Source organism: Brenneria tiliae (assembly GCF_023347575.1).
GTDB lineage: Bacteria > Pseudomonadota > Gammaproteobacteria > Enterobacterales > Enterobacteriaceae > Brenneria > Brenneria corticis.
Map to the genome: position 1 here is coordinate 1 of NZ_JAKPCB010000103.1, position 56144 is coordinate 56144.

Annotated in this window: 61 protein-coding genes and 3 pseudogenes (1 of these 64 running past the window's edge); 53 read left to right on the forward strand and 11 right to left on the reverse strand. The window is 51.9% G+C overall.

The genetic code is table 11. The annotated features are described in order from the left end of the window. From MFP24_RS20780 to MFP24_RS20790, 4 genes and pseudogenes are all read right to left on the reverse strand, one after another. A pseudogene (locus tag MFP24_RS20780) lies at positions 1-510 on the reverse strand (DUF4573 domain-containing protein); the annotation flags it as partial. A 79-nt stretch (positions 511-589) separates the two neighbouring features. After that, positions 590-790, reverse strand: a pseudogene (locus MFP24_RS24470) (hypothetical protein); the annotation flags it as partial. Positions 791-808: 18 nt separating this feature from the next. Beyond that, positions 809-1132, reverse strand: a complete 324-nt coding sequence (locus MFP24_RS20785; RefSeq protein ID WP_249232725.1) for a hypothetical protein — start codon at positions 1130-1132, stop codon at positions 809-811. A gap of 945 nt (positions 1133-2077) precedes the next feature. Then, entirely contained in the window at positions 2078-2464 is a 387-nt protein-coding gene (locus MFP24_RS20790; protein WP_249232724.1) for a helix-turn-helix domain-containing protein, read from the reverse strand. Between the two features lie 83 nt (positions 2465-2547). Between MFP24_RS20790 and MFP24_RS20795 the strand changes: the two genes are divergently transcribed. From MFP24_RS20795 to MFP24_RS20960, 35 genes are all read left to right on the forward strand, one after another. Then, the gene (locus MFP24_RS20795; RefSeq protein ID WP_249232723.1) at positions 2548-2754 is read left to right on the forward strand and encodes a Cro/CI family transcriptional regulator; all 207 of its coding nucleotides are present in this window, start codon (positions 2548-2550) and stop codon (positions 2752-2754) included. A gap of 57 nt (positions 2755-2811) precedes the next feature. Next, complete coding sequence (locus MFP24_RS20800; RefSeq protein WP_249232722.1) at positions 2812-3294, forward strand: toxin YdaT family protein; 483 nt, start codon at positions 2812-2814, stop codon at positions 3292-3294. Then, entirely contained in the window at positions 3288-3512 is a 225-nt protein-coding gene (locus MFP24_RS20805) for a hypothetical protein (protein ID WP_249232721.1), read from the forward strand. Before MFP24_RS20800 ends, MFP24_RS20805 begins: the two co-directional genes overlap by 7 nt. A 2-nt stretch (positions 3513-3514) precedes the next feature. After that, on the forward strand, positions 3515-4255 hold the full coding sequence (locus MFP24_RS20810; RefSeq protein ID WP_249232720.1) for a helix-turn-helix domain-containing protein: 741 nt from the start codon (positions 3515-3517) through the stop codon (positions 4253-4255). Beyond that, positions 4245-5654: a replicative DNA helicase gene (locus MFP24_RS20815; protein ID WP_249232719.1), complete on the forward strand. Its 1410-nt coding sequence runs from the start codon at positions 4245-4247 to the stop codon at positions 5652-5654. Before MFP24_RS20810 ends, MFP24_RS20815 begins: the two co-directional genes overlap by 11 nt. A 38-nt stretch (positions 5655-5692) precedes the next feature. After that, positions 5693-6076, forward strand: coding sequence for a hypothetical protein (locus MFP24_RS20820; protein WP_249232718.1), 384 nt, complete (start codon positions 5693-5695; stop codon positions 6074-6076). Positions 6077-6147: 71 nt separating this feature from the next. Next, the gene (locus MFP24_RS20825; protein ID WP_318011352.1) at positions 6148-6327 is read left to right on the forward strand and encodes a hypothetical protein; all 180 of its coding nucleotides are present in this window, start codon (positions 6148-6150) and stop codon (positions 6325-6327) included. Beyond that, positions 6324-6740, forward strand: coding sequence for a hypothetical protein (locus MFP24_RS20830; protein ID WP_249232716.1), 417 nt, complete (start codon positions 6324-6326; stop codon positions 6738-6740). The genes MFP24_RS20825 and MFP24_RS20830 overlap by 4 nt, the downstream gene beginning before the upstream one ends. Beyond that, on the forward strand, positions 6737-7753 hold the full coding sequence (locus tag MFP24_RS20835; RefSeq protein WP_249232715.1) for a phosphoadenosine phosphosulfate reductase domain-containing protein: 1017 nt from the start codon (positions 6737-6739) through the stop codon (positions 7751-7753). Before MFP24_RS20830 ends, MFP24_RS20835 begins: the two co-directional genes overlap by 4 nt. A gap of 1 nt (position 7754) precedes the next feature. Beyond that, entirely contained in the window at positions 7755-8099 is a 345-nt protein-coding gene (locus MFP24_RS20840; RefSeq protein WP_249232714.1) for a hypothetical protein, read from the forward strand. Between the two features lie 336 nt (positions 8100-8435). After that, positions 8436-9029 carry a DUF1367 family protein gene (locus tag MFP24_RS20845; protein ID WP_249232712.1) on the forward strand — a complete coding sequence of 198 codons (594 nt, stop codon included), beginning with the start codon at positions 8436-8438 and terminating at the stop codon, positions 9027-9029. Beyond that, positions 9026-9313, forward strand: a complete 288-nt coding sequence (locus MFP24_RS20850; protein ID WP_249232711.1) for a DUF1364 domain-containing protein — start codon at positions 9026-9028, stop codon at positions 9311-9313. Before MFP24_RS20845 ends, MFP24_RS20850 begins: the two co-directional genes overlap by 4 nt. A gap of 489 nt (positions 9314-9802) precedes the next feature. Continuing rightward, a complete protein-coding gene (locus MFP24_RS20855) occupies positions 9803-10234 on the forward strand; it encodes a hypothetical protein (protein WP_249232710.1) in 432 nt (143 codons plus the stop codon). Positions 10235-10246: 12 nt separating this feature from the next. After that, positions 10247-10468: a hypothetical protein gene (locus tag MFP24_RS20860; protein ID WP_249232709.1), complete on the forward strand. Its 222-nt coding sequence runs from the start codon at positions 10247-10249 to the stop codon at positions 10466-10468. Between the two features lie 2 nt (positions 10469-10470). Then, positions 10471-12099, forward strand: coding sequence for a portal protein (locus tag MFP24_RS20865; RefSeq protein WP_249232708.1), 1629 nt, complete (start codon positions 10471-10473; stop codon positions 12097-12099). Continuing rightward, positions 12096-12326, forward strand: coding sequence for a Bbp19 family protein (locus MFP24_RS20870; RefSeq protein WP_249232707.1), 231 nt, complete (start codon positions 12096-12098; stop codon positions 12324-12326). The genes MFP24_RS20865 and MFP24_RS20870 overlap by 4 nt, the downstream gene beginning before the upstream one ends. Further along, entirely contained in the window at positions 12313-13125 is an 813-nt protein-coding gene (locus MFP24_RS20875) for a hypothetical protein (protein WP_249232706.1), read from the forward strand. Before MFP24_RS20870 ends, MFP24_RS20875 begins: the two co-directional genes overlap by 14 nt. Positions 13126-13338: 213 nt before the next feature. Beyond that, positions 13339-14244 carry a phage capsid protein gene (locus MFP24_RS20880; RefSeq protein ID WP_249232705.1) on the forward strand — a complete coding sequence of 302 codons (906 nt, stop codon included), beginning with the start codon at positions 13339-13341 and terminating at the stop codon, positions 14242-14244. A gap of 53 nt (positions 14245-14297) precedes the next feature. Then, entirely contained in the window at positions 14298-14861 is a 564-nt protein-coding gene (locus MFP24_RS20885) for a phage connector family protein (protein ID WP_249232704.1), read from the forward strand. After that, the gene (locus MFP24_RS20890) at positions 14861-16837 is read left to right on the forward strand and encodes a phage nozzle protein (protein WP_249232703.1); all 1977 of its coding nucleotides are present in this window, start codon (positions 14861-14863) and stop codon (positions 16835-16837) included. Before MFP24_RS20885 ends, MFP24_RS20890 begins: the two co-directional genes overlap by 1 nt. 2 nt (positions 16838-16839) lie before the next feature. Next, positions 16840-17286 carry a GNAT family N-acetyltransferase gene (locus MFP24_RS20895; protein ID WP_249232702.1) on the forward strand — a complete coding sequence of 149 codons (447 nt, stop codon included), beginning with the start codon at positions 16840-16842 and terminating at the stop codon, positions 17284-17286. 2 nt (positions 17287-17288) lie between these two features. Next, positions 17289-17819 (forward strand): hypothetical protein, encoded by a 531-nt coding sequence (locus MFP24_RS20900; protein WP_249232701.1) that lies wholly within the window; start codon positions 17289-17291, stop codon positions 17817-17819. Continuing rightward, complete coding sequence (locus MFP24_RS20905) at positions 17819-19960, forward strand: hypothetical protein (RefSeq protein WP_249232700.1); 2142 nt, start codon at positions 17819-17821, stop codon at positions 19958-19960. Before MFP24_RS20900 ends, MFP24_RS20905 begins: the two co-directional genes overlap by 1 nt. A gap of 2 nt (positions 19961-19962) precedes the next feature. Beyond that, entirely contained in the window at positions 19963-23316 is a 3354-nt protein-coding gene (locus MFP24_RS20910) for a hypothetical protein (RefSeq protein WP_009113373.1), read from the forward strand. Between the two features lie 371 nt (positions 23317-23687). Next, a complete protein-coding gene (locus MFP24_RS20915) occupies positions 23688-24200 on the forward strand; it encodes a Rap1a/Tai family immunity protein (RefSeq protein WP_009113371.1) in 513 nt (170 codons plus the stop codon). 124 nt (positions 24201-24324) lie between these two features. Then, positions 24325-25083 (forward strand): tetratricopeptide repeat protein, encoded by a 759-nt coding sequence (locus MFP24_RS20920; protein WP_009113370.1) that lies wholly within the window; start codon positions 24325-24327, stop codon positions 25081-25083. Between the two features lie 2 nt (positions 25084-25085). Further along, positions 25086-25493, forward strand: a complete 408-nt coding sequence (locus MFP24_RS20925) for a bacteriophage protein (protein ID WP_009113369.1) — start codon at positions 25086-25088, stop codon at positions 25491-25493. Between the two features lie 63 nt (positions 25494-25556). Continuing rightward, the gene (locus MFP24_RS20930; protein ID WP_009113368.1) at positions 25557-25904 is read left to right on the forward strand and encodes a hypothetical protein; all 348 of its coding nucleotides are present in this window, start codon (positions 25557-25559) and stop codon (positions 25902-25904) included. Then, on the forward strand, positions 25901-27511 hold the full coding sequence (gene terL / locus MFP24_RS20935) for a phage terminase large subunit (protein WP_249232699.1): 1611 nt from the start codon (positions 25901-25903) through the stop codon (positions 27509-27511). The genes MFP24_RS20930 and terL overlap by 4 nt, the downstream gene beginning before the upstream one ends. A 15-nt stretch (positions 27512-27526) precedes the next feature. Beyond that, positions 27527-29731 (forward strand): right-handed parallel beta-helix repeat-containing protein, encoded by a 2205-nt coding sequence (locus tag MFP24_RS20940; RefSeq protein ID WP_249232698.1) that lies wholly within the window; start codon positions 27527-27529, stop codon positions 29729-29731. Then, on the forward strand, positions 29731-29862 hold the full coding sequence (locus tag MFP24_RS24030; RefSeq protein ID WP_263458563.1) for a hypothetical protein: 132 nt from the start codon (positions 29731-29733) through the stop codon (positions 29860-29862). Before MFP24_RS20940 ends, MFP24_RS24030 begins: the two co-directional genes overlap by 1 nt. A gap of 72 nt (positions 29863-29934) precedes the next feature. After that, positions 29935-30222, forward strand: a complete 288-nt coding sequence (locus tag MFP24_RS20945) for a hypothetical protein (protein WP_249232697.1) — start codon at positions 29935-29937, stop codon at positions 30220-30222. Continuing rightward, positions 30209-30754 (forward strand): lysozyme, encoded by a 546-nt coding sequence (locus MFP24_RS20950; RefSeq protein WP_249232696.1) that lies wholly within the window; start codon positions 30209-30211, stop codon positions 30752-30754. The genes MFP24_RS20945 and MFP24_RS20950 overlap by 14 nt, the downstream gene beginning before the upstream one ends. Beyond that, positions 30739-31116 carry a hypothetical protein gene (locus tag MFP24_RS20955; protein WP_249232695.1) on the forward strand — a complete coding sequence of 126 codons (378 nt, stop codon included), beginning with the start codon at positions 30739-30741 and terminating at the stop codon, positions 31114-31116. Before MFP24_RS20950 ends, MFP24_RS20955 begins: the two co-directional genes overlap by 16 nt. Then, on the forward strand, positions 31113-31376 hold the full coding sequence (locus tag MFP24_RS20960; protein WP_249232694.1) for a hypothetical protein: 264 nt from the start codon (positions 31113-31115) through the stop codon (positions 31374-31376). Before MFP24_RS20955 ends, MFP24_RS20960 begins: the two co-directional genes overlap by 4 nt. 411 nt (positions 31377-31787) lie before the next feature. Here the strand turns inward: MFP24_RS20960 and MFP24_RS20965 are convergent. The 3 genes and pseudogenes from MFP24_RS20965 to MFP24_RS20975 all read right to left on the reverse strand — a co-directional run. After that, positions 31788-31937: pseudogene (locus MFP24_RS20965) on the reverse strand (type II toxin-antitoxin system HicB family antitoxin); the annotation flags it as partial. A gap of 151 nt (positions 31938-32088) precedes the next feature. Further along, positions 32089-32307 (reverse strand): KTSC domain-containing protein, encoded by a 219-nt coding sequence (locus MFP24_RS20970; protein ID WP_249232693.1) that lies wholly within the window; start codon positions 32305-32307, stop codon positions 32089-32091. Positions 32308-32483: 176 nt separating this feature from the next. Then, a complete protein-coding gene (locus MFP24_RS20975) occupies positions 32484-34148 on the reverse strand; it encodes a methyl-accepting chemotaxis protein (RefSeq protein ID WP_249232692.1) in 1665 nt (554 codons plus the stop codon). A 395-nt stretch (positions 34149-34543) separates the two neighbouring features. Here MFP24_RS20975 and dsrB point away from each other — a divergent pair, with 395 nt between their 5' ends. Then, a complete protein-coding gene (gene dsrB, locus MFP24_RS20980; protein WP_249232691.1) occupies positions 34544-34744 on the forward strand; it encodes a protein DsrB in 201 nt (66 codons plus the stop codon). Positions 34745-34795: 51 nt separating this feature from the next. Here the strand turns inward: dsrB and MFP24_RS20985 are convergent, their stop codons facing one another. Next, entirely contained in the window at positions 34796-36523 is a 1728-nt protein-coding gene (locus tag MFP24_RS20985; RefSeq protein ID WP_249232908.1) for a methyl-accepting chemotaxis protein, read from the reverse strand. Positions 36524-37849: 1326 nt separating this feature from the next. Between MFP24_RS20985 and flhD the strand changes: the two genes are divergently transcribed. The 15 genes from flhD to MFP24_RS24290 all read left to right on the forward strand — a co-directional run bounded on the left by flhD (position 37850) and on the right by MFP24_RS24290 (position 53922). Further along, positions 37850-38200: a flagellar transcriptional regulator FlhD gene (flhD, locus tag MFP24_RS20990; protein WP_136165923.1), complete on the forward strand. Its 351-nt coding sequence runs from the start codon at positions 37850-37852 to the stop codon at positions 38198-38200. 2 nt (positions 38201-38202) lie between these two features. Further along, complete coding sequence (flhC, locus tag MFP24_RS20995; protein ID WP_249232690.1) at positions 38203-38781, forward strand: flagellar transcriptional regulator FlhC; 579 nt, start codon at positions 38203-38205, stop codon at positions 38779-38781. 132 nt (positions 38782-38913) lie between these two features. Continuing rightward, positions 38914-39801, forward strand: a complete 888-nt coding sequence (gene motA, locus MFP24_RS21000) for a flagellar motor stator protein MotA (protein ID WP_009113355.1) — start codon at positions 38914-38916, stop codon at positions 39799-39801. Beyond that, entirely contained in the window at positions 39798-40850 is a 1053-nt protein-coding gene (motB, locus tag MFP24_RS21005; protein ID WP_249232689.1) for a flagellar motor protein MotB, read from the forward strand. The genes motA and motB overlap by 4 nt, the downstream gene beginning before the upstream one ends. Before the next feature lie 39 nt (positions 40851-40889). Beyond that, positions 40890-42899, forward strand: a complete 2010-nt coding sequence (cheA, locus tag MFP24_RS21010; RefSeq protein WP_249232688.1) for a chemotaxis protein CheA — start codon at positions 40890-40892, stop codon at positions 42897-42899. A gap of 35 nt (positions 42900-42934) precedes the next feature. Further along, entirely contained in the window at positions 42935-43432 is a 498-nt protein-coding gene (gene cheW / locus MFP24_RS21015; RefSeq protein ID WP_136165920.1) for a chemotaxis protein CheW, read from the forward strand. Positions 43433-43574: 142 nt separating this feature from the next. Next, positions 43575-45260, forward strand: coding sequence for a methyl-accepting chemotaxis protein (locus MFP24_RS21020; RefSeq protein ID WP_249232687.1), 1686 nt, complete (start codon positions 43575-43577; stop codon positions 45258-45260). Positions 45261-45323: 63 nt separating this feature from the next. After that, positions 45324-46952: a methyl-accepting chemotaxis protein gene (locus MFP24_RS21025; protein WP_249232686.1), complete on the forward strand. Its 1629-nt coding sequence runs from the start codon at positions 45324-45326 to the stop codon at positions 46950-46952. Between the two features lie 27 nt (positions 46953-46979). Then, the gene (gene cheR / locus MFP24_RS21030; protein WP_249232685.1) at positions 46980-47852 is read left to right on the forward strand and encodes a protein-glutamate O-methyltransferase CheR; all 873 of its coding nucleotides are present in this window, start codon (positions 46980-46982) and stop codon (positions 47850-47852) included. Continuing rightward, complete coding sequence (locus tag MFP24_RS21035) at positions 47852-48904, forward strand: protein-glutamate methylesterase/protein-glutamine glutaminase (protein WP_136165916.1); 1053 nt, start codon at positions 47852-47854, stop codon at positions 48902-48904. Before cheR ends, MFP24_RS21035 begins: the two co-directional genes overlap by 1 nt. Positions 48905-48942: 38 nt before the next feature. Continuing rightward, positions 48943-49332, forward strand: a complete 390-nt coding sequence (gene cheY, locus MFP24_RS21040; RefSeq protein ID WP_249232684.1) for a chemotaxis response regulator CheY — start codon at positions 48943-48945, stop codon at positions 49330-49332. 9 nt (positions 49333-49341) lie between these two features. Then, a complete protein-coding gene (cheZ, locus tag MFP24_RS21045) occupies positions 49342-49989 on the forward strand; it encodes a protein phosphatase CheZ (protein WP_249232683.1) in 648 nt (215 codons plus the stop codon). 198 nt (positions 49990-50187) lie between these two features. After that, positions 50188-51339, forward strand: a complete 1152-nt coding sequence (flhB, locus tag MFP24_RS21050) for a flagellar biosynthesis protein FlhB (protein WP_249232682.1) — start codon at positions 50188-50190, stop codon at positions 51337-51339. After that, positions 51332-53419, forward strand: a complete 2088-nt coding sequence (gene flhA / locus MFP24_RS21055; protein ID WP_249232681.1) for a flagellar biosynthesis protein FlhA — start codon at positions 51332-51334, stop codon at positions 53417-53419. The genes flhB and flhA overlap by 8 nt, the downstream gene beginning before the upstream one ends. A gap of 47 nt (positions 53420-53466) precedes the next feature. After that, entirely contained in the window at positions 53467-53922 is a 456-nt protein-coding gene (locus MFP24_RS24290; RefSeq protein ID WP_369075417.1) for a flagellar protein FlhE, read from the forward strand. Here MFP24_RS24290 and MFP24_RS21060 read toward each other — a convergent pair. The 3 genes from MFP24_RS21060 to flgA all read right to left on the reverse strand — a co-directional run bounded on the left by MFP24_RS21060 (position 53919) and on the right by flgA (position 55423). After that, positions 53919-54359: a flagella synthesis protein FlgN gene (locus tag MFP24_RS21060; protein ID WP_263458564.1), complete on the reverse strand. Its 441-nt coding sequence runs from the start codon at positions 54357-54359 to the stop codon at positions 53919-53921. The two genes, MFP24_RS24290 and MFP24_RS21060, sit on opposite strands and share 4 nt — an antisense overlap. Positions 54360-54367: 8 nt before the next feature. Continuing rightward, a complete protein-coding gene (flgM, locus tag MFP24_RS21065; RefSeq protein WP_249232679.1) occupies positions 54368-54664 on the reverse strand; it encodes a flagellar biosynthesis anti-sigma factor FlgM in 297 nt (98 codons plus the stop codon). A gap of 93 nt (positions 54665-54757) precedes the next feature. After that, positions 54758-55423: a flagellar basal body P-ring formation chaperone FlgA gene (gene flgA / locus MFP24_RS21070; RefSeq protein WP_249232678.1), complete on the reverse strand. Its 666-nt coding sequence runs from the start codon at positions 55421-55423 to the stop codon at positions 54758-54760. Between the two features lie 180 nt (positions 55424-55603). Between flgA and flgB the strand changes: the two genes are divergently transcribed. Both flgB and flgC read left to right on the forward strand, forming a co-directional pair. After that, positions 55604-56017 (forward strand): flagellar basal body rod protein FlgB, encoded by a 414-nt coding sequence (gene flgB, locus MFP24_RS21075; protein WP_249232677.1) that lies wholly within the window; start codon positions 55604-55606, stop codon positions 56015-56017. Positions 56018-56019: 2 nt separating this feature from the next. Then, positions 56020-56144, forward strand: the 5' portion of a protein-coding gene (gene flgC, locus MFP24_RS21080; RefSeq protein WP_208230588.1) for a flagellar basal body rod protein FlgC. Its footprint extends 280 nt past the window's final position; 125 of the gene's 405 nt are visible here — the first part of the coding sequence; the start codon lies at positions 56020-56022; the stop codon falls past the right edge of the window.

A 56144-nucleotide genomic window follows, 5' to 3' on the forward strand; every position in this document is an offset into this window, starting at 1 on the left:
GGGTCCCGTCGCCGCTGCTGGCCTGCTTGGTCCCGTCGCCGCTGCTGGCCTGCTTGGTCCCGTCGCCGCTGCTGGCCTGCTTGGTCCCGTCGCCGCTGCTGGCCTGCTGGGTCCCGTCGCCGCTGCTGGCCTGCTTGGTCCAGTCGCCGCTGCTGGCCTGCTGGGTCCCGTCGCCGCTGCTGGCCTGCTGGGTCCCGTCGCCGCTGCTGGCCTGCTTGGTCCCGTCGCCGCTGCTGGCCTGCTTGGTCCCGTCGCCGCTGCTGGCCTGCTGGGTCCAGTCGCCGCTGCTGGCCTGCTTGGTCCAGTCGCCGCTGCTGGCCTGCTGGGTCCCGTCGCCGCTGCTGGCCTGCTGGGTCCCGTCGCCGCTGCTGGCCTGCTTGGTCCCGTCGCCGCTGCTGGCCTGCTTGGTCCCGTCGCCGCTGCTGGCCTGCTGGGTCCAGTCGCCGCTGCTTTCTGAGTCGCTATCGGTTTCTGATATAATCGATTCGGCCGTTGGCATTTCCATACTATTAAGTGATTGAATCATACGGTCGCCGGCGGCAGCTTCGGCACGAGGAAGTTCTGGTGTTCCCCAAAACGTTTCATATACCTTTCCGACCAGCCATGAGGCATCATCGATTCGGTTATCATCAAGTAACGCCTGATGCACGTCAGCGTATTCGCCACCCTGTGGGAATTTTTCGACGAACCAGGCGTAACCACCCCTGCATGCCTCCCAGGACTTCACCTGGCCTTTTGTGATCTTCAAAATACTATCGCTATCGATAGCTTCATTTTTTTCGGTTTTCATTGGTCTTGCCTCTGTTGGTTATTGCGGGATTTCGTCAGCGTCAGCGCTGACATGCGGATGATGCTCAATGCAAAGCAGGCGCTGGATTTTGTCTTCCAGTTCACCGGCTTTAACTTGCGCGTCAGCCAGAATTTTTTGCTGCTGGTTTTTGAGATTTTCGACCTGGAGGTTAACCAGATCGGCGGGGGAAACTTGGGGAACCGGGGCGGTAACCGCGCAGGTGCCAAACAATGTGTAACCTTGCTGTGACATGTCACACGTAGTTACTACGATATTTTTTGAATGCGGGCATTGGTGGAAATAGAGAGTAACTTCGATTTCGGTGATATCTGGCGCTTTCATAGCGATCCTCGTATACTGATGCCGATCGGTATCGGCCGTTGGTTGGTATTGGTCTTGCCTCGCGGCGACTTTGGTCGGTTGCCGCAGCTTCCCGGTAAACTTTGGTCGGTGAACCGGGGTAAAGGAGCCTGCCTAACGGCAGGCTTTTTTACGTCCGTATGCTGGTGAAAAAAAATGGCGCATCAGCCTGCGCATTCACCACAACTGAAAGGGCACTTGCCACGTTTGGCACTGCGGCACGTATGGGTTAGGTTATGAGCCTGTCATACGCCAATACCCTTACAGTTGGGTGCTCCGTAACGAGGAGCTGACGGCACTGTTTTATCCGTGGTTTATCGAGGACGCAGGCTGACCCCGTTTACGCGCCATCGGACGGCCTTAGCATTGACTCTCTATGCGTCAGGAGAACACACCGCGAACGGTGGAGAGCGTTCCAAATCGAATTCAGTTGTGGTCTTTCCCGCAAGTCAGCGTATTATTCGGGCGCGCACCTCCGATGTATGTGCCGGTTACGCTTTCCGGCGTCGCTTTACCGACTCAACAAGTCAGAACTTACGACCGTCTCTGGTGCTACCCATAACGCCGGGCCAGCGGGTCGATCATTGAGGTCTTGCCTGCCACGCTTTCCCGCCGTGGCCACGTGAATTCTTATAAAAATGGGATGACTATTACCGCCACTACGCCGCCAACCGCTATCGATGCCACTGACGCCGCCGCAATCCATAAACCCAGCACTTTCAATGCAAAAATTACGTTGCTCATGCGTTTTCCCCCTGCCGCTATTTCCCGGCTGCCAGAACGTTTACCCGATCAACTGCTGCATGGTTTGTGCTGCGTTGATGGGAATGAATTTAGACAAAACTGAATTGTTAGTCAATCCAAAATTTAGAAATAACGAACAGTTGGGGCGTGAAAATTCTCATGTAGCTGATTTTTATTTAGAAGTTATTTTGTTTTTCTTGCCTGGAGAAGTTCTTCAAATAGGCGATTGAACCCATCCACTTTTTCTCGAAGGTCTTTTAAGTGGCGTTCTTTTTCTGATTCAGGAAGGGATGAAAAAAGAGTTAATAACTCCAACTCTCTCTCATCAAGCTCTTTAGGTGTGGGCGCGGCTTCACCTGGCTGCTGATCGCTGTCGCCATACAGTATCCATGTGGGAGAACATTGCAAGGAACTGCTCAGTGCGAAAAGGTTTTTACCCCCCGGCTCGCTATCGTTAGTCTCCCATTGTGAGACTGTCACATGAGAAACCTTGATCAGTTTTGCGAGTGCACGTTGCGTTAACTTGAGTTCTTTTCTGCGCGCTCTGATGCGCTCACCAGGTGTATTCATAATTAGTTAATTCTAAATTTTCTTGACTTAGATATCCTGAACACCTAGCTTGTCAGTTAAATCTAACAAGGGGGTGTGTTCACATGTACAAATCCGATGCCATTAAATATTTTGGCAACCTGACAAAATTGGCGGATGCCGCCGGCGTTAAATTGCCGTCAGCAAGCGCGTGGGGGGAGATCATTCCCGAGCGTCGCGCCGCTCGCCTAGAGCGCCTAACTAACGGCGCCCTTAAATATGATCCGGCCCTTTATCAAAACCGTGACGGTTTGAATAAGGGTGCAGCATAACCATTACCACCACACAAATCTGATTGTGATTAATCAGTTTAGCGACAGGAGACGCGCGTGGAAAACATCGAAGAATTGAAAGCCGAGGTCGAGGCATGGGCCGTTGAGGTGGGACAGGACACGGTGGCGATCGAGATAACCCGACAGTTTTTTATTGTCGGCGGCGATCCGAATATTCGATTGCGAGAGACGGCGCAGGGCGGCGTGGCTGACTGGAAAGCCATCTACAACAACAGGCAACAGATTTTCCGCTGGCTGCGTAGCGATTCAAAGGCATCAAGCCGAAAGGTTAAGGCGCTGGCGCCGGCCATACGTGAAGCTCTGCCGGCGGAGCGGCGGGCGCGCCTCGGCGGCGGTTCCGTGCAGCACCTGGTTTGCGTTGCTATTCGTGAGTTTTCCACGGCGATCATTTCCGTGCTGCTGAATGACCGTGACATATCACGGCAACTTACGGCGGCAAATACGGCGCTGGCGGCGATGGAACCCGCATTACATCAACGGCGGCTGACCACCGCATTATCGAGGCAAGACCAATGCTAAACCGAATAGACCGAATCACATACCGGAATGGTTTCCGGATTAATGGCGAGCTAGTTGCCGCCGCTGATATCGAACTCGTTTTTGCGCTTCGCCGCGCCGCCGCGTTGTCTTTGTGGGAGCAGTACGAGCAGCGTAAAGCCGAACTGTATAGCCGCGGACTTTCTCAGGCAGAGTATCAGCGGGCATGCCGCCAGATTGCCGACGCGCTGGGGATCTGATTATGAGCATGAATTTAATGGCTAAAGCCATGAACCAAAAAGTTGGTAACCCGCTAAGAAAACTGGTGCTGTTAAAGCTGGCTGATAATGCGAATGACAAGGGCGAGTGCTGGCCGTCATACCAACACATTGCAGATCAGTGCGAGTGCAGTAGGAGCGCGGTTAAGTCCCATATCACGACGCTGATAAAAATGGGGTTTTTAACCAAAGAGAACCGATTGGGGGAAAATAACGGCAAGGGTAATACGTCAAATGTTTATTATCTGAAGCTCGATAACCCTGGGGCGTCAGAAAGCATAGGTGGGTCACCAGAAAACCCCCCTGGGGCGTCAGAAAACCCACCCCCTGGGGCGTCAGAAAACCCCAGAACCAGTCACTCTTCTGAACCAGTCAATGAACCTGTTATTGGTGAACCAGCAAAAGCTGATTCACCGTCACAGCCAGCGGAAAAAATCGATTATCAAAAAATTCTGGACGTGTATCACGACACGCTACCGGAAATGGCCCAGGTGAAAATCCTCACGGACGCCAGGAAGAAAACAATCCGCAACTTCTGGAAGAAATTTAAATTCAACTCTGACCGCTGGGAAGCCTATCTGCGCTATATCGCCAGCAACTGCCGCTGGATGCTGGAAGACCGGCCGAACGGCCGCGGCGGATTCTGGAAACGCAAGAACCTGGATTATCTGGTGACCGAACGCTGCTACGTGGCCGTCAAGGAGGAACGCGCGAATGACCAATGATCCGGTTGTGCCGCACAACTCCGCCGCAGAGCAGGCCGTTATCGGCGGAATGATGCTGAATACCGACGAGGAGCGCCGTCACGGCGTCATGGCGCTGTTAAAACCAGAATCGTTTTACCTGCGTACCCATCAGATGATTTATCGCCGCCTGGTTGATTTGGCGCGCTCTGACAAGCCAACCGATTTAATCACGCTGGGTGAACTGCTCGAATCAAACGGCGAACTGGAGATGGTCGGGGGATTTGCCTACCTGGCGGAAATGGCCCGCGTGCCGATGGCGGCCAACACGCTGGCCTATGCCCGCATCGTTCGCGAGAAAGCGGTATTGCGTTACACGCTGGAAAAACTGTACGCCTGCATCGAGATCGTGGGTGCGAGCAACAGCGCCAGCGTGGAAAGCCGGTTAAGCAGCGTTCAGCAGATGATCACCGCGGTTGTTGATCACGCTACCACCGGAAAGCGCGGCGGGCTAAAAGCGGCGGCCGATGTGGTTGGCGAATGGGTTGATGAGCTGGATCGCCGGTTTAGCGATCCCGCCGGCGCCGCGGGGTTCACGCTGGGTATCGAGGGGCTGGATACGCTGATGGCGCCGAAACAGGTTTTGCGCGGCGCCCTGGTTGTCATCGGCGCCCGGCCGAAAATGGGTAAAACAGCCACGTACAACAAAATCGCCACACATTTCGCGCTGAATCACCGGCTGCCGACGCTGGTTTTTAGCCTGGAAATGACAGACCGGGGGATCATCGAACGCATGATAGCCCAGGAGGCCGCTATCAGCTCAAACCTGTTTTACAACGGCGCCTACGATGATGTGGAAATGGCGCGGGCGATGGCAAAAGCCACAGAACTGGCCGAATCAAATCTGATGATAGACAGCACGCCGGGTGTATCGCTGGCGCATATCGTTGCCGAGTGCAGGAAAGTGAAGCGGCAGCGCGGAAATATCGGGCTGGTGGCCGTCGATTATCTGACGCTGATGAAAGGCGAGGAGGCCGAGCGCCGCGATATCAGCTACGGGGCAATAACTACCGGGCTAAAGAATTTGGCGAAAGAGCTGGATTGCGTTGTTCTGCTGCTGACCCAGCTAAACCGGAAACTGGAAGAGCGGGCCGACAAACGGCCGTGGCCGGCAGACAGCAAAGACACTGGACAAATCGAGCAGGATTGCGACGTGTGGATAGGGCTGTACCGCGACGCGGTTTACAACGAACAGGCCGATAAAACGCTGATGGAACTGATTTTGCGCCTGAATCGCGAGGGGCCCAGCGGCACCGCATACGCTCAGATGATTGACGGCTACATCAGAGATATTCCGCCCGATGAAGCCCAGCGCCTGGCGTCGGTCGGGCAAGAAAAAAGCCGGCGCTACGGCAAGAAAAAACCGATTGAAGAATTTTAACCGCGCCTGACCAGCGCTTAACCAACCGAGGCAAGACCATGACAACGACAGACGTAATTTTTCCGAAACGCACCGTTATTGACGATGGATGCGATTATACCGCGCTGATCCTGTGGCGCATGAACGCCAACGCTCGCGCCCGTACCCGTTCACCCTACGTGCCGGCGCCGGTCCCGGTTCAGGTAGTTAAGCCCAGGCTGGGACCGGAACCGAAAACCCGCACTCCCAAGATGAAAGCTCGCAAAACGCACACTGGCACGGTTATCAGAAATGCCGGTCGGCGCCAGGTAAGGCTGAGCGAAACCGCGACGGGCTGGATAGCGGGACCAAATGAGGTTTATTACAAAAACACCGGCGCCCGTATAGGCTCCCCGGGGCGATCTCGGTTATTGCTCGACAGCATCCAGCAGATAGGGAAGTAACCATGTCCAGGGATTATCTACCGCCCGGACTACCCCACAATCGCGGGGAATGGCCGCAGGAATACAGGGAAATGGAATGGTGGGATCTGCGCGCCAACCAGTTAATCAATCAGCTGATAGCCGGGAAAATATCGCGGCGCAACGTTGAGCGTGAACTGGAAACGATTGATGAAAAATACCGGGAACATTTCAAGGCGCGCTTGAACCACTGGCGCGAGTATCACAACCAAAAACGAGGCAAGACCAAATGACCACAATCACAACAGATGTGCTCGCCGGAGCCATCCGCGCCGCGGCGATAAAAGCGGCAACAACGGAAGAACAGCGCGTGCTTAATTTCGCTGCCGGGCAATTCGAAATACTGAACGCCGATAATCTGCGCCTGCTGCGCGAGCTGGGGGAATCCGAGACGCGCGTCAACCGCCTGCGCCGGACCTCAAAAGAGCTGCAGGAGGAAAACCAGCAGTTACGGACGGAACACGCGGAACCGTTTATGTACGGCATCGCGACACCAGACGGCAGGGCATACTTTGATGAGTTTTGCGTGAGTGAAGACAAGGGCCTGCTGGAAGATGAAATTTATTATCTGAACGAAGATATAGCGGACGAAGCGCCTAAATATTCCGTTGTTCCGCTCCGTGTTTCTGGCGTGGAGGGGGAATGATGCAATTTATTGTCAATTCTCTGTGTCTGGCGCCCAACGCAATCAACACAATTAGCGTGTCTGGCGGGAAAGATTCGTTGGCGCAATGGTTGTTAGCCATAGAATCCGATGTTGAGCATATTCCCGCATTTGCTGACACCGGTCACGAACACCCGCAGACAATGGAATATATAGATTACCTTGAAAACCGCCTCGGTAAGATAAGGAGAGTTAAGGCTGACTTCACAAGGCAAATTGAAGGTAAGCGGCGGTTTATTGCCGAAAAATGGCCTGTTTCGCTGGTTGCGGAATGCGGCTTCACTCCCGAACGGGCGGCCGAAATCATCAAGCGGGCACTATCGCTGCTGCACCCCACCGGCAATCCGTTCCTCGACCTATGCATGTGGAAAGGGCGTTTTCCATCTACGCGCCGGCGTTTTTGCACCACGGAACTGAAGCATGAACCCATTCGGGTTCAAGTCGTCGATCCGCTCATCAACAACGGCTTGAATGTCATCAGTTGGCAAGGTGTCCGTGCCCAGGAATCCCGCGCGCGCGCCGGCCTTGCCGAATGGGAAGAGGGTTTCGACATCGGGCCGCGTCTGGCCATCTATCGACCGATCCTGACGTGGACGCACGATGATGTTTTTGCTTTGGCTCGTCGGCATGGCATCAAGCCCAACCCTCTCTATCAGCAAGGTTGCAAGCGGGTAGGTTGCATGCCGTGTATCAACGTCAGCAAGTCCGAGCTGGCGGAGATATTCAAGCGTTGGCCGGAAGAAATTGCTCGCGTGGCCGAATGGGAGCACCTCGTCGCGGCGTGCTCTCGCAGGCAGAACAGCACGTTCTTCCCCTCGACAAATGATCCGGTGAAATCTGAACGCCGCATCGATTTCATATCCGTAGAAACGCACGGAATCGAGACATACCGCGAATGGGCTATGACCGAACGCGGCGGCCGGCAATTTAATCTGCTGGGCGAGACCGAGGACCTCACCGTCTGCAACAGCGTCTATGCGGGGGTGTGCGAATAAAGTGGCTAAGTCAGCAGCAGAACGTAAAGCGGCGCAGCGGAAGCGCCAGCGTGAATCTGGAGTAGCTAAGTTTGAGCTGAATCTGGATGCGCAGGAGTTGGAAATGCTGGGACGCAATTGCAAGTTGCGCCGCCCAGGCAAAGATCCGTATAGCATGGATGAGTATGTGCAGTTGCTGATAAGGCAAGACGATGCACGGATGCGTCAGCGTATTAAGTCGATAAGCCGGCGGCGGTGCGGAAAGTGTGGGGATTGTCTACCGGTAGCGGAATGCTGTATGCGTGGTGACTCTGAATGCTGGAATACTAACGGATGGCATGAATTGAAATTGACCACCAACCGTTAAGATTAATCTTAAATTCACTGTTTATATGTACAGTGTTTTGATGTAATAATTAGGAGGAACCAAAACAAAATCCAGGGGGGAATGAGTGATTGATGCAGAGAAAATTACTGAGATTCTCCCAACGAATGGATGCGTGGTTGTAACCTGCAAAAACGGAAGCATTGTCAACATACGGCAATTGGGTGATGACGAGCACGTAGCAGCGCTTAACGCGTTGATTGATTTAGCTAAAATAGCTGGATATCGGATTGTAAAACCGGACGGAAACGCGCTATAATTAACATGTTGGATTGAACACCCAACGCCTGATTAACTGCTGTGTCAAAGGGGTAACCGATGGCACAGTTTTCTTTTTTAAAATCCACCGGCGGGGTACTGATACCCGCGACGCCAGACTCGAAAGAATACGTCCAGAAATTAAAATTGGGCGCTGTGATTTACGCCGATTTTAAACAGGCAAGAAACCCTGCATTCCATCGCAAATACTTCTCCCTGTTAAATCTGGGATTCGAATATTGGCAGCCAACCGGCGGCGCCATATCGCCGGCAGAAAAAAAACTGGTGCGTGGCTACGTTAAATTTCTGGCCCACTTTGCCGGCAGCGAAGACGCATTACAGAACGCCGCTGATGAATATCTGGAGGGCGTAGCAAAAAACCGCGCCGCAAATATCTCCGCTACAAAATCATTCGAGGCATTCCGGCGCTGGACAACAATCGAATCCGGTCACTATGCCGTTTTCGAAATGCCGGACGGCAGCTTACACAAAGAGCCCCGTTCAATATCGTTCGCAAAGATGGACGAAATCGAGTTCTACGACCTGTACAAGGCCACGCTCGATGTTCTCTGGTCATTCATCCTGTCAAAAACATTCCCCACGCAGCAAGCCGCAGAAAACGCAGCTGCGCAGCTGCTGGAGTACGCAGCATGAAAAACCTACGCAAAGAAGCCCGCAACAGAGAATGCCAGGTGCGCATACCTGGTATCTGCAACCACAACCCTGAAACAACCGTGCTGGCGCACTACCGTCTTTCCGGCACCTGTGGGACAGGAATCAAGCCAGCCGACATACAAGGCGCCTGGGCGTGTAGTGCATGCCATGACGAAATAGACCGCAGAACGCGCTACACAGACGCAGAAACAGCACGTCTTTTCCACGCAGAGGGAGTAATGCGTACTCAGGCGATACTAATCGATGAGGAGAAAATTAAATGATTCAGAATTTAATGCTGCCCTTAAAGAAAGAATATTGTGCTGAAAAGTGTGGATATCTCCGGCGGCGGGAAAGCATAAAATCCTGTTTATCTCTCTTTTCGAAAATCAGGCGGGCGCGTGAATTTTCTCATCATCTCGCGCGCACGCGCGTTTACAGGGGGTAAGAATGCCTCTCGTCGCAACATTCCGAACAGACTGGTTCCGCGTCATAACGGATATCACCAGAACACGAATGGCAACGCATCAAATAGCCCGGGAATTGGGCGTATCAAAATCTGCGGTGCTGGGGTGGAAGTCTGGCGCAGAGCCAAAGCACGGTGACGGCGAGGCGCTTATCGCCCTTTGGTGCAGAACAACGGGTTTTGACCGGGGGAAGTTGCCAACCGTAATTTACCGGCAGTATTGGGTTTTTAACCCGCGCTAATTGGTCGGGAATCCGACCACTAAACCGGCCAAGAATGACAACTCCATAGTAACGGAGGCATGAACATGGCCCGACCACGCAAGAAAATAGAAACCCCAGGGGGAACCAGCGCCGAAGATATCACCAGTGATGTTCAGTTGCTGAATTCTTTACCCGGCAGCACGGAACAAGTGCTGGCCAATACACCAGAACAGCTAAACGCAGCGACCGCTGGCGCCACGGTGTTGGATACCACATCAACCGAAACCACGGATTTCACCACTCGCAATGAAGCGCTATCCAGCCTGAATGCGGAGGCGTTTGGCATCGTTACTAAATTCGAGTCATACGGCTTTGTTGATGAGCACGGTCACCCGCTAACCAACCTGCTGGACTTTATTGAACTGGTTAAACGTGCAACCACCCAATCAACTACCACTGCAATCGTGACAGAGGAGGGGCAGCGAAAATCATTTTCAGCGCCCGTTCTGACTGAGCACGGCTGGCACGTCAAATAAGGGGGAATGATCATGTGTGGTGGAGGAACGCCAGCCGTAGTGCAAAGCGATCCGGAAGCAGATGCAGCGGCAGCGGCAGATGCAGCGGCAAAAGCAGCAAACGCAGATGCAGCAGCCCGGAAGAAACGCAAAAAGGGATCATCCCTGCTAGCAAGCGGCGCGGAAGGTACGGCAGACAGCAATACTTCTTTGTTGGCAAGCGGCGCCAGCGGTAAAACCAATTTAGGGGCATAACAATGGATGAGACAGCCGCAAAGCTGATCAAGCGCGTGGACTCGTTAAAAGCGATACGCTCACCAAATGAATCGGTGTGGCGTGAATGCTATGACTACACCTATCCGCTGCGCGGCGCTGGTTTCTCGTCTGATGTACTGGACGCACAAAGCGGACGCTCGAAGATAGCGAAATTACTGGACGGTACGGCAACCGACAGCACGCGTATTCTGGCGTCCTCTCTCATGTCCGGCATGACGCCCGCTAACGCTCAGTGGTTGGATTTAGGTAGTGAGGGATTAACCGACGACCAAAAGGCCTGGCTGTCTATCTGCGCAACGCTGGTGTGGGAAAATATTCACGCGGCAAACTTTGACGCGGAGGCATACGAGTCCTGCCTCGACGTTGTGTGCGCGGGCTGGTTTGCGCTGTATATCGATGAGGATCGCGAGGATGGAGGCTATACATTCCAGCAATGGCCGCTACCGCAAGTTTATGCAACATCCAGCCGGCGTGACGGGATCGTTGACACGGTTTATCGCTGCTATCAGCTATCAGCAGAGCAGGCCGTAAAGGAATTCGGCGAGGACAAGGTCAGCGATAAAATCAAAGATGCCGCCCAGAAAAAGCCAGACACCAAATTTGATTTTATTCACGCCATCTTTCCACGCGAAAGCTACGTTGTTGATGCGCGTCTGGCGCGGAATATGCGCTTTGCGTCGTATCACGTAGACGTCGCAGAGAAACAGATAGCCCGCGAGTCTGGCTATCATGAATTCCCCGTTGCCGTTCCGCGCTGGATGAAAATCCCAGGCAATCCCTACGGCGTCGGCCCCGTTTATGACGCGTTGCCGGATTGCAAAGAGCTGAACGAAATTAAGCGCATGGAAAAGGCCGCGCAGGATTTGGCTATCTCCGGCATGTGGATAGCGGAGGACGATGGCGTGCTGAATCCCAGGACCGTCAAGGTTGGCCCGAGGCGGATCATCGTAGCGAACAGCACGGATAGCATGAAACCGTTGCTTACTGGCGCCGACTTCAACGTCGCGTTTACGGCAGAAGAACGCCTGCAGGCGCAGATACGCAAAATCCTGATGGCTGACCAGCTACAGCCGCAGAACGGGCCGGCAATGACGGCTACGGAGGTTCATGTACGCGTCGCACTCATTCGCCAGCTGCTGGGCCCGGTATATGGCCGATTCCAGGCTGAATATCTACAACCGCTGGTTGAACGCTGTTTTGGTATCGCATTCCGCGCCGGCGCGTTCCCGCCAATGCCCGAAAGCATGCAGCAGGCAAATTTCAACGTTCGCTATATCTCACCGCTGGCGCGCGCTCAAAAGCTGGAGGACGTTACCGCCATTGAACGCATGGCCGTCAATATTGCCCAGCTCGCACAAATTAACCCGCAGGTAACCGACCTGGTGGACACGGACCAGGCAACCCGTGTTATTTCTGATGCGCTCGGCGTGCCGGCAAAGGTTATGCGCAGCGCCGATGATGTGGCAGCGCTACGGGACCAGAGAGCGCAGGCGCAGCAGCAGGCAGCGCAGCAGCAGCTGATGGCACAAGCGGGGGAGGAAGCCGCTAACGTAGCAGGTAAAGAGGCGGGAACGGCAATCGTTCAGCAAATGGTGGGTGGCGCGCAATGATTAAACCGGTACGGCCAGAGGACTATAAGCGGCTTTTCGAAGAGACGCCCGGCGGCCCGGAAGTTCTTGATGAATTAACCCGCCGTTTCGGCGGCTCTGTTTTTGTGAAAGGCGGGACGGAGGGCGATCGACAGACGTGTTTTAACGCCGGGCAGCGCGACGTGCTCGATTTTATTTTACGCCGATTAAATCAGGCTGATGGAGTAAACGACGATGTGGAAAATTAACTATCCGTTCATGAATGCCGACGCAGGCGCTGATGCAGGGGGTAATGGTGATGGTGGTAATTCTGCTGGTAACGACGATTCTTTGCTGGGTGCCGGCGCCGCAGGGCAGCCGGGCGAGAGTGATTGGGTACCAGAAAAATTCCGGGTTGTGGGCGAAGACGGGAAACTCAACGTTGAGGGCTCAGCCCGCAAACTGGCGGAGTCTTACACGCACCTGGAAAAACGGCTGGGTAGCGGCGACGCGCCGCCGAAATCGGCTGATGAGTATGCTCCAAAGGTAGAAGCCGAGGGCTTCAATTGGGACGAATTTAAGGCCGATCCTGAAATGCAGGGTTTTCTTAAATCCGCCCACGCCAAGGGGATCACCAACGACCAACTGGGCTTTATCCTGGGTGAGTATGCGCAGCGGGCGCCCGACCTGGTTAACGGTGCCGCGGCACTGGATCAGGAAGCGGCCACAACCGCACTTAAGGAAGTCTGGAAGACTGACGCGGAATTTAAGCAAAATCTTGGGCTGGCTTACCGGGCTTTTCAATCTCTGGCAGATCCCGCCGACCAGGGAAAAATAAACGAAATCGGCAATAACCCGCTGGTTATCCGCATGCTGGCGAAAGTCGGCAAGGAAATGCAGGAGGACTCCCCGGCCGGCGGAGAAGTCAATCTGGAAGAACAGCAGAGCATCCGCGATCTGATGAAGACGGAAGCCTACACGGACCCGAAACACGCCGATCACGAAAAAGTATCTGCGCGCGTCCGGAATTACTACGCGAAAACCTACGGCGATTCTCCTGTTGCGTAATAGCGTGACATGTCACACCAGAGCCAGCCTAACCGCTGGCTTTTTTTTATTTGGTCGGGAAACCGACCGCGCACCTCAATCAAAATCACTCCACCAGCCCGGCGTGGTAGCCGGATACCTGAATCCACGCTGCCGTAAGCGCCAGGCGGACAGCGTAAGAGGGCCGGGAAACCGATACCCCGCAGGCGAATCAGATTTAGTGGAGTGTATATCATGGCGTTTGATGCCAATAAAAACATGATCACCGCGGCGTTTGTGCAGCAGTTTCATGATTCCTTTGAAATTTCTGCGGGTCAAAAAGATTCTCGCCTGCAGGGTGCCGTACATGACCGCGGGAAAATCACCGGTGCATCGTTCACGATCAACGATATGGGCACCATCGAGATGAACGCTATCACCACGCGTTTCGGTGACACCGTTTGGGATGTACCGGAAGCAGGTACCCGTAACGCCCTGATGGCTGATTACGGCGTGTTCGTCCCGGTTGAAAAGCGCGATCTGCGCAAGCTGATTGCCGACCCGCAAGGGCCGTATTTGCAATTGACGCTTGCGGCCGCAAACCGCCGCAAAGATTCCGTTATTTATCGCGCTCTGCTTGATGCGGTACCGCGTAAGACGGAAAACAACGGCGCGTACACCAACGTAGTCCTGCCCGCATCGCAAAAAATTGTTGCCGGCGGCACCGGATTGACCAAGGCCAAGCTGATCGCGGCTAAGGCAATGTTCCGGCGCAACGAGTGTGACGAGCAGAACGGCGAGGATTTGTACATCACGTACAACGCCGACATGCTGACGCAGATCCTGAGCGACACCACGCTGACCAGTGCGGATTTCATGGCTGTCAAAATGCTGCAGGAGGGTGCGCTAGCCGGCAACTGGCTGGGCTTCAAGTGGTTGGCCTATGAGGCGCTGGATTCTGTTACCGCCGAGGGCGTCACAACGAAGACAGCTGCGGCCTGGGCGAAGTCTGCCGTCCATTTCGGTACCGGTGCAGAGTACAACACGGATATCGGCCCGCGCCGCGACAAGAACAACACCATCCAGATTTCGGTTGATGCTTCCTACGGTGCAGGCCGTGCCAATGAAAGCAAAGTTGTTGCTATCGATTTCGTCGCTTAATGCCAGCGCCTTTGCCGGGGTAACACCCGGCATTTTTGTCTAAAGGTACCGTCATGGCTTCCAGCATTTCTATCTGTTCAAACGCACTCCTGGCGCTCGGCGCGCACCCCATCAATAGCTTTGATGAAGCCACCGACCATGCCCGGCTGTGTTCGAATATTTACCCAACAGTTCGCGACGATTTGCTGCGCAAACACCCCTGGAACTGCGCTATAAGGCGCACCATTCTTTCCCCATCCAGCACGCCGCCGGCGTTTGGTTTTGCGTATCAGTTCCCGCTGCCGGGCAACCTGTTGCGGATCTTGTCAGTAGGCGGCGAGTGCGACGATATCCGTTACCGCATAGAGGGTCGGAAACTCCTTGCGAATATCGACGTTATCGAACTGCGATACATCTACCGCAATGATGACGAGTCTACATGGGATGCGGCGCTGGTAGGGCTGGCGGAAGCCACCATGGCGGCAAAATTGGCATACGCGGTCACCGCATCGGCCAGCTTGCGCGACACGCTGACGCAGGAAGCTGCTTATTTGCTGCGGCAGGCCAAAGCCATTGACGGCCAGGAAGATCCGCCGGAAGAGTTGGGCGGATATCCCACGTATGAGGCGAGATTCTAATGCGCGCCAATCTGATAAAAACCAACTTCACCGCCGGGGAAATATCCCCGCGACTGATGGGGCGCGTTGATATTGCTCGCTACGCCAACGGCGCAAAGCGCATAGAAAACGCCGTGTGCGTTATTCATGGCGGAGTGATGCGCCGGCCGGGCACCCGGTTTTGTGCCGCAACAAAATTCGCTGATAAAAAATCCCGTCTAATCCCGTTTGTGTTCAACCGCTCTCAGGCCTATATGCTGGAATTCGGCGACGGCTATGTGCGCTTTTATCAAAACGGCGCGCAGATCGTTAACGACGACAATACGCCGTATGAAATCGAGAGCCCCTATCTGTCAGAAGATCTGGAAGAAGTGCGATTCGTTCAAAGCGCCGATACGATGTTTCTTGTCCACCAGGAGGTTGCCCCGTTCCGACTGCAACGGCTGGGCCAAACAAATTGGATCCTGGACGCTGCGCCGTTTATCGTCCGGCCATTCGATGAAATCCGAGATACGCCAGAAAAATGGTGCGCACCGTCAGTAAAAGAGTTTGTTGGATCATCAATCACGCTGACGCTGTATGACGATGAGGCCAGCACGGCATTTACTGGTGATGGATGGGTTGCGGAAGATGTTGGATCCTACGTTCGTATCAATAGCGGTCTGGTCCTGATAGAAAGCGTGATGAACTCGCAGATTGCCGCCGGCGTAATTCGTTCAGATCTCAGCGCTACGCAATCGGCATCGCCTGGGGCATGGACGCGCGAAGATAGCGTTTGGTCGGAGGGGCTTGGTTATCCGGGGGCGGTGACGTTCTACCAGCAGCGGCTGGTTTTTGCCGGCTCTCCGAGCTATCCGCAAACGGTATGGTTTAGCGAAACCGGTTCTTATCTCAGCTTTGAAATCGGCAGCGAAGACGACGACGCCATGTCGTTTACGGTTTCGTCAGACCAGATAAACCCAATCGTGCACCTGGCGCAAATGAATACTCTCATCGCGCTGACATACGGCGGGGAATTCACCCTTACCGCCGGCAGTGATGCGGCCATTACACCGACCAATATATCGGTAAAAAACCCCAGCCCCTACGGCTGCAATAACATTCGCCCGGTGCGAGTCGGTACCGAAATCATGTTCGTGCAGCGAGCCAGCAGAAAACTGTTTGCCGTGGCATACGACCCCGATAGTTATGTCGCTTATTCGGCCAATGATATGTCGATTTTATCTGAGCACATCACTGAAAGCGGGATTATAGAAATGGCCTATCAACAGCAGCCAGATTCTTTTATCTGGATGGTTCGTAATGATGGCACGCTGGTAACAATGTCCGTTGACCGCGGGCAGGACGTGATCGCATGGTCGCGCCAGGTAACGGACGGTTATTTCGAATCGGTGGCTTCAATCCCATCAGATACAGACGATGCGGTATATGTGATTGTTCGCCGCGAAATCGGCGGTGAAACGGTGCGATATGTTGAATTGCTCGATATCAACCTGAACACGGATTCATCCGTTACCGGCACCAGCCTGGACGGGGCGACCGTATGGGCCGGTCTCGGGCACATCGAGGGGGAAACAGTTGATATAGTGGCAGACGGTAGCGTTATGCCCCAGCAGGTTGTTTCCGGCGGAGAAGTGACGCTGTCGCGCCAAGCTAAATCTGTCGAGATCGGATTGCATTATGACACATCTATCGAAACCCTCACGCCCGAGGTTGCCACAACGGAGGGCACTACGCAGAACGCCAAGAAGCGGACAAGTGAAGTTGTTATGCGATTCCTTGAAACCACTGGCGCGGAGTGTAACGGGCAAGTAATCCCCTTTCGCCAGTTCGGGCCAAAAATCCTCGATCAGCCAGCACCGCTTTTTACCGGCGATCACTTTTGGGGAAAGCTCGGCTGGGAAAAAGGCGAGGACTCATTACTTATCCAGCAGCGGCAGCCACTGCCGTTTCACCTGCTGGCCATTATCACAACCTTTACGAGTAACGGGGGTTAACCATGATTCGACATGCAACCGGCGACGACATTCCGGCGCTAGTTCTGCTTGGCATGCGTATGCACCAGGAATCGCGGTACCGGAATTTCTTGTTTAGCTCTGAGAAATGCCAGGCGCTGGCGCAGCAGTTGATAGCTACGGATTTCGGCATTGTGCTGGTTGCTGAAAAAGATGGTCAGATAACCGGATGGATGGCCGGCGGCATAGCGGAACAATGGTTTTCTCATGACCGCATGGCGTTTGAGTACGGCGTTTTTATCGATGCCGAGCACCGCGGCGGCAGCACTGGATATCGGCTGGTGAAAGAATTTATCGGCTGGGCGAAACAGCATGATATTTCGATTATCAATATGGGGATCACCACTGGTATTAATGCCGAACGCACTGGTGATTTATATCATAGGCTGGGCCTGCAGCGCACCGGCCTGCTGTATTCGATGGAGGTTTAATTATGTGCACAGGCGTAGAAATTGCGGTAATCGGTGCGTCTGTTCTGGCAGCTGGCGGCGCGGCATATAGCGGCGCACAACAAAAGAAGATGGCCGACTACCAGGCGGACCAGGCGCAAGCCGATGCGGACGCGGCGGCGGCTGCGGCGCGAGTACAGGCGGAGAAAATACGTAAGGCAGGCGCGGCGCAGGCGGCGCAGGCCAACGCTTCTTATGCTGCGTCAGGCGTAGAGACTGGTGAGGGGACCGCGCTGCGCATCACATCGGATATTGTGGGGGACGCGGAAGAGGACGCGGTAACCACTATCCTTGGGGGGCAGGATTCCGCCGCCCGGTATAACGCCCAGGCGCAGGCGGATCGCATCAGTGGTAAAAATGCGGCCACCTCTGGTTATATCAGCGCCGGCAGCTCTCTTTTGCAGGCTGGCGGTACCGCTTATTCAGGATGGAAAAGACCAACTACAAACACAACTTCAACCACAACCAGCGGAACCTCATCCAATAACATGTTTACCAACATGGGGGTTAAGTAATGCGAATCCCAACCGGTAACTTTGGAAACCTCACACCAAACCCGCAACCCACGCGTGTTAATGTCAGTAACGCCGGCGCGGTTGGTCAGGCTGTGCAGGGGTTGGGAAAGGAAATACAGCAGGAGGTTAATGCTGTTGTTCGGGCGCGGGCCAGCGAGTCGCTTCTCGATTACCAGATAAAAATAAAAGACGTTAATGAGTCAATCCGCCAGGGCGTTGAAGACGGATCATTGCGCGCCGATCAGGTGGAAAAGGTTTACCAGGACGCGGTCGGTAAACTGGATAAACCGCAATTCTCCGGGCTGGGAATTGCGGAAATGCAGACCGTGGAGGGTGGGTTAAAACGCTATGAGTCGGACGGGCTATCGACGGCGCGCGGCTACGCCCGCACCGCATTAAAAATAGAGGCCAGGGATCAGGTTGACACCCAGCTCGACCAGCTTGGAAAACTGACCAACTACCCCGATGCGGATATTGAGAAGATTAACGGCATGTCCGCCAGTCTGGAAGAACAGGGCCGGATCGCCTACGGGGCGCAATGGCCAAAGGTTCGCCAAAACTGGGTAGATCAGAATTGGTATAATCAGGCGCAGCAGCGTTTTTTAAAAGCAAGCAGCAGCGGAGCCGCGCTATCTCAATTGAACAATGATTTAACCTCAGAAGATGGATTGTATTTGGATAAGTTAGATCCAAATACACGTATAGAGTTATGGAATAGGGTACAAAACCAACAATTACAATTACAAAACCAGGCGAGGATTGAATCCGCAAGGAGAGAGGCTTTAGCGTCTCGGCAAGTAAGCGAATATGCGTCGCTTGTTGATAACGGTATGGAGCCGACAGACGAAATGCGGGCAGCGTTATCGCAGACCACAAGAGGCACTACAAGCCAAAGCTATGCGCAATCAGTTCTTAGTGATGAGTTGGCGATCAAACAGGCCAAGCTTGAAGGTACACAGGCATTTGAGAGCCTCATTCTCAACCAAAAAACCGAACTGGAGAAAAACGGCGGCACCGCTGATCAGTGGCAATCCCTACAAAGAAGAAGCGCTGCATTTCAGCGTTATCAGGAAGAGCAAAATCAGATTGCTGTTATGCAACGCGTGGAGTCATCAATAAAGGATGGTGTACCGCTCGATCCTACTGATAAAAATAACCAGGCCGCCGTAGATATCTGGTTTCAAAAAAACATGCAAGGGTTTGATTACAACGATACCAATAGCATTAATAACCTGTCTGGCGTAGTGAGACGCACTGGTATCATTCCCAGCCAGGTCCAGTCAATGTTTAATGCGGGGGCCGCAACAAAAGATCCGTCGATTGCCGTTCCTATGGCGAAAATGTTCGGTGGTCTTTTCGACAATAATCCCGCCGCTGTCGCGTCTATGCCCGCCGACACATCCGCGTTCTTCAAGTCGGTTTATGATTACACTAACGCTGGAATACCCGCCGATAAAGCCGTTGATACGGCATACACACAGACTTATCAACAAAGCGCTGGAATGAAAGAAATAATCAGTCAGAAGTTGAGGGATAAGGACTACATCAAAGAAAGGGATGGGGCGGCACAAAAAAATATCAACGAAATATCACCATCGTTGACCTCATTTGGCGCGCCGGCAATAACAGATCCTGGTGTGTCAAATCAGCAATACCTGCGTGACTACCGAGCTATTTATGATGCTAATTTTTCGCTCACAGGAGGGGATGCGAAAAGGGCGGAGTCTATAACAAACGCTCAGGTGAAAAACGTTTGGGCCGTTACCTCAATAAACGGTTCCCCGGAGGTAATGAAGTATGCACCCGAGGCTGTGTTTGGTGTTTCTGGGGCGGTGAATTGGATGGATAGCCAATGGGAAAAAGAAAAGCAGGAATTAAAATCAAAATCGTTCGGTGGAAAGAGTGATGACACCGAGTTATTACTGGTTTCCGATATGTTCACCGCAAGAAATCAAGATTACGCCGTTATGGTTCATCAGAAAAACGCCGATGGTTATGATGTTCGTCCGTATTACGGTGATAACGGGCTTCCTATTAGGTTCAAATTCGATCAACAAACATCACCGCTCTATAAAGCCATGCAAGGAATTAAGCTGGATAGGATTGAAAAGGCTAAACAGCGCAGAGAACAGGGTGAATAGCCATGCCAACATACGAATTTGACCCCAGCAGCATTCTTTCGGCTGATATAGAAGCGCTTCCTCAACAAGAGGATAGCGCGTTTTATATGGAAACGCCGTCTTTATTATCGGCAATTAACCCCTTTACCAACGATCAAAGGGTTAATCGAGCAAGGGATGCCGCCTTTAGAATCGATAACTCTTTGGGGAGCTTTATTGCTACCGCACCATTTAGCCAGTTCGAACCAGTAGACGGGTATAACCCATTCGATAATGATGCCGCTGGCATCAAAGGGTATGAAGATTATGCCGACTCGTTTATCAACTCACAGTCCCCGCAGGAGAGCGCGGCCATTAAATATCGAATTGACCGACAGATACAGGATCGACAATACCTATCAGAAATGGGCGGCGCCGGACTAATATCCAGCATGGCTATGGGGGTTATAGACCCGATTAATATCGCATCTGTTTTTTTACCGGTTGGCGCGGTGGCACGAGGTGGGGCAATTGCCGCGACTGCTGGGCGCTTTGCAGCATCAACAGCAGCGGGGAGCGTCGCATCTGAAACTGTATTGCAATCCACACAGCAAACCCGGACGTTTGGCGAAAGCGCAACAAATATTCTTGTTGATGCAATGGTAGGCGGCGTTCTTGGTGCTGGTGCGCAATTACTGGCAGGGCCAGCACAGCGAACCGCGATCTCGCAAGCGGTTTCGAGTCATTTGAATGGCACCGATTCACCACAAAGCATTGGTGCCGCGCAGGTATTTAATACCACACTCGATCAGGAGCAATTGGCAGGTGTCGGGCTGATTAATAAAACATTAAGCGTTAACCCATCTGGACGCCTAGCGCAGTCACCCGCTAAAACCTCTCGCCAGATAAACCAGATGTTGGCGGAGAATAATTACTTTTTTGCCAAGAATGATGAAGGGTTGGCAACGTTCACCGCATCCGAGACGAAAATTAAACAGTATGACGTATTGCTGTATAAGCAGATGGAGTCAACGAAAGACGCCTATCAGCAATATAGCAAGCGGTTGGGTCGCAGCCAGCGGGTTAATTTTGTTGAGTTCAATGAAGCTATTGGCATGGCAATGCGCAGGGGTGACCAGAGCGATATTCCGGAAGTCGCCCAGGCGGCAGCGCAGATCCGCCCGACGTTTGAAATCACGAAAAAGCGCATGCAGGAGCTTGGTATTCTTCCGGAAGATGTGGATGTGGTAACAGCGCAAAGTTATCTGCCTCGAGTCTATAAATTCGATAAAATACTGAGCGATCGCACTGAGTTTCGCGGACGTATCGCTAATTGGATTCAAGGCATCAGCACTAAAGGTTCAGAGAAAGCGGCGCAGCGTATTGAAAAAATCGACGCTGGATTAACGGCAGCAGAGGAAGCGACACCACAGGCGAAAGCGCTGGCGGATGAGATAGCTGAAGCGGAAGCGTGGTCTGGAAAAAAAGTATTGCTTGGCGATGAAATGCATAAACTTAGGCAGTTTGTAAGTCAGCGATCCGAACTTGAGGTCCACATATCACGGCTCTCAAGGAGAAAAAGGCCAACAAAGAAACAAGTTGAACTTGAATCTAAACTCGCTCGTATTTCTGAGGCAGAAAACACGCTGGCGAAGTATCAGCGCCACCTTGAAATTTTGGATAACCCACGCCAACACCGTAATGAATTACGCCGTTTGGAGCGAAGGGCTAACGCAACTACCAGGCTAAATGCCAGTCGAGAACGCAACCTTAAGGCGATGGAACCGTTGAGCCGTGAAGAAGCTGAAGACGCCGCAGACGAGATCGTAAATAAAATCATTGGTGCGCCGTCTGGCATGGTGCCTACTGAATTGCTACCTGAAAGATTGGTTGGCCGAGCCGGTTTCACCAAAAGCCGCACGCTGTTAATCCCTGATGAGAGAATAGAGGACTTTCTTGAATCTGATATCAACTATGTTATGGAGAGTTACCTGCGTCAGATTGCGCCAGAGATTGAGCTTACAGCACAGTTTGGCCGTAAGGATATGGGCGAACAAATCCGGCAGGTTTCAGAGGAATACAGTCAACTAATTCGTGATGCTAAAAACCCCAAAGAGCGCGCCCGCCTTGAAAAGCAACGAGAGGCAGATTTACGGGATATTAACGCGATGCGTGATCGTTTATTGGGAACCTACGGCGCGCCGCGTGATCCCCGTAGTTTTTTTGTGCGCGCTGGGCGCGTTGCTCGCAACATTAATTTTTTGCGCCTGCTGGGGGGGATGACGATATCAGCATTACCCGACTTAATGCGCCCGGTTATGCAGCACGGATTAAGTAAATCGTTGCGTCCTATGGCTTCCATGTTGCGCAATATGGAAGCGGTAAAGATTGCCACTAAAGACTTGCGAGAAATGGCGGTTGGCCTTGATTACGTGCTTTCCACCAGAACAAAGGCTATCGCTGACCTAACTGATCCCTATAGTCGCCGATCAGGTCTGGAACGTGGATTGAATTGGGGTACGCAGAAGTTTGGCAACTGGACACTAATGAACCAATGGAACAGCACGTTAAAATCATGGTCTGGGCTTATTGCGCAGTCGCGTGTATTGGATAACGCCCGTCTTACTGCCGGCGGGAAGAGCATCCCAAAGGCAGACTTACGCAAGCTGGCGCAGATGGGGATCGATGAAAGCATGCTGCGCCGCATTGGTGAACAGTTTGCGAAGCACGGCGAGGATATGGACGGGCTACTGACCGGACACAGCCATCTTTGGGATGATCGCGCGGTGCGTGAGGCGTTCCAGTCGGCTATCCTGAAAGACGTTGATTCAACCATTATTACGCCGGGTGTGGGCGATACGCCGTTAATGATGAGTTCTGAGGCGGGTAAAATCATCTTGCAGTTTAAGACGTTTATTTTTGCCGCACACAACCGTATGCTTGTGTCTGGAATTCAGCAAGGTGACGCGTCATTCTATCTTGGTTCGTTGGGGTCTATAGCTCTTGGATCTATGGTCTACATGATGAAACAAAAGCTGTCTGGGCGTGATATCGACTACAGCCCCAATAACCTGGTGAAAGAGGGAATCGACCGCTCCGGGATGTTGGGCTGGATATCGGAGCCGATTAATACCGTTGAGAATATCAGCGGTGGGCGCTTTGGCTTGGGGGCCATGTTTGGCGCGCCGCCCGTTTCCCGTTTTCAAAGTCGTAACGCCATTGGTGCATTAATGGGGCCAACGTTTGATCTCGGTGGTGATGCCGCAACGGTGGCAAATGGTGTGCTTAACGGCGAGTTTGATGATAAGCAGGTGCATGCTGTAAGGAAGATGCTGCCATTGCAAAATCTACATGTTATAGCCCCGCTGCTAAATCAGGTCGAAGAACAGATGAAATAGGCGACTTTATGAATTTAGAACACGCTAAGTTATTTCACATCGAGTTATTGCGAGTTAAGAGCACAGAAGAGACAAGTAGAGTACTGAGCGTGCTTATTGGCGCTGGGTTGTTCGTTTACTCAATATTCCCGCAAGAAAATAAATTGATTGGTTTTTATATAATTACGACAATGCTTGTGTTTTGTGTTTATAAGTGGGTATCCAGCAGGAAAAGAAGGATAAAATACACCGATTCCCTAAATTCATATTGTTGGTCTAACCTTGGGAAAAGCTATGCGGAAGCCAAATTCTCTGATTTTCTCGATTAAGCCCACCGTAGGGTGGGCTTTCATGAGTTTACTTCTTTTTTACTGCTTCTAATCGCGCAAGGAATGGGGGCAACGATTCTGGTGGGGGCCTGGCGACGCGACGCTGGACAGGGCGCCGGATTTTGGGACGGCATGGGGGGAATAATGGGAAGGTTATTTTTGTTCGTGTTTTTGTTCGTTTGTGGCGCAAGTAATTCATTGGCGGAGATTTCTGAAGAAACGCTCCGCGACCAATGGAACGCTGTAAAGCTCAACGACAAGAGCCATACTGGTTTAACTAAAACAACAGCATTTATTGGTTATGTTCTCGGTGTAGCGGACTCTGAAAATTTCAAGGGTCCTGTATGTATCCCGGACGAGGTCACCCCAAACGTTATAGTTAAAACTGTGGGTAGATATTTAGACAAAACCCCTAACATGAAAGGCCCTGCGCAGGGGGTGGTGTACTTTGCGTTAAGCGAAGCATATCCATGCCCTTACCCTGAGTTTCAAATGTGCGTTGGTCAAAAGCAGGCGGACGTCAGGGAAAGAGCACTGAAGGAGTGCGCACCCCTGAAAAAGTTAAAAATACGTTGACACTCACCTCAAACCCCGAACGTGTGAAATTTTGCAATTATCCTGTAAACACGTTTGACATGTAGCGTAGAGCGGTGGATAGCGTTATAGTTAGTAAAGTCTAAAACAGCCAGCGCTTTCATACATGCACGTACCCGAACCTAAAACCAATAGTTTAATTGAGAAATTAAAACCTTCTATTACAGAAGGTCGCAATCTTCTTAGCGAGCTGGAACTGCGAAGGGCAGCTAAAGAGGCCGGCAGCATAAGGGAATTAAACCAAAAATGGTGTGTTGAAGGAATGATCTCCTTTCTGAAGGGGGATGTTGAGGAAGGGATTAGGTTGTTTGAAATGTCCATTTCCTCGTCTCCTGGTGAGTCTGTAAGTTGGTCAAACTATGTTTCAGCCCTTCATTCATGGTGCCAGTTCAGTAAAGCAAGGGAAGTATTTAGGCGCGGTATAAGTAATCGTATCCCTGTGATGCTGGAATTTGCATTCGTGTGGGGTTCTAGTTGGGCCGATAGGGAGATAATGGATTCCGCGTATCCAGTGATCGAAAAAATGGATATCCAGCGAAACTTCCACGGCGTTCATAAGACTTTGTTTGAGGCAGCTATGTCTGTTTACTCTCAACTTAAAAATGCAGGTAATACGATCTCGGATGAGTTATCGGAAATGTCGTCTGTTGTTATGCATATTGCTGAAGAAGAGCACCTTCCTTTAGTTTCCACCCGAGTAACCCATGATGGTTCTGGTGAGTACGGCTTCGCCTACGGGGTGGATACGACAGATCCCCATTATCTGGTTAAGCTGGATAACATGCTCTTCGATAGATTGATCGCCCAAGGCATTAAATCAAAAAATTGCATTGCGTTTTTCGAGTCCATAGCCGAGGAAGAGTAGCCATGCCTGTAAGCCGGGATTGCTTTTTAGATATCGCCAAAGACTCTTTAAAAAACAGCGGTGAACAGTGGACTAGAAACGCAATAAGCCGTTCGTACTATTTTATGTTTCATTCCGTGAAAAGTATCATTATTGATAAGGCCCCCGACCGGGATAAAGCGGGTAACAGACTTCCTTTCGGTGAGCATAAAAGGCTAAGCGAGTACCTGTGCAGTGGGGACGCGGCAGAAGATTATTCTCTTGATGGCCCCACCGCTGAAAAAATCGGCATGAAATTAAGGTCCGCACACCAGAAGCGCTGCGATGCTGATTATGCTTTGGAAAAGAAAATCAATAGAATCGATGCGCTAAAGATGGTTGTGGCTGCCGAGGAAGTAGCCCGGGACGTTGATAGCCTTAGCAAGCCTTAATAGTCAGGAAACCGACCACCCGGCCGCAGCATCATAGCCTCATGTTAATCATGGGGCTTTTTTATGAGCGACGACTACAAATCACGCCTTACCATCCTGAGTGACAAACTCACCGACACCGTTCTTACGGAAGCCGATCCGGATAACTGGCCTGGCGCTGGTAAAACCATCGACAAACACACCAAGCAGGAACGCGGCGATCGGTACTGGTTCAAAAAAAACGCGGCGGCCACGCTGACGCTGTTAACGAAAGTTCATTCCCTGATTGGTATGCACACCCGCGGCGGTAAGCCTGGAGAAAATAACCCGGACGATGAAGCCTTTTCGCTGGGTCAGCAGGTGGCAGCGGCAGAGCGTGAGGCGGCGGCGGTAATTGAACGCATTCAGGGGATGCAGAAAGGGAAAAAATGATCTCTTTCGTCGCCTTTTTCATTATGTGGGCGGAGCGTATGCGGTGGGATGTGCCGGACTGCCACTGGCGCGCCGTAAACTGGCTGGAGCACCGCGGGGATCTGGCGGTGCTTCGCTGCTTTCGTGGTTTCGGGAAATCAACAATCCTCGCCGTTTATAACGCCTGGCGATATTACCGGGATAACACCTACCGGATCCTGCATCAGTCAGAATCTGACGGCACGGCATACAAAACCAGCCGAGACACGCAAAACGTATTACGCAATCACCCACTGACGCGTGGAATGTTGCCGGACGGGCAGGGAACGGTTGAACAGTGGTGGGTTAATAACTCTCTCGATAAGCGCAACGCCAGCATGTACGCAAAGGGCATTCTATCTAACGTCACATCCGCCCGCGCCGACGAATGCCAGAACGATGATGTGGAGGTGCCGAAAAACATTCAGACGCCAGAGGCGCGGGAAAAGCTGCGTTACCGGCTGGATGAGCAGACGCACATTCTGGTGCCGGGCGGGCGGACGCTGTATATCGGCACACCGCACACCCATGACAGCCTGTACGATGAGGTGGAAAAAATGGGGGCGGATTGTCTAACGATCAAGTTGTTTCATCAGGAGCACCGCATAGAGGCCAGGGACGCGAAAAAAACGCGATACACACTTCCATTCCGCCCCGAGTATGTTTTTACCGGAATTCATATTGGCGCCCGGCTGCTGACGGAGGGAACCGACTATCGGCTGACTGATTCCGGCATTGAATTCGCCGAAGCGCCAGACATGACCATTGACTGCTACGCAGGATGCGAATGGCCAGAGCGGTTTACGCGTGCCGAAATGCTCCGGCGGCGGAAGAAAACCAGAACATTAAACGGCTGGGATAGCCAGTACCAGTTGCATAGCAAGCCGGTTGGGGATATCCGCTTGGATCCCGATCGCATCCGCGAGTATGCCGTACAGCCAGAAATCCGCTACGCCAACGGCGGCTGTTCGATGTGGCTGGGTAATCTGCAGATCGTGGGCGCCGTGGCGTGGTGGGATGTTGCGACGGGTAAAGTCAAAGCCGACGCCAGCGCCTTTACTCTCATGCTTACCGACGCGCGCGGGCATCTGTACTGGCATGTCTGCCAGGAGCTCACCGGGGAGTTGGCGGAATTCGATGATAACGACAAAATCACCGGCGGACAGGTAGTGCAGATCCGCGAGCTGGTCATCAAATACCAGATCCCTCGCGTTGTCGTCGAAGTCAACGGGCCAGGCAGCTTCGCCGGCAAACTACTGCGCCAGGCGCTTAAAGGTACCGGCTGCGGCGTACAGGAAGAATTTTCCACCACCAACAAACAAAAACGCATTCTCGATGCGTTCGAAGCGCCGCTATCGTCAAAATTTTTATGGGCGCACAGCGACGTTCTCGACGGACCCATGTACGAACAGATGCGCGATTTTAACCCAGCCGTTACCGACCAGCCGGACGACTATATAGACTCCGGCGCCGGCGCAATCAGCCAGACGCCGGTGCGCATCGGCAAGTTGGTCGGGAAACCGACCAGCGGGGCGCGGGAAAATTGGCAGCCATACGATGGCGATTGCGAGGTCGCTACAGACTATTAATCTGAGGCTGACAACATGGCTGTTCCAGAACAAACCCCCTATAACATCTACACGGCCAACGGCGTAACTACCGTATTTCCCTATGAATTTTATCTTTTGCAGTCTGATGATCTGGCCGTTTATATCGACGGTGAACAGATATCGACAGGATTTACCGTTTCGGGTGTTGGCATTGTTAACGGTGGGGAAGTTACGTTTCTAACTCCCCCGGCGGCTGGCGGGATCATTATGCTGGAACGCGTTATTCCAGCGACGCGCACCACGGAATACCAAAACAATGGCGATCTGCTGGCTGGAACGGTAAACAAGGATTTTGACCGGCTTTGGATGGCTATTAAACAGGCGTTTGTTAATTTCGGGTTTGTGTTGACACGCCCTATTTCTGGAGGTCCATTTAATGCTCATGGTTTCCGTATTGAGAATCTTGGAGATCCTATTAATAATCAGGACGGGACAACTAAATTATGGGTTAACACCAATCTAAATAAAACGCTTCGGGTTCCTGAATCGTTTATTCCCGCCATTCCATCTATTGAGCACCGAAAAAACAAAGTTCTCGCATTTGATGATTCAGGTAACCCCATTGCTGTAATACCCGAGTCAGGGACAGCGACTGATGTGTTGATAGAGTTGGCAAAACCTACCGGATCATTTCGCATCGGTTACGATAGAGAACAGTTTTATAGTGGAACGGTTGGTGATTATCTTGATAAATCCATTGGGTATGTCACCCCGGAAATGTTTGGGGCCGCCGGTGATGGGGTAACAGATGACCGTGCGGCAATTCAAGCAGCGATTGACTTTGCAGCCAATTCATATACAGCAACAGGCGCGGTTGCGGGTGTATATTTAACACAAAATTACCTTGTGTCATTAAATCCCGCATCCACCCTTATCCCTGGTGAGGTGGCCGCAGGTCGCGGGGCGTTATGTATTAAGCCCCGCGTGCACCTTTTCGGGCATGGGGGAATAACTCTCGACAAGGGGTTCACTGGTACATCTTCAGGTGCGGTGATTACAAACTGGCAGGGCGCTGCCGATAATTGTAGTGTACGTGATATCACAATAGACGGCGGGTATGGCGCAGCACCCGGCAGTGGCATTAACGGAATCAATATTGTTGATTCAGACGATGTGGTTATAAATGGGGTAAACATTAAAAATTCCACGGCCGGGGGAATATATCTCCGTAGGTCTGGGAGTAGCTTATCCGATCATGGATGCTCTAACGCGCGGGTAATTAATTGTTATGTTGACAATGTGCACTATATTGGCATTCAATTAGAGCGCCCTAACGGCGCATTAGTGCATGGTAATACCGTCATTAATTCTGGTGACAACGGCATAGACGTGGAGGGTAATAACTCGGCGACTACAGGTATAGGTCTAGCTGCCATGCTTACAATTGCAAATAACAATTTGCGAGATAACAAACATGGCATATTCATGGAATCCTGTGGTAATGCGCTGATAACTGGAAACAATATAGATTTGGCGCGCAGCGTGGGTATAATCGGGAATAGAATAAATTCAAACGCTAGCCGCATTTCTATAACCGCAAATTATATTAGAGGTGTCGATGCAGAGTCTGCTCGGGGCATCCGTCTAATAAATCAGGTTGGTGCGTATCACATTGGTGATAATGTATTCATGGATTTATATGCATCAATAAGATGCAGTACAGTGATTAATAACCTTACTATTGGGGCAAATACCCACACTGGTATAACGAAGTTTCTGCTTGAACTGGATCGCCAGGCGTCCGCTCTTATTCGCAGCAGAATTTATGAGCAAAGTTTTTTGGGAACGCAAGCGTCTGGATTTCCTACGCTATTTTCACCACGTAATTGCCCAAGCAATTATCCCAATCGCCTGGCCGGCTCGGTTAAGTTTGATGAAGCAAACTTCTCATATCTTGCAAACTCAGGAGAGAATAATTTTACCAGGGCTACTGCCGTTATTGTTAGAAACACATCGTGGGCCGCATATGCTCGATTTAACAACACGGTTGATGGGTATACTGATTTAAATGGTCACTTCGGTAATATAGGGGAATATCTAACAATTAATGGCAACACGTATCAGGTTTATGCCACATCAGAAAACACAACAACCATTACTAAATGGGATGGTTCGGCATATGCGTCAGGTAATTTTGTTTCTGATTTTGATGATGCATACACTGTTGAAACAAAACGATCAGAATGGGGGAGCTTGTAATGCATGATGTTAATTATGATGAATTGAAAGAACAGATTGAGGATGAATTGGGGGATGCTGTGTTTAATATGGTTCCCTCAGATGTTAGAGTTCTTCTATCTGAAAAGTTAATGTTACTTTCAGCGGATTAGGTTTAATGGTCGGGAAACCGACCGCCTCACAAACATAGCATTGGGCCATAACCAACCAGCTCAATGCATATCATGAAAACAAGCAACGGCGGCTCAGATTCTTACTTTTGGTCATGGATGACAGGTTTTTTCACCACGCTATCAACGCAAGACGTGATCTTTGCTATCGGGGCGGCGTTTACTGCAATATTCACCGTTCTAACCTACCTCTCTAACTCCAGAAAAAATAAAGCCATTGCGGCGGAGGCACGCCGGCAAACCGAAATACTCCTGGCTGGTGTAAAGGACCAATCAATAACCCCGAAAGAATTTATTACGGCCACAAAAAACATAAAGGGCGGCCCCGATGAACAAGCGTAAATCGTCAGCCATCGTATGCGCCATTGGCGCAATAATTGCGCTGGTGCTTAGCATGGCGCCCGATATGCGATCAGTGAATGGAAACCCACTACGGTTCAGCAAGCAGGCGCTGGAAATCATGGCGAACGCCGAGGGATGCCGCCGCGATCCCTATCTATGCCCCGCACGAATCGCTACCCAGGGCATAGGACACACTGGAGAGGGGGTTGGGCTGGCGCCGGCAGCCAATGATGAGACGATAGCCAGATGGTTCGCTATGGACGCCATGGACGCACAGAATTGCATTGAAAGAAACGTTGAAAATAAACTCGGGTTTCAACTGCCGCAGGGCGTATTTGATGGCATTGGTTCGTTCATCTTTAATGCCGGGTGCTCAAAGTTCCTTACGTCAACGTTGTACCGCCACCTTCTTGATATGGCCTACACGGCAGCGTGCGATCAACTTTCGCGTTGGGTATATGGCGGCGGTAAAAAATTGCCGGGCCTTATCGAACGCCGAGCGAAAGAGAGGGCGCTATGTCTCGGCAATTAATCGCGCAGATTATCGTCATCCTGCTGGCGCTGGCTGCTATCGTCGGCGCTGGCGCTTGGCTGGCGGATCGGCATTACCAGCCAATGATCGACACTCTGAACAAGGAACTGACGCAATGCCAGGGCGCCAAGCGTCAGCAGGATGCCACTATATCGGTACAAAACAACGCGGTGACGGCTTTACAGGTACTGGCCGATTTTCGGGCCAATGACGCCGAGAAAACCAGGAGTGACGCACAGCAGGCAGCACAGGGCGACTATGCCGCCGCCAATATCATATTGTCGGAACAGACGCAGGGCGATGCGTGTACAGTTGCGTCAGTGGCGTTTGACGATGAGCTGCGGCGGGAGCGTGCGAAATGAAGTGGTGGCCGATATGGGTAGCGCTGGCGCTGGCCGGCTGCCGCAACACTCCGGCGCCGGATCCGGTTTATGTCGAGGTCAAGGTTCCTATTGCCGTTCCGTGTAAGGTTTTCCCGGTAGAGCGGCCAGCGTTCGCTGTTGACCAATTACCGATTGGCTCCACGATTGACAAGCAGATGCGAGCGCTGCGCGCTGAGCGGCACCAGCGGATCGGATATGAACGGCAACTACTGGCGGCCATCACTGCCTGCAGTGAATGAATGATTTTGCACGCCATTACCCGCGTTTTTTCCTAAAATGTGATTTACCGCCATCGTAACACTCTGATATTAAATATATTTAATTTTGTTTTTGTTAGGAAGTTAAATTATAACTAATTGACTTTTAAGATAAAAACTATGAATTTAAAATCCCTCGGCGTACGCGCTGTGTGGGTTCAAGTCCCACCCCGGGCACCATCGATAAAAACCCAATTAAACCAAGCATGTAGAACAATGTCGTTAACCGCCAAGCAGGCGGTTTTTTTGTGCCTGGAAAATGGAAAGTGGCGACAAAATGGCAGCACCGATTTCAGACAATAAAAAGCGGCTGAAAATTTAGTCGCTTTTATTAAGTTTATCTAAAGGAAAAGAACTTTCTTACCCCGAGGGGGGTAAGAAGGGGAAAACCATTTATCGCATGGACGAAATTCGCTCTAACGCAGCCTGTGCGAGAAAACCTGAGCGGCTTTTGAATTCCGGGTTACTCGCCACGCAACGATCGATGCGGTCAATAAGAGTTTTCGGCGGCGTGACGTTAATTTTTTCCGCGCCGCCCATCATCCAGCCCCTTTGTGCAAGCTGACGGCATACCCTGAGGTGCATCACCTGAAGTGCCTGGCGAGGGCGGTTCTGATACCGTGGAGAACGCCGCGGCTCAGGACTATCCCGATTTTGAATGGTCTACTGGAGGGGAGCCGCTTTATTCTGACCGTTACGTGATTTTTCGGCACAGGTACTTGTTTTTTATTACCCCATCAAAAAAGCGGCCTTTGGAAACTACGGCTTCAGAAATGAATTTCCCGTAAATGCGTTCAGGAACGCTAATGTACTGATAGATATCTTTGTTATGAAATTCTATTTCAAGGATGCGCTTTTCCGGGTCGTATCCAATCGAACGAATCCTTGATGATGAAACGAATTGCCGCTGCAATGACTGCTCCTCCTTTGTGTGGAACCTTGCATGGAACTATAAAGGATTTTTGGTCCGTCGTGTTGTTAATGATCATGCTTATCTGTTGAATGTACAGCGGAGTTTCATCTGGCGGGGTGCTTAACCAACGGTTGTCGCTGAGTAAAAGCGGGCGCTACCGCCCGCTTTTATACCGCTTAAAACGTTTCCCAATTGCTGGTATTGGCGCTTATTTTCTTTGTCGCGGCTGATGGCAGCGTGTGCGACGCTTTGGCCGGCGTTCTTTCTCTGGTTTTTTCCGCTGTCTCGGAAAGTTTGAAGATAGAGACAATTTCCGTCAAACGGCGCGCCTGTTCTTCCAGTGATGCCGACGCCGCGGTTGACTGTTCAACCAGCGCGGCGTTTTGCTGCGTTACGCTGTCCATTTCCACCATCGCCTGACCAACCTGGGTGATCCCTTTACTCTGCTCGTTTGAAGCGGAAGCAATCTCGCCCATGATATCCGTTACGTTGGTCACCGCCTTGACGATGTTCTCCATGGCGTCGCCCGCAAGCGCTACCTGGCTCGAGCCTGTTTTTACATTTTCCACCGACTCGTCGATTAATCCTTCAATCTCTTTCGCCGCCTGGGCGCTGCGTTGCGCCAGGCTCCGTACTTCGCTGGCGACGACGGCAAATCCGCGTCCTTGTTCTCCGGCCCGGGCCGCTTCTACGGCCGCGTTCAGCGCCAGAATATTGGTTTGAAAAGCGATGCTGTTGATGACATTGATAATGTCGGCGATTTTCTGCGAGCTGCTGGTTATTTTACCCATCGTCTTGATGACGTCGCCGACAATCTCGCCGCCATTGTTTGCCGTTTTAGAGGCATTCTGCGCCAATACGCTGGCCTGGTTGGCGTTGTCCGCGTTCTGTTTCACCACGGCGCTTAGCTGTTCCATGCTGGCTGCGGTTTGCTCCAGCGCTGATGCCTGCTCCTCGGTGCGTGAAGATAAATCGGTATTGCCGGAAGATATTTCACCGGAACCGCGGTAAATTTCTTCTGCGCTGCCGCGAATTTCGGATACGGTCGTGATCCAGTTGTTTTGCATTTGCTGAACGAAAGGAATCAATTGTCCGACGCAGTTTTTACCCATATTGAGCATTTGGGTGTGTAAATGACCGACCGCCAGAACCTGAAGATGCTTTTTAATCAACTCTAGCGGTTTGACCACGAAAATGGCCAGATAGCGATCGGTCAGCAAGACGATGATCAAGCCGGTAATCAGCGCCAGAATCAGCGCGTTCTGGCACCAGTGGACCCAGGCGTCGATTCTGCTTTGCGCCTCGCTTTTCAACTTATCAATAACCACGTTGTACTCATCGATGGCATCGGTGAAGTTTTGGCGTAAAGGGCGATATGTCTGGGTCGCATACTGAACGAACTCATCAATACGGTCGGCTTTGACTGCCTCATAGAGCGGCAGCACGCCCTTGGTGTAAAGCTGGTACGAACTGTTATAAATGTTGTCGATGGTGGCCGGGGTGATGTTGGCATGATCGGTGGTTTTAAATTCCTCCAGGCCGGTCTTGATCCTCGCCAATTCCCCCTCAACCAGCTTAAGCTCCAGATCGACTTCCGCAGCATTGTCATTTTGTTTTGCGCGTGTGGCGCGTTCGAGGGCGCTGATAATGCGATAGTACTGTCCATTGGCGCCATTAATAATGTCGCCGTTGTTTTGCTGCACGTTGGTCAACTTCAGCTCGGAGGTCAATTGGCTAAGCGAGTACAGCGCAAAGGCTGATACTCCGCCCCACAATAAAGAAAATAGTATAAGAATCAGAATCATCATGGTTCTGATTTTAATATTGCGTACAAAGCTCATGGTGTAAATCCCGGTGAAAAAATGATAAGGCGGTTAATCCTAAAAAAGACAGGATCGCGTTAGCGTTTCCCTTCAGATGCCAGACTGCTGGTGAATTTTTACAGTCTGATCAATTATCCATGACGGTATGTCTCTTGCGTTTCTGTTATCGGCGTGTAAATGGCGGGCTTCATGACGGTTTGAAATTATTTAACCTGATTAATGTTAATTTTTGTAACCGCCGGGAAATAATGCCGCCGTGAGGTAAAGAATAAAAACTAACGGTATAATTAGCAGGATAAATAATAGTTTGAGTCGAAAAGGGTAATATTGTTCTGGCTATGTCGGATATTCCTATAGTATTCAGCAACGATCATCCCGTATTTTGGGGTTAAAGTGGTTTTTGAGAGTAATTTATGAAAGTGAATGATGTAGTAACGGTCAAGACAGACGGTAGGGCCCGTAGGGAAGGCGTTATTTTGGCCGTTGAAGAGTTTCAGGAAGGAACGATGTATTTGGTCGCGCTGGAAGATTATCCCGCGGGCGTTTGGTTCTTTAACGAAGTTGAGAGCCAAGACGGGACATTCGTGGAGCTTAAGTCGTCTTCAGCGCAGTGATGTATCGCGGGTATTGACCAGGGTTCGGATCAATACCCGCCTCGGACTACGTTAAAAGGTCTCCCAGTTACCATTCTCCGCTTTGGCCGTTTGCCGGGCTAACGCCAGAGAAGGCGTTGGCTGGGGCGTCGGCGCTATCTTGGGCGCGGGCGTGGCGGCCGTCGCCGGCGGCCGGCGGTCGGAGAGGTTAAATGTCGCCACCGCGCGGGTCAGCAGCGCGGCCTGCTCTTCCAGAGAAGCCGCCGCCGCGGTGGCTTCCTGAACCAGCGCCGCATTTTGCTGCGTTACGCTGTCCATTTCCGAAATAGCCTGGCCCACCTGAGTGATGCCGCGGCTCTGCTCGTCGGAGGCGGAGGCAATCTCCCCCATAATGTCGGTGACGTTGGTCACCGCAGCAACGATCTCTTTCATGGTCTGGCCCGCATTATCAACCAGCGTTGACCCGTTGTTAACTAAATCCACCGATTCGGAGATTAAGGCTGCTATCTCTTTTGCCGCCTGGGCGCTGCGCTGCGCCAGGTTGCGCACTTCGCTGGCCACCACCGCAAATCCTCTGCCTTGTTCACCGGCTCTGGCGGCTTCCACCGCCGCATTCAGTGCCAGAATATTGGTCTGGAAGGCAATGCTGTCGATTACGCTGGTGATTTCAGAGATTTTTCTGGAACTGCCTGAAATGTTATTCATGGTGTTGACCACGTCGGCGACAATCTCCCCGCCTTTTTGGGCTTTACCCGAGGCATTCGCCGCAAGCTGGCTGGCGTGATGCGCATTCTCGGCGTTCTGTTTTACGGTTGCGGTCAGCTGCTCCATACTGGCGGCGGTTTGCTCCAGCGCGGAGGCCTGCTGTTCCGTGCGGGAGGAAAGGTCGGTATTGCCTGAGGAGATCTCTGTCGTGCCTTGATAGATGGCGTCCGCGCTTTCGCGCACGGTGGTTACCGTGGTAACCAGCGATAACTGCATCTGCTGCACGTTTCGACCCAATATGCCAATTTCATTGTTGCCATAGTTATCCACGTGTTGGGTGAGATCGCCTTGCGCTATACGCTGGATACGGCTCACCAGCCGGTTCATGGGTTGAATTAGCGCGCGTTGCAGGAGCAGGAATGTCAGCAGGGTTAAAATGATCGCGACGCCAAAGCTGGCGCCCATCAGCGCATAGCCCAACGTGGCATTGTCCTGCGCCGTGCTATTCAGCTCGTTGGCGCGCTGGTTGCGGTAGCCAACGGCCTCCAGCAGGGGCTTGTTATACGCCAAATCCAAAACCCGGGTGAACTCCGACTCATGGCTGATCACTTCTTCAAACAGTCCTTCCTTGGCCGAGGCGAGCATGGGCATCACCCCCTGGTTGATATAGTCGTCGTAGGCTTTGCGTAAGCTGGCGTCCAATGCGGCGTCCTGAGCCGTTTTTACCGGGCGTTGTTCATAAACCAGAAACGCCTGTTGCGACTGTTCGATGCGCTGCGTTGCCTGCTTCAGGTTGTCATTAAAGACCTCTGAGTCTCCGATACGTGCGGCAGCGGCGGCCTGAATCAGTAACAGGCGCGCGGTGCCAAGGTGGTTAGCGCTGTTGGATATCCCCATGCGGATATCAATTTCCTGGGTGACGTCGGCCAGTGATTGACCGCCGCGTTGTAAAAAATGGCTGGACGTGCCTATTGATAGCGCGAACAGCAGCATAATCCCGCCCAGAATAATGACGAATAAAGGGACTAACCGTAAATTGCTTAACAAGCCGGCGTTACCCGGCTGCTCGGGTCTTGACGTTATTTTCATATCCATCCGCTCATTTTCGGGAAAAGTCATTATCATTTTTGGTGCCGTCGGCAGGCAGCGTTGGCATTCGGGGGTAAATGTCTGCTTTGACGACAAGCGGTAACCTAAACAACCAATCTGAAATACCATCGGCACATGTAGGGAAACCTTAATAAGATTCAATGCGATCTCCATCACGTTTTGAACTTATACGCGGAAAATAAAAGCGGATTGCCGTAAAATTAGACAGATTGATAACTGTCTGATGGGAATCGGGAAAAACAGTCGATTCCCTCACAGGTTATTTTTACTTGCTTTGGGCGCCGGCGGCCATCCTGCTATAGGGAAAATACCAGCGGCGCCGGGTTTCTCTGGCTGAATTAAGCTTAACGTGAATCAATAAATTAATGACTTGATGTCAGGCGTTTTGGCGCCCATCTATTATTGGTTGCGCGCTGCTTGAATCAGTCCTGTAAATTGAATCCCTCCGGGATATTAATGATTACCCTGCGCCATCCATATATCACGGATATAATAGGTCGCTTTTTTAACATCATTAATTAGTAAGTTTCCTGATTGTTAATAGCCATGCCCAATGACGTTTTATTATCACAGTTGACTAATTGTCAGACGGACGTGGTGTATTACAACAGTTTTTTGCCGTTTTTTTCTTCGCGCGTCTTAATCGGGCACAGGGCAAAACACAGGGCGTCAGGGGTAAGCATCAAGGTGGTTCACAAGTGCTGAACCGCTAAGCAATGGTGGAGACCGTTTCAGTACGTAAAGGAATGCAAATTTTCGGTAAAGAATATAAATAAACATCTTAATGTAAATTTGCTATGCCAAGATAACCCTTGTTTTCGTTTATCTATCATTTAGATAGCAGTGAAATTATTTTGTCTGCGCCTACGGAATGTTATTTTGTAACGTTTGATACGGTTTTTTGTGCGAAAAATGAGTAATTAAGAACACCTGCTGATCGAAAATCACTCATAGCTCTTCCAATTTTGTGATCTATGTCACATAATTACTAAAATCATTCTTCGCTCGCGTTGTATGTGCTACGGATTAGGCGGTACAGTTGCGCTGTTTTAGGAATAATCCTATGATTTGGCTGTGATGGACCTTGAAGGGGTCTAAAGCGCTGGGAACGAAGGGATGCGATGCGCAATGGATGCATCATGATGGAAGTTGGCGGAAGTACTCACTGTCCTGCATTAAGCGATAAAAAATAGCAGCTAGGATCTGGCACTGATAGTTTTTTATGCCATCAATGGATCGTGATTTTTGAACCGGGCGATATGGTCTATCACCTAACTTATGTTTTAAACATAGCCTATCGGGATGGGAAATATGGGTACCTCTGAATTACTCAAGCACATTTATGACATTAATCTGTCTTATTTGTTACTGGCACAACGTTTAATTAATGACGAAAAAGCCTCTGCAATGTTTCGTCTGGGTATTGATGAGACAATGGCGGATATGCTGATGCAGCTGACTTTGCCGCAGATGGTTAAATTAGCTGAAACCAACCAACTGATATGTCATTTCCGTTTTAACGATCACAATACCATCAAACTCTTGACGCAAGAATCGCGTGTGGATGATTTACAGCAAATCCATACCGGTATTTTGTTGTCGAGCCATCTATTACAACAGTCAACTTCGAAAGAAGAGAATCTGCCTAAGAAAAGGGCATAGTAATGGCGGAGAAAAGTATTGTTAAGGAAGCGAAAGATATCCAACTGGCAATGGAGCTTATTTCTCTGGGCGCCCGCTTGCAGATGCTGGAAAGTGAAACGCAACTGAGCCGCGGACGCTTAATTAAGTTATATAAAGAACTTAGAGGAAGTCCGCCGCCAAAGGGAATGCTGCCTTTTTCAACGGATTGGTTTATGACCTGGGAACAGAATATTCATTCATCCATGTTCTATAACGCCTATAGTTTCTTGCTGAAACACGGGCAATGCAGCGGCGTTGAAGCGGTAATCAAAGCCTATCGCCTTTATCTGGAACAGTGTTCACCGAAAAATGATACGCCATTACTGGCGCTGACTCGCGCATGGACGCTGGTTCGATTTGTCGACAGCGGCATGCTGCAACTTTCAGCGTGTCATTGCTGCAACGGTATGTTTATCACCCATGCTCATCAGCCAAAAAACAGTTTTGTCTGCAGCTTGTGTCAGCCCCCATCCAGGGCGGTAAAAAGACGTAAACTTTCGCAAAATCTTGCCGATATTATACCTCAACTGCTGGATGAACAGGTAAAACACGCAGTCTGAGCTTGGTAGCGATTTGTGAATCTATCACTGTTTGTTATTGAGGACAGTGATAGATTTCTCCTCAAGTAATTCCTGGCTTCATACCTGCGTTTTATCTCACTTTCCGCCCACCTTTTCATATAAGGAATTCTTGTGCTGGTTATATTGGGTTATCTGGTAACTGTGGGGTCGATACTTGGCGGTTATCTCATGGTCGGTGGGGCCCTGGGCGCGCTTTATCAACCCGCGGAGGTATTGATTATCGCCGGGGCCGCCCTGGGAGCTTTTATCGTAGGGAACAATGGTAAAGCGATAAAAGCCACCGGGCGGGCGTTGCCTCTGCTGATTAAAGGATCGAAATACAATAAGGCATTGTATATGGATCTTATGGCGCTGCTTTTCCGGCTGATGGCCAAGTCCCGTCAGCAGGGCATGCTCTCCCTTGAGTTTGATATTGATAATCCCCGCGAAAGTGAAATTTTTTCAAGCTACCCGCGTATTTTGGCCGACAGCAATATCGTTGAATTTATTACCGATTATCTGCGGCTGATGGTGAGTGGCAATATGAATGCGTTTGAAATTGAAACGCTGATGGATGAAGAGATCGAGACGGTTGAACACGAAAGCGATGTGCCGGCTAATAGCCTCGCCATGGTCGGCGATGCCTTGCCGGCGTTCGGTATCGTGGCGGCGGTAATGGGAGTGGTTCACTCTCTGGCTTATGTCGACCGTCCCGCGGCGGAGTTGGGAATGATGATTGCCCACGCCATGGTGGGGACTTTCCTGGGGATTTTGTTGGCTTATGGTTTTGTGTCGCCGTTGGCAACCTTGCTTCGTCAGAAAAATTCAGAAAAAATAAAGGTTTTACAATGTGTTAAGGTTACATTGCTTTCCAGCCTTAACGGTTATGCGCCGCAAATCGCCGTAGAGTTCGGTCGTAAGACATTGTACTCAACGGAAAGGCCTTCCTTTATTGAGCTGGAAGAGCATATCCGCCGGGTGAAGGCTCCCGCTCAGCAGGCAGCGGAAAATGACGCATGAAACATCAGCACCCCATTATTCGTAAAAAGCGCAAATCCGGGCATGCCGGCCACCACGGCGGCTCCTGGAAAATTGCCTATGCCGACTTTATGACGGCGATGATGGCGCTGTTTTTGGTGATGTGGCTGATTGCCATTTCCACACCGATGCAGCTGGCCCAGATTGCCGAGTATTTCCGCATGCCGTTAAAAATAGCCCTAAGCGGCGGTAGTAAATCCAGCGAAAGCGAGAGCCCGATCCCCGGCGGCGGGGATGACTTCACCCAGCAGGACGGCGAGGTTAAAAAGACCATTAAAATGGATACGTTGGAGGGGCGATTAGACGAAATCCGTTTGAATAGGCTGCGGGAAAGATTGGACCAGCTTATTGAGTCCGATCCGCGGCTGCGCGCCCTGCGCCCGCATTTGTTGATCGAGATGGTGGATGAGGGGCTGCGGATACAGATTATCGACAGCCAGAATCGCCCGATGTTTAAAACCGGCAGCGCGCAGGTAGAGCCCTATATGCGCGACATCCTGCGGGCGATAGCGCCTATTTTGAACGATATCCCCAATAAGCTGAGTATCTCGGGCCACACCGACGACGTGCCGTACGCCAGCGGCGACAGGGGTTACAGCAACTGGGAATTATCCGCCGATCGCGCCAATGCTTCCCGCCGCGAGCTGCTTATCGGCGGGCTGGCCGATGGTAAGGTGCTGCGCGTGGTCGGTATGGCGTCGACCATGAGCCTGAAACAGGCGGTGGACGCCAATGATGCGATAAATCGCCGTATCAGCCTGCTGGTGTTGAATAGACAGGCGCAGAGGGATATTGAACATGAAAACGCCGAAAGCGATGCGCTAAATGTAGACAAAGCTGAAAATTTACAAAATATGGAGTTGGAAAATCCTAAACCTACCACTCCGCCTGCCGACAATAGTAATAATAATATGGATGGAAGTGGTGAAACTCCGCCGCAACCCGTTAATGGAGTTCCTGCTCCAGAGCGCCAGCAGCCGACGACGTCGTTGCCTGCTGCGCCGGACAGTCAGGCGCCCCTTTCTCAATAAGCCGCGATTCACAGCAGAGGTGACCACGTGAGCATGGACATGAGCGCTTTCTATCAAACATTCTTTGATGAAGCAGACGAATTATTGGCGGATATGGAACAGCACTTGCTGTTGCTGGATCCCCTGGCACCTGATACTGAGCAATTGAATGCCATTTTCCGGGCCGCTCACTCAATAAAAGGCGGGGCCGGAACCTTTGGTTTTACCGTGTTGCAGGAAACCACTCACCTTTTAGAAAACTTACTCGATGGTGCCCGGCGCGGCGAAATGCGTCTTAGCACCGATATCATCAACCTGTTTTTGGAAACAAAAGACATTATGCAGGATCAGTTGGACGCTTATAAAACCGCGCAGGAGCCCAATGCCGAGAGCTTTGAGTATATCTGTCAGGCTCTGCGCCAACTGGCTTTGGAGTCTCAGACCGACGCCCCGTCTTCAACCGCGCCGGAGCAGGATAATAACGGCCCGGCCTCCGCAGCGCCGGCGTCGGCCGGTCAGGGTGAACTGCGTATTGAGCTTACCGGACTTAAGCCGCAGGAAATTCCCCAAATGCTGGAGGAGCTCGGCAATCTGGGCACGGTGAAAGACCCTTATCAGACTGATAACAGCGTCGAAGTGACTTTGGTGACTGCCGAAAGCGAAGATGATATCAGCGCGGTGTTGTGTTTTGTGCTGGAGCCGGAGCAAATCCACTTTCACCCGGTAGCGGCAGCGGCCCAGCCGGAAAGCGCGGCCGCTGAAAGCCAGCCCGAGCCGGAAAAACCGGCGGCGCCTGCCGCTCCGGCGCTTCAGGCTGTCGCCGCACCGGCCGCGGCCAAACCGCATATTGTTCCCGATGCCTCCAAGCACCGCAACAAAACCGGCGATACCAGTATTCGCGTGGCGGTAGAGAAAGTCGACCAACTTATCAACCTGGTCGGCGAACTGGTTATTACCCAATCGATGCTGGCGCAGCGTTCGAGCGAGCTTGATCCCGTCGCCCACGGCGACTTGCTGAATAGCATGGGACAACTGGAGCGTAATGCCCGCGATTTGCAAGAGTCGGTAATGTCAATTCGTATGATGCCGATGGAATACGTATTCAGCCGCTTCCCCCGTCTGGTCCGCGACCTGGCCGCCAAGTTGGATAAACAGGTAGAACTGACCCTGCGCGGCAGCTCCACCGAGCTGGATAAGAGCCTGATAGAACGTATTATCGATCCGCTTACCCACCTGGTGCGCAATAGCCTCGATCACGGCATTGAATCCCCGGAGAAGCGCATTGCGGCGGGTAAACCGCAGGTCGGCAATTTGACGCTGTCCGCCGAGCATCAGGGCGGAAATATCTGCATTGAAGTGATAGATGACGGCGCCGGCCTGAATCGCGAAAGGATTCTGGCGAAGGCTCTTGCGCAAGGGCTGGCGGTAAGCGACAACATCTCTGATGAAGAAGTCGGCATGTTGATCTTCGCCCCCGGCTTTTCCACCGCGGAGAAAGTCACCGATGTTTCCGGCCGCGGCGTCGGCATGGATGTGGTGAAACGTAACATTCAGGAAATGGGCGGGCACGTCGAAATCCATTTCCAGGCCGGCAAGGGAACGACCATCCGTATTCTGCTGCCGTTGACGCTGGCAATTCTTGACGGCATGTCCGTCAAGGTCAATAACGAAGTCTTTATCCTGCCGCTTAACGCCGTTATGGAATCACTGCAGCCGCAGGCCGAAGACTTGTATCCGCTGGCCGGCGGAGAGCGGGTTTTGCAAGTACGCGGCGAGTATCTGCCGTTGGTTGAGTTGTTCCATATTTTTGATGTGGATGGCGCGAAAACCGATCCGACCCAGGGTATTGTGGTGATATTGCAAAGCGCCGGGCGCCGCTATGCGCTGCTGGTGGATCAATTAATCGGGCAGCACCAGGTAGTGGTGAAGAATTTGGAAAGTAATTATCGCAAGGTGCCAGGCGTTTCAGCCGCTACTATCCTGGGTGACGGCAGCGTTGCGCTGATTGTGGATGTTTCAGCGTTGCAGGCGCTTAATCGTGAAAAGCGTGTGGTTGAAACCGCTGCTTAATAATAAAACAGATAGGTGATTAAAGGGTGGAAAACATGACTGGACTTGCAAACGTCACCAAATTGACCGGTGAAACCGTAGGACAGGAGTTCTTGATTTTTACGCTGGGTGATGAAGAGTACGGTGTCGATATTTTAAAGGTGCAGGAAATTCGCGGTTATGATCAGGTAACCCGCATTGCCAATACGCCTGCATTTATTAAAGGCGTAACCAACCTGCGCGGCGTGATTGTCCCGATCGTGGATTTACGCATCAAATTTGCGCAGCAGGAAGTGGATTATGACGATAATACCGTCGTTATCGTGCTGAATCTCGGGCAGCGGGTGGTCGGGATTGTCGTCGACGGCGTGTCCGATGTGCTGTCTTTAACCGCCGACCAGATTCGCCCTGCGCCGGAATTCGCCGTTACGCTGTCAACCGAATATCTCACCGGCCTGGGTTCGCTGGGGGAAAGGATGCTGATTCTGGTGGATATTGAAAAACTGCTCAGCAGCGAAGAAATGGCGCTGGTCGACAGCGTGGCGAAAGTCTGATTTATGCTGATTGGCGGGCCAGCCGGATGGTCCGCTCCTCTCTTTCTTATATTGCCCTTCAATTTGAGAAATCATAAAGATATTTGAAGTAATGCCGATACTAGCGCTGTCACCGGTAGTCGATCAACTCAAAGGATATGATATGTTCAGTCGTATGAAGGTTGTTACAAGTTTGATACTGATATTGGTATTATTCGGCACACTTCAGCTTATTTCGGCAGGCTTGTTTTTTAGCTCTTTAAAAAATGATAAAGGCATTTTCAGCTCGACTCAGGTTATCAACCAGAAGAAAGCGGAATTGGATGCGGTATGGTCATATTTGCTGCAGACGCGCAACACCTTAAACCGGGCGGGCATCCGCGTGGCGCTGGATGCGGAAGGGCGGGGCGCCGGCGCGGCGTTTGATGAACTGCTCAATTTGGCCAAAACCCAGTTGGATTCCGCCGGCGCCCACTTTGGCAATTATGAAAAAACGGCGCTTGCCGCACAGCAGGATCCCAAGGTCGCCCAGGCGGTAAAAGAGAATTATAACGCGCTGCACGGCGCGCTCTCCGAGCTGGTTCAGTTTCTTGCCAATAATGAGTTTGAAAAATTTGTCGAACAACCGACGCAGGGATTCCAGGATAATTTTGAAAAGGCCTATAACGCCTATCAAATCGACAGCGACAGTTTACATCGGACGGGGATCGCGGAAAACGACAAGGCTTATGATTCCTCGCTGTGGGTATTAGGCACCATTATTATTCTGGTGGCGGCATTAACGCTTATCGCCTGGCTGGGCATTCAAAAACTAATCACGCGTCCGCTGCAGTATATCGTTGAACATATTAGGCATATTGCCAAGGGCGATCTGACCAAAACGGTCCATTACCACAGTAAAAATGAGATGGGCATCCTGGCGGACAGTATCCGGGAAATGCAGCATGAATTGGTTACCACGGTAAGCGCGGTGCGGCAAGGCGCCGACGCCATTTACACCGGCGCGACCGAGATCAGCGCCGGCAACAGCGATCTCTCCTCGCGCACCGAACAGCAGGCTTCCGCGCTGGAAGAAACGGCCGCCAGTATGGAGCAGTTGACCTCGACGGTGAAACAGAACGCCGAGAATGCGCGGCAGGCCAGCCAACTGGCGTTGAGCGCCTCGGAGACGGCGCAGAGAGGCGGCAAGGTCGTCGATAACGTGGTGAAAACGATGCACAATATTGCCGGCAGTTCGCAAAAAATCGCCGATATCACCAGCGTGATTGACGGCATCGCTTTTCAGACCAATATCCTGGCCCTGAATGCGGCGGTGGAAGCGGCGAGAGCGGGAGAACAAGGGCGCGGTTTCGCCGTTGTGGCCGGAGAAGTGCGCAGTCTGGCGCAGCGCAGCGCCCAGGCGGCAAAAGAAATTAAAGGTTTGATTGAAGATTCCGTCAATCGTGTCGATGAAGGTTCCGTACTGGTCGAAAGCGCGGGTGAAACCATGGAGGAAATCGTCAGCGCGGTAACGCGGGTGACGGACATTATGGGCGAAATCGCTTCCGCCTCCGATGAGCAGAGCAAAGGTATCGACCAGGTCGGTCAGGCTATCACCGAGATGGACAGCGTCACCCAGCAAAACGCCGCATTGGTTGAGGAGTCGGCTACGGCCGCCGTGGCGTTGGAGGAACAGGTGCGCATTCTCAGCCAGGCGGTGGCGGTATTCCGCCTTGCGGATGCCGGCGCCGACACGCAGCGCGCAACGCAGGCATCAAGCCGGCAAAAACCGGCTCTGCCGGCGATATCCGCGAATACGGAGAAAAAGTCGCAACAAAGCCAGTCTACGGAGAATTGGGAAACATTTTAAAAAAATCAGCATCACCGTTTGGCAAAAGTTTTCTGGCTTAATCAGAACGTTAAAGGACATTCCATGTTTCGACGGATCCGTATTTCTACCTGTGTGTTTTTGTTGTTGATGGTGTTTTTTGTTATGCAACTGGTATCCAGTAGCTTCTCGTTTAACGGGTTCCGTACCGACTACCAGAATTTCACTCAGGTGAATGTGGGAAGCCAGCAGCGGGATGAATTAACCATGAGCTGGGTCGCCTTGCTGCAGACGCGCAATACCTTGAACCGGGCGGCGACGCGCGCCGCCCGCAATGTGGCGCAGGAGCAGGTATCGGTGCTGATGACCAGCGCCAGAGCGTATCTGGCCCAGGCCGATGTCCATTTTAAACAGTATCTTGCGGTGCCCAGAATCACCGATAAGGGCGTGGCGCTGACGGGTAACGTGCAGGCGAGCTATGAGAAGCTGCAGGCCGCCCTGGCTGAATTGATCGTGTTTTTGGACAGCGGGCAGCTACAGCCGTTTCTCGATCAGCCGACGCAGTCTTTCCAGGATAACTTCGAGGCTGATTTTTCAGCCTATGTGGAGTATATCAACGGGCATTTGCAGGTAGCCGCGGACAGTAGCCGACAGTCTTATTCCGACTCCAAATGGTCGTTCGGCATTGTGGTTACCCTGTCGCTCCTTATCACCCTGCTCGGGTTGATTTGGCTGAAAAAGGCTTTGTTGCAGCCATTGGAAACGATGCGTGAGCATTTTGAGCACATCGCCAGCGGTAATCTGGCGGAAAGGATCGCCGACTTCGGACGCAACGAAATAGGCGTGATGTTTAGCGCCCTGCAAAAAATGCAGGCGTCGCTGGCGGGTATGGTTCATTCCGTCAGGCAGGGGACGGACGCCATGCTGCACGGCGTGCAGGAGATCGCCGCCGGCAATGACGATTTGTCGTCGCGCACGGAAGAGCAGGCCTCGGCCCTGGAAGAGACCGCCGCCAGTATGGAGCAGCTGACGTCGATAGTGAAACAGAACGCCGACAATGCGCACCAGGCGGCGAAGCTGGCGCGGCAGACCTCGGTTACCGCGCAGAAAGGCGGCGAAATAACCGGCGATGTGGTGACGACCATGCAGCATATTGCGTTAAGTTCACAAAAAATCAGCGATATCACCAGCGTGATTGACGGGATTGCCTTCCAGACCAATATTCTGGCGCTGAACGCGGCGGTGGAAGCCGCCAGAGCCGGCGAACAGGGAAGGGGGTTTGCCGTGGTCGCCGGCGAGGTGCGCAGTCTGGCGCAGCGCAGCGCGCAGGCGGCGAAAGAAATCAAAGGGCTGATTGATGAGTCTGTCAGCCGTGTCCGCCAGGGCTCCGATTTGGTCGAGTCCGCGGGAAGCACCATGAGCGATATTGTTCGCTCTGTGGCGCAGGTTACCGATATTATGGGTGAAATCGCTTCGGCTTCCGATGAGCAGAGCCGGGGCATCGAGCAGGTCGCTCAAGCCGTCACGGAGATGGACGGCGTTACCCAGCAAAATGCGGCGTTGGTCGAACAGGCCTCTTCCGCGGTGCGTTCGCTTGCCGAACAGGCCGGGATGCTGACCAATACCGTATCGGTGTTTAATCTTGCGTCAGCAAGGGATGAATACCTGATAAATGATAACAACGACAAATCTGCCATAGCCGTAAGGGACAGTTCAGATTGGAAAACAGCCTAGCAAAAATAAATATTCGAGCGGTTTGATATGAAAAGCACACCATCGCCAAATCGCCCCGAACCTGCCTCTATCCTGACGCAGATGGTAGACCGGTTGCCGCTGTCGGACGTCCATTTCCGACGCATCAGCCAGCTAATTTATCAGCGTGCCGGTATTGTATTGGCCGATCACAAAAGAGAAATGGTTTACAACCGCCTGGTGCGGCGTTTGCGTTTGCTGGGGATAAATGATTTCGGCCAGTATCTGGCGCTGCTGGAATCCGACCCCAACAGCGCGGAGTGGCAGGCGTTTATTAATGCGCTGACGACCAATCTGACGGCTTTTTTTCGCGAGGCCCACCACTTTCCGATACTGGCCGAACACGCCCGCCAGCGTCCTAACGGCTATACCGTCTGGAGCACCGCGGCATCCACCGGAGAAGAGCCTTATTCTCTGGCGATGACGCTGGCCGAGGTTTTGGGTAACCGGGTAAGCGGCTGTCAGGTATGGGCCAGCGATATCGATACCCAGGTACTGGAAAAAGCCACCGCCGGCGTCTATCGGCAGGAGGAGTTGCGCTCGCTTTCCCCCCAGCAGATGCAGCGATTCTTCCTGCGCGGCACCGGTCCGCACAGCGGGCTGGTGCGCGTTCGCCCGGAGCTTGCCGCCATGGTGCATTTCCAGCAGTTGAATCTGTTGGCGCCCGAGTGGCCCGTTCCTGCGCCGTTCGACGCCATTTTTTGTCGTAACATAATGATTTATTTTGATAAAGAAACGCAGGAGCGCATCTTGCGCCGATTTGTTCCGTTGCTTAAACCGGGCGGGCTGTTATTTGCCGGTCATTCAGAGAATTTCAGTCAGATCAGTCGGGAATTCTATCTGCGAGGGCAGACTGTTTATGGACTGGCTAAGGAAAGATAATGAGCAAAATTAGAGTGTTGTGTGTCGATGATTCTGCCCTTATGCGCCAGATCATGACGGAAATCATTAACAGCCACCCGGATATGGAAGTGGTCGCCACGGCGCCCGACCCGTTAGTCGCCCGCGACTTGATCAAAAAATTCAATCCGCAGGTATTAACGCTGGATGTCGAAATGCCGCGCATGGACGGACTGGATTTTCTGGAAAAACTGATGCGCCTGCGTCCGATGCCGGTGGTGATGGTGTCGTCGCTGACCGGGAAAGGTTCTGAAATCACCCTGCGCGCGCTGGAGCTGGGCGCCATCGATTTCGTGACCAAACCGCAGTTGGGGATCCGCGAAGGCATGCTGGCCTACAGCGAGCTTATCGCCGAAAAAATCCGCACGGCCGCCAAGGCGCGGCTGCCACAGCGCAGCGATAGCCATGAGCCGATGGCGATTATTAAGCATACGCCGTTGCTCAGCAGTGAGAAGTTGATCGCCATCGGCGCATCGACGGGGGGAACGGAGGCGATACGCCACGTATTGCAACCGCTGCCGCCCACCAGCCCCGCCTTGCTGATTACGCAGCATATGCCGCCGGGATTTACCAAGTCATTTGCCGAACGTCTGAATAAACTCTGTCAGATTACGGTGAAAGAAGCCGAGGACGGCGAACGTGTTTTACCCGGGCACGCCTATATCGCTCCCGGCGCCCGGCATCTTGAACTGGCGCGCAGCGGGGCGAATTATCAGGTGCGGTTGCATGACGGCCCGCCGGTTAACCGCCACCGTCCATCGGTTGATGTATTGTTTCGCTCGGTTGCGCAGCATGCCGGGCGAAATGCCGTAGGGGTCATCCTTACGGGAATGGGAAACGACGGAGCCGCCGGTTTGTTGGAACTTCATCAGGCCGGTTCCTATACCCTGGCGCAAAATGAAGCCAGCTGCGTGGTATTCGGTATGCCGCGCGAAGCTATCGCCATGGGCGGCGTCGACGAAGTGGTGGATCTGCACCAGGTCAGTCAGCGGATGCTGGCACAAATCTCTGCCGGACAGGCATTACGTATATAAGCAGCTCGCGGTGAGCAATAAATATTTTAGGAGTAGGTATGGCCGACAAAGAACTCAGGTTTCTGGTAGTGGATGATTTTTCGACAATGCGCCGCATTGTTCGCAACCTGCTGAAGGAACTGGGCTTTAATAACGTAGAAGAAGCGGAAGACGGCGCCGACGCGCTGAACAAGCTTCGCGCTGGCGCTTTCGATTTCGTCATTTCCGACTGGAACATGCCTAATATGGACGGTCTGGAACTGCTGCAAACCATTCGCGCGGACGCCTCGCTCTCCAAGCTGCCGGTATTAATGGTAACCGCGGAAGCGAAGAAAGAAAATATTATCGCCGCAGCCCAGGCTGGCGCTAGCGGCTATGTGGTTAAACCATTTACTGCTGCGACCCTGGAAGAGAAGCTGAGTAAGATTTTCGAAAAACTGGGTATGTAAGGGGATCTTATGACGTCACATCCAATGCCGCCCGTAAATGACAGCGCTTCGGCCACTGAGATTATTTCTCGCATCGGTCAATTGACCCGCATGCTGCGCGACAGCCTGCGCGAGTTGGGGCTGGACAACGCGATTGCCGAAGCGGCGGAAGCCATTCCCGACGCCCGCGATCGCCTTGATTATGTCGTGCAAATGACGGCCCAGGCCGCAGAGCGGGCATTAAACTGCGTTGAAGCGGCCCAGCCGCGCCAGAATCAGCTGGAAGCCGACGCCAAATCGCTGAAGACCCGCTGGGATCAATGGTTTGAAAATCCGATTGAGCTGGCCGACGCGCGCGAACTGGTCACCGATACGCGCAGTTATCTCGAGGGCGTGCCGCAGCATACCTCGTTTACCAACGCGCAACTGCTGGAAATCATGATGGCCCAGGACTTCCAGGATCTTACCGGTCAGGTCATCAAGCGCATGATGGATGTTATTCAGGAAATTGAAAAACAATTACTGATGGTGCTGCTGGAAAACATGCCGGAGAAACCCGCCGCGCCCAAACGCGCCAACGACGGTCTGTTAAACGGTCCTCAGGTGGATAAAACCGCGGCGGGAGTGGTGTCTAACCAGGATCAGGTGGATGATTTGTTGGATAGCCTCGGTTTTTAAGCCGCGGCTATTTTAGTTATACGTTATTTTTTCTTAGGGTGGTGGTCAGAGCTTCTGTCCGCCACATCTTATGTTGTATTCATTACTATCCGCGAAACAGTCGTCGGTTTCTCCTCTTTTTCTCCCCATCAGAATTGCCGTGATTTGTCATGCTAGGCAGAAAATTGCTATCTCAATCCTAAAAATCAGGAAAGTGTCGTGGCCGAAGAGAGTGACCTTGAGAAAACGGAAGCGCCCACCGCTCATCGCGAAGAAAAGGCTCGCGAAGAAGGTCAGATCCCCCGATCCCGAGAGTTAACTTCTGTATTGCTACTGGCTGCCGGTCTTTCGATTATGTGGTTCGGCGGCGAAATAATGGCTCGCAAGCTGTCCGCAATGATTGCTCAGGGATTACGTTTTGAACATGAGTTGATAAACAATGATAAGCAAATGCTTATGCAGTTAGACATTTTGCTTAAGCAAGCGGTTTCGGCGCTGTTACCCTTTATGGGCGGCGCTGTTCTGGTTGCGATAGCGGCGCCAATGTTGTTAGGAGGGGCGCTCTTTTCGACAAAATCGTTCAAGTTTGATTTAAACAAGCTGAATCCGCTTAGCGGCCTGAAACGTATGTTTTCATCTCAGGCTCTGGCCGAGTTATTTAAAGGCATCTTGAAATCATTGATGGTAGGAGGGATTGCCGGGTGGTTTTTATGGAGCCATTGGCGAGAGATATTGCACCTGATCTCCGAACCTCCCATTGCTGCACTGGGTGATGCCCTGGGAATGGTTTTCATTTGTGGGTTATTCGTTCTGATAGGGCTAATTCCCATGGTTGCCTTTGATGTGTTCTGGCAAATCTGGAGTCATACTAAAAAATTGCGTATGACTAAACAGGAAATACGTGATGAACATAAAGAGCATGAAGGGGATCCGCATGTTAAAGGACGAATTCGTCGGCAACAGCGGGAAATGGCAAGACGGAGGATGATGGCGGATGTTCCCAAAGCCAATGTTATCGTAACCAACCCGACGCACTATGCGGTCGCGCTGCAATATGATGATAAAAAAATGAGCGCGCCCAAATTATTAGCCAAAGGCACCGATGAGATCGCACTGCGTATCCGCGAATTGGCAAAAGAACATCGTATTCCTATTCTGGAAGCGCCGCCTTTGGCTAGGGCGCTTTATCGACATACAGAAATTGGTCAGAATATACCGGCACAGCTTTATGCGGCGGTTGCCGAAGTGCTGGCATGGGTTTATCAACTTAAACGCTGGCGTCGGGAAGGCGGATTGATCCCGAGGAAACCTAAACATTTACCGGTACCGGCTGAGCTGGACATTGCTAGAGAGAATATAACTGATGGCTAATCTGGCCGCACTGCTTCGTTTACCCACAAATTTTAAAGATACCCAATGGCAGATCCTGGCGGGACCGATACTGATCCTGTTGATTCTGTCGATGATGGTATTGCCATTGCCGCCTTTTGTTCTGGATCTGTTGTTCACCTTTAATATTGCGCTGTCGGTGATGGTATTGCTGGTCGCGATGTTTACTCAGCGTACGCTGGATTTTTCAGCCTTTCCTACTATCCTACTGTTCTCTACGTTATTGCGACTGTCGTTGAATATCGCGTCAACACGCGTGGTGTTGCTGGAAGGGCATACCGGCGGCGCCGCTGCGGGGAAAGTGATTGAAGCTTTCGGCCACTTTTTGGTGGGCGGTAACTTCGCTATCGGGATTGTGGTATTTATTATTCTGGTTTTGATCAACTTTATGGTGATTACCAAAGGAGCCGGGCGTATTGCGGAAGTAGGCGCGCGCTTTGTGCTGGACGGCATGCCTGGTAAACAGATGGCGATTGACGCCGATCTTAACGCCGGATTGATCGGTGAAGCTGAAGCGAAAAAGCGCCGGTCAGAAGTTACCCAGGAAGCTGATTTTTACGGGTCGATGGACGGCGCCAGTAAGTTTGTGCGCGGTGATGCGATAGCCGGGCTGATGATTATGGTGATCAATATCGTCGGCGGACTGTTGGTCGGTATGCTGCAGCATGATATGACGCTAAGTCACGCAGCGGAAACCTATACGCTGTTGACCATTGGCGATGGATTGGTTGCTCAGATTCCGGCGCTGGTCATTTCCACCGCGGCTGGTGTTATTGTGACCAGGGTAAGCTCCGACCAGGACGTCGGGCAGCAAATGGTTTCACAGCTTTTCGACAATCCCCGAGTCATGTTGTTGTGCGCCGCGGTTATCGGGTTAATCGGCATGGTTCCCGGAATGCCGAATCTTGTCTTCCTATTGTTTGCCGGCGGATTATTAGCTGGTGTCTGGCTGTTAAGGGGGCGAGATATTGATGCGAATAAAGCCGCTGTTGCACCGGAAGCTAAAAAAGAAAGCCAGCCCCTGGTTGAAGCCACCTGGTCGGATGTCCAACTGGAGGATGTGCTGGGCATGGAAGTGGGATATCGGCTTATCCCTATGGTAGATGCTCAGCAGAACGGTGAGTTAATCGGCCGTATTCGCAGCATCCGTAAAAAGTTTGCCCAGGAAATGGGCTATTTACCCCCGGTGGTGCACATTCGCGATAATCTGGAATTGCAGCCGGCCAGTTACCGGATTCTGATGAAAGGCGTTGAAATCGGTCATGGTGAAGCATTTCCAGGAAAATGGCTGGCCATTAATCCAGGCAATGCGGTGGGGAAACTCGACGGCGACGTGACCAAAGATCCGGCTTTCGGACTGCCGGCTTATTGGATCGACAGCGTGCTGAAAGAACAAGCGCAAACGCAAGGCTATACGGTTGTTGAATCCAGTACGGTAGTCGCTACGCATTTAAACCATCTGATCACGCTTTATGCCAGCGACCTGTTTGGCCGCCAAGAGGCTCAGCAACTGTTGGATCGCGTAGCCAAAGATATGCCGAAATTGGTTGAGGATTTTATTCCCGATGTGGTCACGCTGACCACCTTCCATAAGGTGTTGCAGAACTTATTGACGGAGCGGGTCTCTATTCGTGATATGCGTACGATTATTGAAACCCTTTCCGAGCATGCGGCGGTGCAAAAAGATCCAAATGACCTGACGGTTGCGGTCAGGGTGGCATTAGGTAGAGCGATCACGCAGCAGTGGTTCCCCGGCAGCGGTGAAATCCATGTTATAGGGCTGGGTACCGGGTTAGAAAAAATGCTGATGCAGGCATTACAAAATGGCGGCGGTCTGGAGCCAGGTCTGGCCGATCGCTTGTTGCAGCAGGCTCAGGAAGCGGTACAGCACCAAAAAGATCTGAATGCGCCGCCGGTGCTGTTGGTTAACCATGCTCTGCGGCCGCTATTGTCTCGTTTTTTGCGGCGCAATTTCTCTGATTTGGTGGTTCTTTCCAACCACGAAGTCAGCGATAGCCGTCAAATCCGTATGACCTCAATCATTGGAGCAAACGCTAAATGAGTCAGGTAGCAGAGGGCGCCGTAGGTATTTCTGTCTCGTGCGTCGTTATGCGAAAGCGTCTGGGGCATGTAGCTCGTTGTCGTCGCCTGACACGTGGAATATTGGCGTTACCGTTTCTTTTTACGATTGATGCCGTTCAGGCAGAGGGAAAAAGCGGCAGTTGGAGCGATGAGGGGAAGCAATGGGTATTAAGCCAGCGCGGGAGGCCGACGGTTTCTCCTCTTTTCAGCGTATCAGAGAAACTGCCACGCAGTGCGCGAGTCACATCGGTGCATTGGCAATACAAGCTTACGCGAAAGGCATTACCTTCAGGATTGAAAGTAATGCTATGCACGTCGGTTCGTTGTATGGAGCTACGTGGAGGAAAGGGGACCAGTCTTGCATTTACCGGAGATTGGGCGGGACATGAATTTTACTTTTCGTTCTCTCTGCCTGGCAAGGGACCAATAAAACCCCCGATACGCATACTCAAATCACAATTGATTGTTAATTATAAGTATTAACCACCAAACTTATTGCCTTGGTGGTAGGGAATAAATTGCGATGAATACCCGTCCGGGCCGTACAGGTTATTATTACTTTTGGTTTTCAATAACTCTAGAGCTTCATTTGTGTACTTCATATGTTGGCGCAGCAGCAGATCGTTACGGCGATTGTTTTGACTCAGCGCTTGCGTCAGCAATTGAATCTCTGACCACAGCGTATGTAATTCGCTCTGTTCAGAATAAGGGGCGCTCAAGTTACTCTGCTGCTCCAATTTTTGCCGTTGAACATCAAAATGACGCAGTGAGGTCAATTGTTCGCTTTTATTCTCGGTGACGCGATGCAACAGCGCGCTATTTACCACTCCGGCACTGAGTTCGAGTTCTTCCTGCTGTAATGTTTCCTGCAACTGTTGCAGCAAGGTCAACATTTTCTGTAATACCGTATTTATAGTCATATCCTGTATCAGTCTTGAGTTAAATCATCAGATAAAGAGATTAACTTATCGGCAATTTTGCCGACATCGATCTGCAACTCACCCGCCTGAATGGCTTGCTTCAGGTTTTCAACCTTTCCCAAATCAATGTCTTGTGTTCCAGGCTGCATGAGTTGAGCCTGCGCATTGCTCAAGATAACCTGCGTTTCTTTTTCTGTCCCACTGCTTACCGAAGCCGCCTTGCTTTTTTGCGCCTGAAAGGTATCGGCTTCTTTGCTTTGAATCGCCTGGGGGGAAGCTACAGGTTTGGCACCACTGATGCTCATAACGCCCTCTCTATTATTCTGTTGTCGTCATCATGCAATATTTTTCTGCTTAGCACTAGTATCGGCCATGTCGGCGGCGTCTTTAATTATAATTCATTGCCCGACTATTACCGTTCCCGCGCCGCTAACCACCCCTTCGATGATTTGTCCTGAATCCATCCTGATGCGGGTTTTACCGTTGATAGCGGCGTTGTTCATCACTTTCCCTTGATTGGTGATGCTAAAACCTTCGCCGGTAATGGTCACTGACACCGTCTGCCCGGCGCTGACAGCCCAGGGATGACGCAGCATTCTATCGCTAATCGTCTGTCCGGCGCCAATCGCCCGTTGGCTGATACTGCCGACAACCTGATCTGTTTGCATAATCGGCGCGATGGTGAGCTTATCTATTCGTCCTTTGCGCCATTTAATATCGACATCGGTAATTTTATGATTAATGGGAATACTCCTGGCTGCGACCAGATAGCGCCCGCTAATTTGGATTTCCGTAGCCAGATAATATCTGGCCGTGCCGCATACCATTTTTATATTGACGGTGCCGCCCGGTTTCTTGCGGAAGGGTAGGGAGAACTGTGGATTGGAGCAATCGATGGTATTATCTTTGGCGCTTTTTAATTTTACATTTACGGTTGCCGAGGGAATATCGATCTGTTGGCGTACGAAGGCTGTAACCTGTTCGCTTAAATCAATTGCGCTGGCTGTTGCATTAAGTGTGGTAAGACACAATATCGCCGTATAATATCGCGCAACACAACGCATTAATCATTCTCCGCAGGTTTCCTGTTCAAGATAGTTTACCTGCCAGCGCGTCCCGCCAATGGCAAAAATAGCTCATCATTTCTTCTTTATTCCGGCGATAGGGTTTCCCCTGCTGCCTCTATGCTACCCATAACAGAAATTTTAGCCTGACTTTATTCTGCTCTTGGGGAAGGGGGTAGCATGCTTGATAAATTGGAAGAGAATTTTCGCTTCCAGCAGGAGGCGTTAAATCTTAGAGCCCAGCGACAGGAAATTCTGGCTGGAAACATCGCCAATGCAGATACGCCGGGCTACCAGGCTCGCGATATCAACTTTTCCAGTGAATTGACCAAAGCCTTAGAAAAAGGGAGGGCCGCCGGTGGTTCGCTGGCGATGGCGACCACTTCGGAGCGGCATATTCAAAATCAAACCACATCCAATACCGCCCTGGATCTGCTGTACCGGATTCCAGACCAGCCTGCTCTGGATGGCAATACCGTGGATATGGATCGGGAAAGAACCAATTTCGCCGATAACAGCCTGCGTTATCAGACCGACCTCACGGTGTTAAGCGGTCAGATTAAAGGCATGATGTCCGTGCTAGAGGATAAATAGCTATGTCTTTGTTGAATATCTTTGAAATTTCGGGCTCGGCGTTGACCGCGCAATCTCAGCGGATGAACGTCAGCGCCAGTAACCTGGCGAATGCCGACAGCGTGACCGGACCGGACGGCCAGCCTTA

Excerpts from the sequence above, each read along its gene's own strand:
- cheA (WP_249232688.1), top strand. The coding sequence starts at position 40,890 with ATGAGCGCTTTCTATCAAACATTCTTTGATGAAGCAGACGAATTATTG.
- flhC (WP_249232690.1), top strand. The coding sequence starts at position 38,203 with ATGGCGGAGAAAAGTATTGTTAAGGAAGCGAAAGATATCCAACTGGCA.
- MFP24_RS20820 (WP_249232718.1), top strand. The coding sequence starts at position 5,693 with ATGACAACGACAGACGTAATTTTTCCGAAACGCACCGTTATTGACGAT.
- MFP24_RS20960 (WP_249232694.1), top strand. The coding sequence starts at position 31,113 with ATGAAGTGGTGGCCGATATGGGTAGCGCTGGCGCTGGCCGGCTGCCGC.
- cheR (WP_249232685.1), top strand. The coding sequence starts at position 46,980 with ATGAAAAGCACACCATCGCCAAATCGCCCCGAACCTGCCTCTATCCTG.
- cheZ (WP_249232683.1), top strand. The coding sequence starts at position 49,342 with ATGACGTCACATCCAATGCCGCCCGTAAATGACAGCGCTTCGGCCACT.
- MFP24_RS21025 (WP_249232686.1), top strand. The coding sequence starts at position 45,324 with ATGTTTCGACGGATCCGTATTTCTACCTGTGTGTTTTTGTTGTTGATG.
- flhA (WP_249232681.1), top strand. The coding sequence starts at position 51,332 with ATGGCTAATCTGGCCGCACTGCTTCGTTTACCCACAAATTTTAAAGAT.
- flgM (WP_249232679.1), bottom strand. The coding sequence starts at position 54,664 with ATGAGCATCAGTGGTGCCAAACCTGTAGCTTCCCCCCAGGCGATTCAA.
- dsrB (WP_249232691.1), top strand. The coding sequence starts at position 34,544 with ATGAAAGTGAATGATGTAGTAACGGTCAAGACAGACGGTAGGGCCCGT.
- MFP24_RS20790 (WP_249232724.1), bottom strand. The coding sequence starts at position 2,464 with ATGAATACACCTGGTGAGCGCATCAGAGCGCGCAGAAAAGAACTCAAG.
- MFP24_RS21060 (WP_263458564.1), bottom strand. The coding sequence starts at position 54,359 with ATGACTATAAATACGGTATTACAGAAAATGTTGACCTTGCTGCAACAG.
- MFP24_RS20950 (WP_249232696.1), top strand. The coding sequence starts at position 30,209 with ATGAACAAGCGTAAATCGTCAGCCATCGTATGCGCCATTGGCGCAATA.
- motB (WP_249232689.1), top strand. The coding sequence starts at position 39,798 with ATGAAACATCAGCACCCCATTATTCGTAAAAAGCGCAAATCCGGGCAT.
- MFP24_RS20785 (WP_249232725.1), bottom strand. The coding sequence starts at position 1,132 with ATGAAAGCGCCAGATATCACCGAAATCGAAGTTACTCTCTATTTCCAC.
- MFP24_RS20830 (WP_249232716.1), top strand. The coding sequence starts at position 6,324 with ATGACCACAATCACAACAGATGTGCTCGCCGGAGCCATCCGCGCCGCG.
- terL (WP_249232699.1), top strand. The coding sequence starts at position 25,901 with ATGATCTCTTTCGTCGCCTTTTTCATTATGTGGGCGGAGCGTATGCGG.
- MFP24_RS20880 (WP_249232705.1), top strand. The coding sequence starts at position 13,339 with ATGGCGTTTGATGCCAATAAAAACATGATCACCGCGGCGTTTGTGCAG.
- MFP24_RS20835 (WP_249232715.1), top strand. The coding sequence starts at position 6,737 with ATGATGCAATTTATTGTCAATTCTCTGTGTCTGGCGCCCAACGCAATC.
- MFP24_RS20930 (WP_009113368.1), top strand. The coding sequence starts at position 25,557 with ATGAGCGACGACTACAAATCACGCCTTACCATCCTGAGTGACAAACTC.
- MFP24_RS20855 (WP_249232710.1), top strand. The coding sequence starts at position 9,803 with ATGGCCCGACCACGCAAGAAAATAGAAACCCCAGGGGGAACCAGCGCC.
- flgA (WP_249232678.1), bottom strand. The coding sequence starts at position 55,423 with ATGCGTTGTGTTGCGCGATATTATACGGCGATATTGTGTCTTACCACA.
- MFP24_RS20815 (WP_249232719.1), top strand. The coding sequence starts at position 4,245 with ATGACCAATGATCCGGTTGTGCCGCACAACTCCGCCGCAGAGCAGGCC.
- flhD (WP_136165923.1), top strand. The coding sequence starts at position 37,850 with ATGGGTACCTCTGAATTACTCAAGCACATTTATGACATTAATCTGTCT.
- MFP24_RS20850 (WP_249232711.1), top strand. The coding sequence starts at position 9,026 with ATGAAAAACCTACGCAAAGAAGCCCGCAACAGAGAATGCCAGGTGCGC.
- MFP24_RS20940 (WP_249232698.1), top strand. The coding sequence starts at position 27,527 with ATGGCTGTTCCAGAACAAACCCCCTATAACATCTACACGGCCAACGGC.
- MFP24_RS20885 (WP_249232704.1), top strand. The coding sequence starts at position 14,298 with ATGGCTTCCAGCATTTCTATCTGTTCAAACGCACTCCTGGCGCTCGGC.
- MFP24_RS20910 (WP_009113373.1), top strand. The coding sequence starts at position 19,963 with ATGCCAACATACGAATTTGACCCCAGCAGCATTCTTTCGGCTGATATA.
- MFP24_RS20895 (WP_249232702.1), top strand. The coding sequence starts at position 16,840 with ATGATTCGACATGCAACCGGCGACGACATTCCGGCGCTAGTTCTGCTT.
- MFP24_RS20845 (WP_249232712.1), top strand. The coding sequence starts at position 8,436 with ATGGCACAGTTTTCTTTTTTAAAATCCACCGGCGGGGTACTGATACCC.
- cheY (WP_249232684.1), top strand. The coding sequence starts at position 48,943 with ATGGCCGACAAAGAACTCAGGTTTCTGGTAGTGGATGATTTTTCGACA.
- MFP24_RS20870 (WP_249232707.1), top strand. The coding sequence starts at position 12,096 with ATGATTAAACCGGTACGGCCAGAGGACTATAAGCGGCTTTTCGAAGAG.
- MFP24_RS24290 (WP_369075417.1), top strand. The coding sequence starts at position 53,467 with ATGCGAAAGCGTCTGGGGCATGTAGCTCGTTGTCGTCGCCTGACACGT.
- MFP24_RS20920 (WP_009113370.1), top strand. The coding sequence starts at position 24,325 with ATGCACGTACCCGAACCTAAAACCAATAGTTTAATTGAGAAATTAAAA.
- MFP24_RS21020 (WP_249232687.1), top strand. The coding sequence starts at position 43,575 with ATGTTCAGTCGTATGAAGGTTGTTACAAGTTTGATACTGATATTGGTA.
- MFP24_RS20975 (WP_249232692.1), bottom strand. The coding sequence starts at position 34,148 with ATGAGCTTTGTACGCAATATTAAAATCAGAACCATGATGATTCTGATT.
- MFP24_RS20805 (WP_249232721.1), top strand. The coding sequence starts at position 3,288 with ATGCTAAACCGAATAGACCGAATCACATACCGGAATGGTTTCCGGATT.
- MFP24_RS20795 (WP_249232723.1), top strand. The coding sequence starts at position 2,548 with ATGTACAAATCCGATGCCATTAAATATTTTGGCAACCTGACAAAATTG.
- MFP24_RS20810 (WP_249232720.1), top strand. The coding sequence starts at position 3,515 with ATGAGCATGAATTTAATGGCTAAAGCCATGAACCAAAAAGTTGGTAAC.
- MFP24_RS21035 (WP_136165916.1), top strand. The coding sequence starts at position 47,852 with ATGAGCAAAATTAGAGTGTTGTGTGTCGATGATTCTGCCCTTATGCGC.
- MFP24_RS20865 (WP_249232708.1), top strand. The coding sequence starts at position 10,471 with ATGGATGAGACAGCCGCAAAGCTGATCAAGCGCGTGGACTCGTTAAAA.
- MFP24_RS20825 (WP_318011352.1), top strand. The coding sequence starts at position 6,148 with ATGGAATGGTGGGATCTGCGCGCCAACCAGTTAATCAATCAGCTGATA.
- MFP24_RS20860 (WP_249232709.1), top strand. The coding sequence starts at position 10,247 with ATGTGTGGTGGAGGAACGCCAGCCGTAGTGCAAAGCGATCCGGAAGCA.
- flgB (WP_249232677.1), top strand. The coding sequence starts at position 55,604 with ATGCTTGATAAATTGGAAGAGAATTTTCGCTTCCAGCAGGAGGCGTTA.
- cheW (WP_136165920.1), top strand. The coding sequence starts at position 42,935 with ATGACTGGACTTGCAAACGTCACCAAATTGACCGGTGAAACCGTAGGA.
- MFP24_RS20985 (WP_249232908.1), bottom strand. The coding sequence starts at position 36,523 with ATGGATATGAAAATAACGTCAAGACCCGAGCAGCCGGGTAACGCCGGC.
- MFP24_RS20875 (WP_249232706.1), top strand. The coding sequence starts at position 12,313 with ATGTGGAAAATTAACTATCCGTTCATGAATGCCGACGCAGGCGCTGAT.
- MFP24_RS20890 (WP_249232703.1), top strand. The coding sequence starts at position 14,861 with ATGCGCGCCAATCTGATAAAAACCAACTTCACCGCCGGGGAAATATCC.
- MFP24_RS20915 (WP_009113371.1), top strand. The coding sequence starts at position 23,688 with ATGGGGGCAACGATTCTGGTGGGGGCCTGGCGACGCGACGCTGGACAG.
- MFP24_RS20955 (WP_249232695.1), top strand. The coding sequence starts at position 30,739 with ATGTCTCGGCAATTAATCGCGCAGATTATCGTCATCCTGCTGGCGCTG.
- MFP24_RS20925 (WP_009113369.1), top strand. The coding sequence starts at position 25,086 with ATGCCTGTAAGCCGGGATTGCTTTTTAGATATCGCCAAAGACTCTTTA.
- MFP24_RS20905 (WP_249232700.1), top strand. The coding sequence starts at position 17,819 with ATGCGAATCCCAACCGGTAACTTTGGAAACCTCACACCAAACCCGCAA.
- MFP24_RS20900 (WP_249232701.1), top strand. The coding sequence starts at position 17,289 with ATGTGCACAGGCGTAGAAATTGCGGTAATCGGTGCGTCTGTTCTGGCA.
- MFP24_RS24030 (WP_263458563.1), top strand. The coding sequence starts at position 29,731 with ATGCATGATGTTAATTATGATGAATTGAAAGAACAGATTGAGGATGAA.
- MFP24_RS20945 (WP_249232697.1), top strand. The coding sequence starts at position 29,935 with ATGAAAACAAGCAACGGCGGCTCAGATTCTTACTTTTGGTCATGGATG.